Below are 57,671 nucleotides of genomic sequence, written 5' to 3'. Positions count from 1 at the left end.
GTTCGTGGAAACGTGGAACTCGCCTTAGAAGTTGTGGGCGTGAGCCGCAGCGAACGCACCAGCCGCACTAACGACATTCTTGAACTTGTGGGTCTCGAACAGAAAGCTCAGCAATATCCGGCTCAGCTCTCGGGCGGGCAGAAGCAGCGCGTGGGCATCGCGCGGGCGCTGGCATCTCGGCCTCGCGTTCTTCTCAGCGATGAAGCAACGAGCGCCCTCGACCCGGAGACCACAGACTCCATTCTTCAGTTGCTGCGCAGGCTCAACAAAGAGCTCGGACTCACCATTTTGCTGATTACGCACGAGATGGACGTCGTCAAAAGCATTTGCGATTCCGCAGCGCTAATGAGCGGTGGCCGCATTCTCGAGCAGGGTCGTCTTGTTGACTTGCTTGCCAAGCCAGGTTCGCAGCTTGCTCGTGGACTGTTCCCGCTCGGCGAACTGCCGCAGGGTAACTCCACAGTCATCGATGTCACCTTTGTCGGTTTGTCGTCAGCGCGACCTGTTGTCGCTCAGCTTGCCCGCACTCACCAACTAGATGTTGGTCTGCTCGGTGCTGCGATGGAAACCATCGGGGGAGCGCAATCAGGGCGCACGCGCCTTGAACTGCCGGGAACGATCGAGCAGCACACTGCCGCAATTGACGACTTGCGCGCTCAGGGCCTCGTCGTTGAGATTGTGAGGAGCGGACGATGATCGATTCCCAAGCTCCCGGCTTCTGGCCGCAGCTGTTTGAGACGCTCCTGAAGGCGACAGGGGAGACCCTGTACCAAGTGAGCGTCACGATGCTCATCACTCTCATTATTGGGCTTGCAGCGGGCACCCTGTTGGTTATCACCGACCGCGGCGGCATTCTCGAGCGCCCATTCGGCAGTGTGATCGCCGGTCGCATCATCAACGCGGTGCTGCAGGCCGTCGTGAACCTGGGCCGTTCGATCCCGTTCATCATTTTGATGATTGCGCTCATCCCGTTTACTCGACTGTTGTTGGGGACGGCGTTTGGCGTGACCGCGGCGATTGTACCGTTGACGATTGCTGCGATTCCGTTCTATGCCCGCATCGTGGAGATTTCGCTGCGCGAAGTCAACGAGGGGCTTGTTGAGGCGGGGCACTCTTTGGGCGCGACGCGCTGGCAGTTGGTGTCGAAAGTGATTATTCCTGAGGCTGTTCCTGGTCTCATCCGTGGCTTTACAACGACAGTGGTGTCGATTGTGAACTACTCGGCAATTGTGGGCGCGATTGGTGGTGGAGGTCTTGGTGATGTTGCTATTCGCTATGGACACCAGCGCTACAGCGTCATCCACATTGTCGCGGTGATTATCGTGCTAGTCGCGATTGTGCAGATCGTTCAGGTGGTCGGCGCTCGCTTGGCTAACCGAATGTCTCACCGCTGACTCTGTCGGCGGCTTACCCCTGAGTAGTTTTTCTTTTTTCTTTCACCACTGTTTGTTTTCTCGATTAAGGAATGTCATGTCACGCTCCAAATTCTTCTCACTCTCCACTGTGGCCGCCGCTGGCGTGCTCGCTTTGACCCTTTCTGGATGCTCGGCTCCCGCCGAAGAGTCCGCGCCCACTGATGGCACGCTCGGTTCGCTTACCGTTGGTGCTACGGCGACACCGGCCGGCGAAATTGTTCAGTTCGTGATCGACAGCGGTCAGGCTGAGGCTGCTGGCCTCGAGCTCGACATCGTTGAGTTCACCGATTACACGACACCGAACCCTGCTCTCAGTGAGGGCAGCCTCGACGTCAACCTGTTCCAGCACGAGCCGTTCCTGGATCTCTACAACGAGAACACGGGAGACAATCTGTTCGTCGTTGGCCAGGTTTACCTTCCGCCGCTCGCTCTGTACTCGAAGACCGTTGGCGAGCTTGCAGACCTGAAGGATGGCGCGAACATTGCGTTGCCGAACGATGCCAGCAATGAGGGCCGTGCGCTCTTGCTGCTTGCGGATGCCGGACTCATCGAGACCACGGATGCTCCGTCGACTGTTGCCGACATCACTGCCAACCCGAGCGATTTCAACTTCATCGAAATTGATGCGGCAAGCCTGCCGTCGGCTCTTGATGACCAAGATGCTGCGATCGTGAACTTCAACTACGCCGGTGCTGCTGGCCTCTCGGGCGACCTGCAGCTGGTCACCGAGGGCCCCTCGAGCGTCTACTACAACACGCTCGTAACGCGTGACGAGCTCAAGACTGACCCTCGGGTGCTCAAGCTATACGAACTGTTGACCTCAGACGAGACAAAGGCGTACATCAACGACTTCTACAACGGACTCGTTATTCCCGTTTCTTAGCCGACACGGCAACCGAGCAAACGCACGCTCCGGCTTGCGAAAAGGCGGCCAGTATCCATTCGGATGCTGGCCGTCTTTGGGTTTCCGCCCTCAATGTTGGCTGTGATTCTCACGAACTTGGGCCACAGAACGCTCAGATGGTTCTGGATGCGTCGCGCATGTACTATTCTTGAGAAGTTGCATTTCTGGTAACGGAGATAAAACAGATGGGTCCATGGCGCAGCCCGGTAGCGCACCTGCATGGCATGCAGGGGGTCAGGGGTTCGAATCCCCTTGGATCCACCATTTAGCCCCGCAATCGTAAAGATTGCGGGGCTTTTTTTGTTTAACGAGTCAGTCGTTAGCGACGTTTGCCTGGTGTGAACGGGAGCTGCGACAGCGGCACATCGTCCACTTGAAGTGCAAGAAGTGCGTCGCGTCGCACGTCATTGAGGTACCCAACGTGGGCAAGTAGAGCCTGTTGTGCCCTTTCAGGGTCAGCAGCTGCGATTGCTTCGCAAATCTCGTGGTGCTGCTGCAAAACCTCGTCGCGACCGAGGAGGTTCACGAAGACGGTGTTTGTGGCAGGTCGGCTTAGGTGGACCGACATCATTGCGAGTTCGAGAATCGGGTTCTTGGTTGCTCGAGAAATTGCGGTGTGGAATGCGAGATCCCATTCCAACCACTCGTCGATATCCATTTCGAGGTCGCGAGCTGCATCAACCGCGTGGCGAATCGCGATGAGGTCCTCATCGGTGCGGTGCTGGGCGGCAAGCGCGACGCACATCGTCTCGAGCTTTTCGCGCGCTTCATCAACATTGTGCACGGTGACATTTCCGACACGGAACCACAGTCGGATGGCATCGCTGAGCTGCGCGGCGACTTGATCGGCATCAGGGACGGTCACAAAAGTTCCGCCCTGTCCTCCGCGTGTTGATTGCACGAGTCCGGTTGCCGAGAGAAGTTTGAGGGCTTCGCGCGCTGTGGCGCGCGACACGTCAAAGGAGTCTGCCAGCTCTTTTTCGGTGGGCAGACGTTCTCCTGGCTCCCACACGTTGTCATTGATTGCCTTGCGGAGTTGCATCGCAATTTGGCCCGAGGCATCGCGACGCGACAGCTCTGCGGGTTGGAAAGCGGGTTGCGTCATCTGTGACTCCTCGATGTGCTGAGCGTGGGGTTACGCCGAAACCTCAGTTTCTGCGAAATCTAAATGTAACAACGAAAAGCTTGTCGATCTAGGTCTGAAGTACTACGTTGAGTGTCAAACATTGAATGTCTAGCTTTCAAACGAGGAGAAACTCATGCGTACCCGAGTGTTACTAAGCACAGCGATGTTGGGCATTCTGGCTCTTGCCGGCTGCACGGCGCCCACACCCACTGGATCCGACGACAACCCCAAGCAAGATGCAGTTGCCTCTCAAACGGCAATGGCAGCAACGCTCGACTACATCGAAGCGGGACTGCCCGACCTCGACGGAGCATCCATCGCCTATATCGCCGAGTGCGCGACCGAGAACACGTTCTGCCAGGTTCGATGGCAGGGTGCGCAGGATGCTGCAGAAGCGGTCAATGCAGAAATCACCCTATTCAACGCGGCATTCGATGCGAATGCTCAGCAGGGTCAGGTGCAAGACGCCGTGCTCCGCGAGTTCGATGGCTACATTTTCTCGCCCGTCGCAGATGCTTCGGGATGCGCAAGCTTCGATGTGTTGGTTGAGACTGGTGCCCCGGTAGCCACAATCAACAGCCCGATGTGCGGAAACGCAGACTTTACTGAAGGGTCCGTGGGCTTCGCTGCGATGCAGACCGAGTCATTCTTCCTTGAGCACGTCAACAACGCGTTCGATTCCTGTGAAGGGGAATGTGAAGCGATTGCGGTTGGTGGATTCCTCGGAAACGACCTCTACACTCGCTGGCAAAATGCAATTGAGCGCGCTGCCGCCGATCATCCCAACGTTACCGTCGTCACTGAACAACCCGGAAACTTCGACCCAGCAACAGCGCTCAGTGTGGTGCAAGATGCTTTGCAGGCCAACCCCGACGCACAGATCGTCGTCTCCTCGTGGGATGACATGACTCGAGGCGTTGAAGAAGGGATTCGGGCAGCAGGGCTCACCCCCGGCAGCGATGTCCGGATCTATAGCGTTGGCGGAACCGAGTACGGTACCGACCGTGTGATCGACGGAGCATGGACATCAACAACTGTGCTGCTTCCCTACGAGGAGTCGTACTACGGTGGCGTCCATCTCGCCAGAGCACTTGCTACTGGAGAGATCACCGAAGGCTTCACCTACTTGGCCGAGTCGCCTGTCGTCGTCGATGGACCGGGCACCATCTTCATCGACAGCAGTAACGCTGCTGACTTCGACCCCGAGTACTAATCATGAACCTCAACCGCGAATTGTCAACGGCTCTGACCGTTTCTGGCCTCAGCAAGGAATATCCGGGCGTGCGCGCGCTCAACAATGTGTCCTTCAGCGTTGAGCCTGGAATCGTGCTCGCTGTCGTTGGCGAAAACGGCGCAGGAAAGTCGACGCTTATGAAGTCGATTGCCGGCGCCGAGCGTGCCACCGCGGGTCACATTGAGGTCTTTGGCACACAATTGGTCGCTGGCAACCCTCGCGCCGCATCGGATGCGGGGGTTGCCATGATCTATCAAGAACTCACTATTGTTCCTGAGCTCAGCGCTCAAGAGAACGTCTATTTGGGGCACGTTCCGACGCTATTCGGGATTGTGCGATCGAGTCAGCTTCGACGGAACTATCGTTCTGTAGCAGAGCGGGTTGGCAGCGACATCCGACCGGATGCCCGCGCCGGCGACCTCTCGACAGCCAATCAGCAACTGCTTGAGATCATGCGCGCTATCGCGCACGGGCGACGACTCGTGATCATGGACGAACCAACCGCGTCGTTGGGACCGGAAGATATCGCGCGACTGCATGAGGTGATCCGTGACCTGCGCGACAAAGGATGTTCCGTGCTCTATGTATCTCACGACCTCGATGCGGTACTCGATGTCAGCGACGATGTGATGGTGCTGAGAGAAGGGTCTATAGTTTCGCGAGCGCCGGCGGCGGCGTGGAACAAAACTGCACTCGTCACCGCGATGCTCGGCCACTCACCGTCCACGGCCCCTACCGGCGGTCGCCACAGCGCTCTGGAGCCAACAATCGTTGCACTAAGCAACGTGCAGGCACCTGGTGTAGATCTCGAATCCTTGAGCATCCGATCAGGCGAGGTGGTCGGAATTGCTGGTCTAGTCGGTTCAGGGCGCACCCGGTTGTTGCGAGCTGTTGCCGGTGCTGAACCAGTGCAGACCGGAACAATCGAACTTGATGGAAAGTCGCTGCGCTGGCCAAGATCACCAGCGCAGGCCTGGAAAGTGGGGATCGCTCTTGCCCCTGAAGATCGGAAGCACCAGGGTCTGGTGCTTGATCAGCCAGCGTCATGGAATATTGCGCTCGGTGGATTCCACCTCGCTCGTCGGCGCGGACGGATCACCGCAGCCCTCTTGCGCCGATGGGCCGAACCCATCGCAAGCCGGGTCGCTTTCGCCCAATCCCGGCTGGGGGCGCCCGCAGGCACTCTCTCGGGAGGGAATCAGCAAAAGCTGCTGCTCGGCCGTCTCTTTTCACGTCCACTCCGACTCATGCTTCTCGACGAACCAACTCGAGGCATGGACATAGGGGCGAAGTCAGAAGTATTTGCCTCGATGCGCTCGTTCGCCGATGAGGGTCGTGCTGTCTTGTGGTCCTCTAGCGAAATTCAAGAAGTGCTCGATCACAGTGATCGCGTCGTAGTATGCCGTGCTGGCCGAGTCGTCGCTGAGCTGCCAGCCGGGGCGACTGTGCACGATGTACTTGCTCAAGCCTTCGGCACCGCCGCCCTCGCTGCGGTATCCACACCATCATCCGCATCTTCACTCACTCACGTGCAGGAGAAATAACAGTGAGCACACGAATGACAGCAACACTGCAGCCCGTTGCTGCACCGATCGGCCCCCGAATCCGTCGCGCACTGAGCGAGTACGGCGTAGTGCTCGCACTTGTTGTGCTCATCATGGTTGTAGCGCTTCTCCAACCCGCGTTCTTATCCCTGGGCAACGTCAGCAATGTCCTCGCACAGTGGGCACCCGTCGCCATAATGGGCATCGGGATGACATACGTCGTGTTGACGGGAGGCTTCGACCTCTCTATGGCCGCGACCTACGCTCTCGCCGCCGTCGTCGCGGCAACGCTGGGACAGACGCTCCCTCCGATTGCGGCGTTCATAGGAGCCATCATCGTGGCTGGAGTTGTTGGCTTACTCAACGGCGTGATCGTCACACTTCTCAGAGTCAACCCTTTCATCGCAACGTTGGGATCGTCCCTCATCATCACCGGTGTTGCACTGCTTCTGACGGGGAACCGTCCGATCCAAGTCATCTTCGAGCCGTTTACTGTTCTCGGTCGCGGAGCCATTCTGGGAATACCGTTAAGTGCACTACTCATGATCCTTCTGTTCGCGGTTGGCGGACTCGTCTTGTCCTTCACAAAATACGGCCACAACATCTATGCGGTCGGAGGCAATCGCGAAGCAGCACGGCTCTCAGGCATCCGAGCCGGCTGGGTTGTTGCTAGTGCCTACCTTGTCGCCGGAATCTGCGCTGGGATTGCCGGCACCATCACGGCATCCCGATTGAGTTCAGCCCAGGCCGGGTTGAGCGGTCAGCTCGTCTTCGATGTCCTCACCGTGGTCATTGTTGGGGGCACGACTCTCGCCGGCGGAAAGGGATCACTGTGGCGCACGGCCGTAGGAGTCGCAATTTTGGCAACCCTGCAGAATGGCTTCAACCTTCTTGATATCGACGCGTACTACCAAAACATCATCAAGGGGGTGATTATCATCGCGGCTCTCACCTCAGTTGATTGGAGCCGCTTTGCACGCCCTCGCCGGGTCTCGCCATCCGAGACCGCCCAGTCCAGTATTAGCAACGACACCGTTTAAAGGAGCAAGATCATGTCGGAGACTCTTGATGTCAAAGAAATCACCATTAGCGAAGTTCAGGATGCCTACCAAAAAGGAACCGTCACGGTTACCTCAGTAGTTCAGGCCTACCTAGACCGCATCGAATCGATCGACCGCAGTGGCGCGGAACTCAACTCGATCGTTGCGCTCTCGCCCCGCGCGCTCGAAGACGCTGCCGACCTCGATGCGTTCTACGCAAAGAACGGTCAGCTCTTTGGCCCTCTGCATGGCGTGCCAGTGCTAGTGAAAGATCAGGTCGAAGTTGGGGGAATGCCCACAAGCTATGGAAGCGAGATCGCCGCAGATTTCGTACCCGAAAAGGATTCCACGGTTGTCGCTCGACTGCGCGCCGCTGGCGCCGTGATCATGGGAACCACCACGATGCCTGACTTTGCCACGTCGTGGTTCAGTACGTCGTCACGCAGCGGAACGACCAAGAACCCTTACGATCTTGCTCGTGATCCTGGAGGATCATCGTCAGGTTCTGCGGCAGCGATTGCGGCGAACCTCTCTCTGGTCGGAATTGGTGGTGACACGGGTGGGTCGATACGTCTGCCAGCCTCATTCTGCAACCTCGTCGGACTGCGAGTAACGCCTGGATTGATTAGTCGTGCGGGTATGTCCGCACTCGTCAAGCCTCAAGACACCCCCGGCCCGATGACTCGCACGGTAGAGGACAGTGCGCGAGTGCTCGATGTGCTTGCGGGGTTCGACCCGGAAGACTCCTACACGAGCATCAATCGCATCGCTCGCCACGTGGGTTCCTACACGGATGGTCTTGCCGAGTCGACCATGGCAGGAAAGCGTGTTGGAGTGCTGCGTGAAGCGTTCGGTGACGAGAGCGATGTCGATGGTGCACGCATCAATGTTGTGCTGGAAGAAACGCTTAATAAGCTTCGCGCAGCCGGCGGCGAAACTGTCGACGTTCATGTAGATGACTTGATGCACCTCGTTGGATTCACCTCGTTGTACAACACTCGATCTCACGACGACATGGATAAGTTCTTTGCAACGCGCCCCGGTGCAGGAGTGACGGGTATGAGCGACGTTATCGCTAGTGGACGGTTCCACCCGAAACTTGATCTCCTAATCGGGATTGCCGCATCCCCGGAGAACCCCGCTGATGATGACGAATATGTCGATCGAATTTTGGTGCAGCAGAAGTTCCAGCGCCATGTTGTCAGTCTGATGGAGGAGTTGCAGCTCGACGCCATTGTTTTCCCGGATGCAAAACTGCCGGCACCCACGCGTGCGGATGTATTCGCTGACCGCTGGACCTGCCTGACGTACCCCACCAATACGGTCATTGCGTCACAACTGCATTTTCCGGCGATTACGGTTCCCGTGGGCTTCACTGATAACGGACTGCCGGTTGGGCTGGAAATCATGAGCGCGCCCTATGACGAACAGCGGCTCTTGAAGGTCGCTTCTGCGGTCGAAAAAGCTACCACGGCTCGCCGCAGCCCTGAGCACAATCTGGGGTCTGATCACTGAGATGACGCGCACAATCAATGCTGACATGGGGGAGTCAGTCGGGATCCATCACTTCGGTAATGACGAGCCACTTCTCGAATTCGTTGACACGATCAACGTTGCCGGCGGGCTGCACGCTGGCGATCCGTCAGCGATTTCTCGGATCGTCTCGCTCGCGTTAGACCGAGGCGTCAGCGTCGGAGCCCACCCGGGGCTGCCAGACATCGCCGGCTTCGGGCGGCGGGAGATGGTAATTACGGTTGAGGAAGCGCGAGACCTCATCCGCTATCAAACAGGCGCAGTCGCATCCTTCGTGCAGTCCCACGGCCATGAACTCCACCACATCAAGCCTCACGGTGCGCTGTTTGGAATGTTGGCTCGAAACGATGAACTGATGGATGCTGCCTGTGATGTAGCGGTGCAGTACGGAGTTCCCATTTATGGGCTAGCCGGCACAGCTCACGAACGAGTATCGGCAGCAAGGGGAGTGCCATTCGTTCCGGAGTACTACGTTGATCTCGACTACACGGATGACGGCATGGTTGTCGTCAATCGCACGGGTTCCGTGCGAGACCTCGGTGAAGTCGCAGAGCGAGCGTCACGTGCCTTGCGAGAAGGAACAACCATCAGCACAACAGGCAACACGATTCCTGTTCGCGCCGACTCCTTCTGCATCCACTCTGATCTGCCCAATGCTGTGGAGGTAGCGAGAACGGTGCGCGACGCGATTGCGCACGTAGCGGTTTAGCGTAGTTGTTCGGGTGGGCGGAAGCAGTATTAGCGTTTCTGCCCACCTGACCTCGAAAATGAATCTGGCGCTACGTAGTGGCGAGAGGCGTTGTCGGGGGTGTCGTTCCCGTGGTCTTACGCACCTTGGCTTTGAACCACTTGGTGTCGGGGATTCGTGCGAGGAGTGGACCGGCGACGATCGTGATGAGTACATACGCCGTCGCTAGTGGTGCGAGCATGGGCTCGATGCCGGCGCCGACCGCGAGACCCGCGATCACGATCGAGAACTCACCGCGAGGAGTCAGAATGAGCCCAGTGCGCCATCGACCAGCAACCGCGATCCCAGCCCGTTTCGCCGCAAGGTAGCCCGAGAGCGTCTTCGTAGCGATAGTGACAACCGCGAGAGCAGCCGCCGGCAGCAGAACAGGAACAATGTCTGCCGGCGAAGTTGAGATCCCAAAGAACACAAAGAATACCGCAGCGAATAGGTCACGCAGGGGAGTGATGAGCTGGGCTGACTGGTGCGCCACCGGGCCCGAGATCGCAATACCGACGAGGAAAGCACCCACCGCAGCAGACACGCTCACGCGTTCCGCTAAACCAGCAACAAGCATCGTCAATCCAACGACACCGAGCAACAGTGCTTCGGCGTTCTTGTCGGGAAGCAGTCGCGACAAGAATCGACCATGACGTAGGGCAACATAAAGAATCAGCAGCACGACAGCGACGGCAATGGCCACAGTGAACGCGCCCTGCAGCAGTCCCGCACCAATGACGAGCGCAGAAAGTACCGGCAGGTAGAACGCCATCGCCAAGTCTTCCATCACCAGGATGGAAAGCACGGTCGGGGTCTCGCGGTTACCGAGTCGCCCCAGATCGCGCACGACCTTAGCGATCACCCCAGATGATGACACCCAGGTGACACCGGCGAGGGCGACGACCGCGGCAGGTTCCCACCCCAAAATGATGGCGAAAAGAGCCCCGGGTAGGGCATTGAAGACACCATCGAGGATGCCCGAAATGCGAGAAGTCTTGAGATTCGAGACGAGCTCTTCTGCAGAATACTCCAGCCCCAGCATCGCCAAAAGAAGAATCACGCCGATTTGTGAACCGACTTCGAAGAACTCTTCGCTCGCCTGAAACGGCAGCAAACCGCCCTCGCCAACAGCGAGGCCGGCAAGAAGATAGAGCGGGATGGCAGAAAACCCGAAACGTGCAGCAAATCTTCCGAGCACGCTAAGAACAAGCAGGAGAGCGCCAACCTCGATGAGGAGCTGCGTCGTCTCATGCATACGCGAGCCTTAGCTGGGGCCGCGGTTGATGAGCTTGCCGAGTGCGTCGAGACCCTTGCGGGTCCCCACAGCGACGATTACATCGCCAGACTCGAATTTAACCTCAGGACCAGGGGAAGGAACAACATCGTTGCCGCGGGCAATCGCGACGATCGATGCGCTCGTGAGAGTGCGCGCTTTCATATCGCCCATGGGGCGACCGACGAATCCTGAGCCGCCGGGAAGAGAGATCTCTTCGGTGTAGAGCCCCTCAGCCTTCTCGCCAAGAACCGACAAACGGCTGAGCGTGAGCGACGAACCAAGAACCTCAGCGATAGCCGCAGCCTCATCGTCAGTGAGTGAGATGGAGGCAGCGTTCGAGTCAGGGTCGTCCGCATTGAAAAAGGCAAGATCTCGCTCGCCTGAACGCAGCGAAACCACGCTGACACGGCATCCCGAATCAGTGATCACATCATTGCGAACACCAAACCCAGGAAGGTCAATTCGTTCGATTCTTACGCCCACAGTTCCCACTTACCAATTCGCTAGTGGCCAATAGTCCAGCGAGAAGCCTACGCCTCTTACGCTGCAACCCCATACTTTTTCATTGACGTCTCCACAATGGTGAGGCCCTCGAGGCCCGGCATGCGTGAAATGTGCTCATCGAGTTTGCGAATCTCGCGCAATCCCTCCTCGCCTGAGAACAAGTGGCCCATAACGTGGGTCACTTCTTTAGCGGGCATGATGCTCGAGCCAACCGGACCCCAAGCGCCCCTCAAAGCCAGTCGCGCCAAGACTTGCGCCTTCTTGCTTTTGGCTAGACGCTCTCGAGCCTGAGTCGCATAGAAGGCAACGTGGCGTGCTTCTTGCTTGGCGATTCGGCGAAGCAACTCAGACAGCACCGGATGCTTTTCCATATCCGCGAGCCGGTTGTACGCAGCAACGGCAGACCACTCGTTCGCGGCGCCCCAGATCATGTGCACTGCGATGAAGTCCTTACCGATCACATTTCCGAGCACGGACTGCTTGATCGGGTCGAGTCGATCCTTCCAGCCCAACTTCAGCCGGGTGGCTTTGAGCTCGTCATAGTCGAGAGTCACATCGTGAGCACCGAGCACCTTCGAGAGCGCTTCGCCGTGCCAGAACTCTTCGCGGTTCCACATCGTCATAAACGCACTAACGTCGACCTCCTTGTGGGAGGGCGTGACGAGTAGATCTCGCAGGTAGCAGACCGTGTGGTATTCGACATCCGCCATGTAGCGAAGGCTGCGCAGAGTCGAATCCGGGAGGGGATTGCGCTCAAATTCGGTGAAGTCGAGGTCACCCCACTGCACCTTCTTCGAGGTCGAGGTGTACCGATCAATATCAAATGCCATGAGGTGTGGGAACTAGCTCGACGGCGTCGAGTTCTGTTCCTCTCCTTCCAGTTGCACCGGCGCGGTTGCTGCGGCGCGAGGTCGAGGGATGCGGGTATTGGGTGAGCGGCGCTTCCAATCGAGCACGTTCCACCGCTTCTCTTGAGCATGCTTATACAGGTTGACGTCAGGGTTGACGGCACTGGGATTTCCGAGAAGTTGCAGCCACATCAGATCGGCATGACTGTCGCCGTAGCCATACGACTGGGTGAGGTTGAAACCATTGAGTTCGGCATAGTGGCGCAACCACGCGGCCCGTGCCTCATCCACCAGCGGCGGATCGGCCAAGAAACCGGTGAGAACACCGTCACGTTCGTGCATCCGGCCAGCAACGACCTCGTCAAAGTACGGCAAGAAGGGGGTCACCATGAGATCGATTGTTCCCGTGACCAGAATGGTGCGGTGGCCAGCATCACGGTGCTCCTGAACACGGCGCAGAGCATCCGGCATCACCCGACGCATCATGGCCCGGCCGAAGCTGCCGCGCACCATCCGCTCAATCTCCACAATCTTGAAGCCCTCGTAGCGACGCATAAAGGTTCGGATGAACTCGCCGCGGTCACGACGTTCAGCACGCAAGTACTTGCGCAAAGAGAAAGTGAAATTGGCGAGGTCGTGCACAACCTTGGCACGGGGAACAGTTCCACCCCACAGCAGCAAGTACTGCTTCACGAGGTTGGAATCGACGACAGTGCCTTCAAGGTCGAAGACAGCGACAACATCGGTGCGCTGGGGAAGCTTCTTAGCGGTGCGGGTCTTGGCGGCTGGTCGGTTGGCAAATGCCCGCGTCAACGTCGTGATCGCCGGGAAGTGCACCTTCTGGAAGTAGTCCTCCCAGTTGATCTCGGCGACATCGAAGCGTGCACTCTGAGAGGTCTTCTTCGGTAGCGAAGCGAGAAGCTCACGAGTGTTGGCATCATCGAAAATTATCTCCGTCTGCACATACGCGCGATAGAGATTCGTGAAGGCGCGCAGCACGTCAAGCTGATGTTGGCCGCTCTTGACCTCATCCAGCCAACGGCGAGTGCGGGGAGTTGTCGGCATCTTGGTGATCATGCGCTCAGCACGCTCGGCCTGACGCTCGCGCTTCACTAGCGCCTTCTCCACGCGCTGACCTCCGGGGAAACGCCACAGCGGAACCGTGATCTCGCCATCCTCAGCGGGCAGCGGGTTCGCTGTGAAGTAGGCGTTGACGTTCTCATACATGCGGTGGAACGGAAGCGGATTGCTCGCTCCCGAACTCACGTGGTAGTACTGGGGCGCCTTCGGATCAGCCTTCGTGGAGGCGGCCGCCAACGCTGCATTCACGACAAAGTCGACAGGGATGACATCGAGAATCGAATCAGGAAGGCCCGGGAAATCGGGCAACTGACCGCGGCCATAAGCGAGGATCAACGGATCGGCGACCTTGAAACCGTCAATCCAGCCCGGGAACGGGTGGTGAAGTGCACTCTCAATAATCGAGGGACGAACCACCGAAAGGCGGTGCCCGGCCTGAGCCCACAGTTCCTCAGCAACGCGTTCGGCGAACGCCTTCGTCAGAGTGTAGACGTCAGTCCAGCCCAAGCTCTCAGCGCGCATACGGCCGTAATCGACGAGGCGGTCGTGCACCCATTCAGCACGGGCAGCCTCAGTGAATTGGGCAACAGCCTGCGGACCGGCTTTGCCATGACGAGCTTTAGCGGCAGTGAGTTGGGCACGCAGCGCCTCGGGCTGGCGAGACTCGAACTCAACACGAGTGCGCGCCGTGCGAGCAGCCTCATACTCGGCTCGCCAATCAACGTTGTGAACAAGCGATGCTTCGGGAACAATTCCCTTGCGGATGCCGCCAACATAAGCCGTAGAAATATGCACGACGTGAGGACGCGATTTACTGTTCAACAACGCCGTATAGATGCCCGTCGCTCCACCAACATTGGTATCAAACGCTTCATCGATCGGCGGATCAAACGAGACAGTAGACGCGCCGTGGATGACGACATCAATGTCATCGGGCAGCGTGCCGACATCCGTGAGACTGCCTTCAATCACGGTGACCCGGCGAGCAACCTCTTCGAGGGCTTTCTCTTTGCCGAGGGTTTCCATCCACTGCGCAAATACCGGCTTGCGCATGAGATTGGTGAGCCGGCCTTCGCCGCTTGTTGATCCTTTTCCGCGCACGAGAATAGAAATTCGTGTTCCGGGGTGGCTCGAGAGCAAACGTTCGAGAATTGCCTGCCCGACGAAGCCAGTGGCTCCCGTCAGAAAGACATGCTCCGTCGTGAGGGGGGTGATGGTCGTCATAGTTTGGCGGCCCTTTTCATCAGGTGGAGGTTGCTTTGGCCATCGAGGGAATCGACGAGGGCATCAATCTCAGCAATGGTCGCTGGCTGGCTGTTGAATAGATAAGAAAAGAAGAATGCGGTGTTTTCGCGCGGTTCAGCGCGGGCACCGATCGGCCACGGCGTCTTCGCGAGACGCCGCCGCGTGACCTTCTGAGCGCGAGTCGACTCGGCGAGGCGGTGGCGGGCCTGCGCCTCGAAAAACTCCAGCTGGCGCGCCTTAGTCGCTAAGAGCCGCCCGATGAGATCGGCGAGCTGCGGATGAGGCTCACGTTCGAGAAGCCGACGGTAGGCGGCCTGCATGAGCCACTCATCCACGGCACCAAGAGATGTGTGCACGGCCACCATGGGTAGCCCGACAATGTTGGCAACGATCGATTCGCGGATTGTTCGTTCGACAGGAGTGCGGAACGGGGTACGGTCGGCTTCGCCACCCTCGTTCGCGCGAATGACTTGGTCAAGTGCATCCGCAATCCAATACTTCTCGAACGCCCAGGTGATCAAGAAGGCGGTAACGCGGGAGTCTTTATGGGTAGCGGTGACCAGCACACTGCGCAGATGCGTCATCGTGCCGCGCTCAACAACCTGCAAGTAACGCAAGACGCGTAGCGTATCTGCGCTCAAGGGCTGAGAGGCGTATGCCTCAAGATTGAGCAGGTCGCGGTAGCTCGCGTGTGCCTCATTGGCATACGCGCGGACGTCAAAATCGGGTGCCGGAATAGACATGTCGTCCAGGGCAACTTCAAGACTTCTTGGCATCGTTCTCCTCCGCTCGAAGCAGTGTGGTGACAGCGACCTCTGACAATTCTAGTTGCGACTCCTCAGAGGAGACACAATCTATAGGGAGGGCTTGCCGTAGTCTTAGAGCCATGGCAATAGCGCTAATTACGGGTGGAACTTCAGGCATCGGTGCTGAGTTTGCCCGGCAACTTGCTCGCAGCGGGACCAACCTTGTCTTGATCGCCCGCAATGAAACTCGCTTGCAAGAAACAGCTTCGACGCTGCACCGCGAGTTTGGCGTGGCCGTCGAGATCATCAGCGCCGATCTTGCCGTGCGCGACGACGTAGTGCGAGTCGCTGCTCGTCTCAGCGATCCAGATCGACCCATTGACCTCTTCGTCAATAACGCGGGCTTCGGGGTGCACTCGAAATTGACCGACACCGATGAGGTGCGCGTGCATGAACATGCCTTCGACGTTATGTGTCGCGCGGTACTGATTCTCGCGGGCGCCGCTGGTCGGGCCATGCGTGAACGCGGCAGCGGTTCGATCATCAACGTGTCGAGCATCGCCGGACTCGTGACCATGGGATCGTACTCAGCGATCAAAGCCTGGGTGGCGTCATACAGCCAAGGACTCTCAGTAGAACTGCGCAATACGGGAGTGACAGTGACGGCGCTCATGCCGGGATGGGTTGTCACCGAATTCCACGAGCGGGCGGGCATCCGCACCGGGTCTATCCCGTCCTTTATGTGGATTGACGCACCGACCCTCGTCACGGGTGCACTGCGGGATTCAGCACGGGGCAAAGTCATTTCCATACCTACTGTTCGGTACCGAGTCATCGGATGGTTTGCTCGACACGTGCCTTTGCGTACAATTCGTTGGATTTCGGCGAAAATTTCTTCAAGCCGAAGTGATGAGGGCTCCGAACCTCAAGGTGTGAAAGATGCGACAACGACATGACCCGGACTTTTGACCGCTTTACCTCGCCGACGATGGCGGGGGCCAGATATGTTGCCCAGCGAGGCCTACTGAAGCCGCTAGTGTGGTCGCTCGTGCGCGTCGATGTAAAGGGAGTCGAGCACATCGAGCGTCACGATGGCCCATTCATCGCCGTTGCCAACCACTCCAGCCACCTTGATGCACCGCTCATCATCGGCGCCTTGCCCCGCAGCCGGGCACGCTACCTCGCCGCCGGAGCGGCAGCCGACTATTTCTTTGAGGTGTGGTGGCGAAAGTGGCTAACCACCTTGTTCTTTAACGCTTTCGCGATCGAACGCAATGCTGAAGGCAAACGTGCTGGCGCATCGCGAGCGCTTCTCGAGCGCGGTGTTCCGCTGCTCATTTTTCCCGAAGGCGGTCGCACCCGCGAGGGTGCACTCACGCGCTTCAAGCCAGGAGCTGCCGCACTGTCAATCAACACTTCAGTGCCGTGCCTTCCTATCGCGCTCGTTGGTGCATCGACAGCAATGCCTCGCGGGGTGAACTGGCCAAAGTCAGGTCGCCTGCCCGTCACGGTAGTCTTTGGCGAACTGCAGCAGCGCCGCGAAGCCGAAACATCGGAAGCTTTTTCTGCACGACTCGCTGAGGTCGTGCGTCAACTGCACGAAACAGTTCAACCCATGCCAAGCGCCACCCCGAAGGGAACGAAATGACCTCTGTCAAACACATGAAGTGGTGGGGTTGGGGCAATGAAGGGGTGGGCTTCCATCACGAAGATAAGCCTGGTTTTGCACCGTTCGTGGAGTACGCAGTAGGTCTTGATCTTGGCTCGGCCACTCGTGCTGGTGAACCATCGTTCGATGAACTCGACGTTCCGAAGAGCAAAGCGACCGCCGCATTCACAAAGCAACTTGCAGCGATTGTCGGCGCGGACTATGTCACTCGAGACGACATGGTGCGCGTCATCCACACCTATGGCAAAGGACTTCGCGACCTCGTACGAATTCGGAGCAATGCCATCAAGCGCAGCCCTGATGTCGTTATCTACCCCGCTGATGAAGCTGAAGTGCAGGCGATCGTGGATGCCGCGGTCGCCGCTAATGCCGTCATTATTCCGTTCGGAGGCGGCAGCAACATCGCTGGCAGCCTCGAGCCGATGCCCGCCGAGAAACGCGTTGTAATCTCGCTCGACCTCGGACGACTTCGCAAGGTTGTGGCAATTGATGCGGATGCCGGCCTCGTTCGCATTCAGGCTGGCGCTCAGGGCCCTGACCTCGAAGAGCAGCTTAATGCTCAAGGTTGGACGATCGGACACTTTCCAGACAGCTTCACGCACTCGACCGTTGGCGGTTGGGTAGCGACGCGTTCCTCCGGAATGCAATCAGACAAATACGGCGACATCGCCGACATCACTCGCGGTCTTCGAGTGGTGCGCCCCGGCGGAATGCTTGTACTTCGGCCCTTGCCAAGCACCTCAAGCGGCCCAAGCGTGCGCGAAATGATCTTAGGAAGCGAAGGGCGCCTCGGGGTCATTACCGAAGTCACTGTCCAGGTGCACCGCATTCCCGCTAAGCGAGATGTGTACGCCTACTTCTTCCCCAACTGGGAGTCAGGAATCGCCGCAATGCAGGCGATCGCGGAGTCGGATGCTGCGCCATCCATCACCCGCATTTCTGATGCAAAAGAGACCGGCTTCTCACTCGCGACGAGCAAGACCCGCACGGGCTTCAGTAAATTTTCGGCCGAAACAGCACTGCCGAAACTGATGACCGCCAAGGGCTGGAACCTTGACGAGATTTGCCTGTCGTTCATTGGCTTCGAGGGCAGCGTTTCTCATGCCAAGCGCCAGAAGAGTCTCGTTGACAAAATTGTCGGCAAGCACGGCGGAATGGGTGTCGGTAAGGGGCCAGGAATCCTCTACGACCAAAAAAAGTTCGACACCCCATACCTGCGCGACTTCTTGCTCGATATGGGTGCCGCCGGCGATGTCTCAGAAACAGCGACCCCGTGGTCGTCTGTCGTGAAGCTGCACTCTGCAGCCCATAAAGCAGCCCAAGATGCCTACGATTCACTCGGCACCAAAGGCTGGATCATGTCGCACATGTCGCACTCCTATCACTCGGGTGCCTGTCTCTACTTCACATTCGCATTCACCTTCGGAGACGATCCACTCGGCGAATATGACACCGTCAAGCGCGCCATCCAACAGTCATTTGTGGACAACGATGGCACCATCTCGCACCACCACGGTGTCGGCCGTGAGCACTCACCGTGGCTCGAACAAGACATCTCAACGGAAGGTGTCAAAGTCATGCAGGGACTGTTTGACTCTGCAGATCCCGGTGCGAACTTCAACCCGGGCAAGGTCACCCCAGCAGAGTTGGCTGGGGCTACTGCGACTGTGACTGCGACTTCGAGTGCGAGTGCGACCGTGACGCCAGCGAAGAAGGCGTCAGCGAAGAAGACGCCAGCGAAGAAGACGCCAGCGAAGAAGGCGTCAGCGAAGAAGGCGCCAGCGACGAAGGCGCCAGCGACGAAGAGTCCGGCAGCGAAAGCGCCAGCGACGAAGGCTGCGCCGACCAAGAAGGCTGCACCCGTTGCGAAGGCTGCACCCGTTACGAAAGCTGAACCGACCAAGAAGGCGCCGGCGCGCGCTACTCCGAAGAAGTAGCGCGCGGGCGGGGTGCCGGGGGCGGCGGCACCTCTTTGGCAGCGATCACTTTGGCGAGTTCAATAGTTTCGAGACCGCGCTTAGTCGCGACAACGCAGTGGCTGTCATCGGCGAGATGAAAGTAGCCGAGGGCATCAGTAGCGCGACCATCGTCGATGAGGTGACGCACGACGACCCGCGTTCCGCTGGTGGTCGCCTTGAGAAACTCTGCCGGGGTCACCATGAGCTCTTGTCGTAGTCCTTCAGGAAGATGCCGAACAGATCTTCGCCGTCCTCGCCGCGCACGATGGGGTCATAGACGCGGGCCGCACCATCGACAAGATCGAGCGGCGCATGAAAGCCCTCTTCCGCCAACCGCACTTTGGTGGGGTGGGGGCGCTCATCCGTAATCCAGCCGGTATCGACGCTCGTCATGAGAATTCCGTCGCTCTCAAACATTTCGCGTGAACTCGTGCGGGTGAGCATGTTGACGGCAGCTTTGGCCATATTGGTGTGCGGATGCCCTGGACCTTTGTAACCGCGACCGAACACGCCCTCCATCGCCGACACATTCACGATGTATTTGCGGCGGGCGGTGGACGCGGCCATCGATGGACGCAGCATCGAGATCAGCACAAAGGGTGCCGTGGTGTTTGCCAATTGAACTTCGAGCATTTCGAGAGGATCAACCTGATCAACGTGTTGAGTCCACGAGTTGATCGAATCGAGGTCGGGCACAAGCCCACCGGCATCAATCGCGGTGCCGGCGGCTAGTCGTTCGAGTGAGCTTGATCCTGCGGTCATCGCTTGCTCGGTGAGTTCTTCAGCGCGCGTGGCAGCGGCAGCCAGGATCGGATGTGCAGAGACCGACTGCGCGAGAGCCTGCGGATGCGGGTCATTGGTGTGGCCGAATGTCGTGAGCTCGGGCAACGGGCCATCGGGCAGCGGAGCAAGCTCACCATCGACGAGTGGTTGATAAGCGCCGGGGGAGCGACGCACGGTCTGGGTGGCGTTGTTGATGAGGATGTCGAGGGGCCCCTGAGCGGCGACAGACTCGGCGAGCCCGATTACCTGAGCGGGGTCGCGGAGGTCGATCCCGACAACGCGCAGCCGGTGCAGCCAATCGGCGGAGTCGGGCAGGCTCGAGAAGCGACGAACGGCATCCCGAGGAAAGCGGGTCGTGATGGTCGTGTGTGCACCATCCCGCAGCAGACGCAGAGCAATGTACATCCCGATTTTGGCGCGACCGCCGGTGAGCAGTGCGCGCTTTCCGGTGAGGTCGGTTCTGGCGTCACGCTTGGCGTGATTGAACGCGGCGCAATTCGGGCAGAGCTGGTGGTAGAACGAATCGACGGTCGTATACGGCTGCTTGCAGATGTAGCAGGGGCGTGCCTTGATCAGCTCCCCGGCCGACGGAGTTGTCGTGTTTGTGGAGATCGGGATGCCGCGGGTTTCGTCATCGATGCGGTCGGCAGCACCGGTCGCCGTTGCCGCGATCACTTGGCGGTCGGCGTCGGCGATGGTGGCACGCTTCTCAAGCCGACGTTCTTTCTTGACTGCTTTGAACATGGCTGCGGTGGCTCGGCGCACGGTGACAAAGTCGGGGTGCTCATCATCGATCTCGGCCATCTGTTTCAAGACTTTGAGGGTCGTTTCAAGCTCCGTCGGATCAAGACCGCTGGGGCCGGGTTCGGGGGAGTCACTTGAATTGAGCACACCAGATTCTACCCGCGAGCACGCGGTCTCGGAGATCGGGCAGCGTCGTCACGAAGTGGCAATGTCGCGAACAGCAAACTTCAGCAATAGCTCTAAGCTGGCGTGATGATCGTCAGTGTCGTACTCGCGCTTGCTGGCTCGCTGTTTTATGGTGTCTCCGACTTTTTCGGTGGGTTAAGCACTCGCCGTCTTCGCGTTGTTCCCGCGACCACGATCATCCACGTCTTCGCCACTCTCGCCCTCGTCGCGGCGATGCCCTTTGTTGTTGTGCGTTGGGAAGCCGGCGCCATCGTGTGGGGCGCGGTTGCGGGGGTTAGCGCCATCATCGGTCTTCTGACCTTCTACGCGGCACTCGCTGATGGCCCCATGAGTCTCGTCGCACCTCTCATTGCCGTTGTCGGTGCGGTGGTTCCGGTTGGTTTTGCGGTCATCACGGGGGAGCAGTTGCCGCTTCAAGCGTGGCTAGCGATCGTGCTCGCCCTCGTCAGCGCGCTGTTGGTCTCGGTGACGAGAGCGGATGCCGCGGTTCGAGTGCGACCCCGCACGGTTGTTGTCGGCTTGGTTTCGGGAGTGGCCTTAGGCACCGCGTTGATTGCTCTTGACCACGCACCGGAGTCGGCGGGGCTTGCCACTGCTGTTGTTGAGATTCTGGTGGGGCTCGGCGCGATGCTCATCTTGCTTGCTCTCACTCGGCTGCTCCCGTCGCTCAAACGATTCTTCGCTCAGTTCGATCATCAGCCAGAAGGGGGCCCGGTCGTCAGTGTGAGTCGGGCGCGACTGCTTGCTGCTGCTGGTGGGGTGCTCGTTGGTGCGTCAAACGCTTTCGTGTTGTTCGCACTTCAGCTCGGAAGCTTGGCCGTGGTGTCAGTGCTCGTCAGTCTCTACCCGCTGGCAACAATCGTGCTCGCAAGATTTACGCTCCACGAACGCGTGAGCAAAGTGCAACTCGTGGGGATGGGGCTTGCGCTTGTCGCTTCCGTTATGTTGGCGCTGAGCTAGCCGTCGTTGTCGCGGCCGTCCTCCGGCTACGGTTGAACAATGCCCTCACTCTTGGATGCGCTTCCGACGCCCTATGACGCAGACGCAACCTATGACGCTTTCGTGGGGTGGGCATCCGATCGCGGTTTGAGTTTGTATCCGGCGCAAGATGAAGCGGTCATCGAGCTGGTTTCGGGCGCGAATGTCATTTTGTCGACGCCGACGGGAACCGGCAAGTCACTTGTGGCAATCGCCGCTCACGCTATTGCCCTTGCGCAGGGCCAGCGCACCTTTTACACGGCACCGATCAAGGCGCTTGTGAGCGAAAAATTCTTCGCTCTTGTCGACATTTTCGGTGCAGAGAATGTCGGAATGGTGACGGGTGACTCCTCGGTCAATGCCGACGCCCCCATAATTTGCTGCACAGCAGAGATTTTGGCGAACCTCGCTTTGCGGGAAGGGGCGGACGCGCGAGTCGATCAGGTAGTGATGGATGAGTTCCATTTCTACGCTGACCCCGATCGTGGCTGGGCGTGGCAAGTGCCGTTGCTCATTCTGCCGAACGTTCAATTTGTGTTGATGTCGGCGACGCTCGGTGACATGCAGCCACTAGCCGATGACCTGAGTCGGCGCACAGGCCGTGAGACAAGTTTGATCACGGGTGTCGAGCGCCCGGTGCCATTGCACTATTCGTGGGCGATTACGCCAATTCACGAAACCGTTGAGGATCTCCTGTCGACCGGTCAGGCACCGATCTACATCGTGCACTTTTCGCAGGCAGCCGCCCTTGAGCGAGCCCAGGCGATGACCAGCATCAAGGTGGTCACCCGTGAACAGCGCGACAAGATCGCTGAGGCAATTGGTGACTTTAGATTCACGACGGTGTTTGGAAAGACCCTGTCTCGACTTATCCGGTCGGGAATCGGCGTTCACCACGCTGGCATGCTGCCCAAGTACCGCCGACTCGTCGAGCAGCTTGCCCAGCAAGGACTACTCCGCGTCATTTGTGGAACAGATACCCTCGGCGTCGGCATCAACGTGCCAATCCGCACGGTGCTATTGACTCAGCTGACTAAGTACGACGGCACCCGCATGCGCCAACTCACTGCGCGGGAGTTCCACCAGATCGCCGGGCGTGCGGGGCGTGCCGGCTTCGATACTGCTGGCACTGTTGTGGCCCAAGCACCAGAACACGAATCTGAGAACGCGAAGATGGTGGCGAAAGCCGGGGATGACCCTAAGAAGCTCCGCAAGCTCGTGCGCAAGAAGGCTCCTGATGGTTTTGTGACGTGGAGCGAGTCAAGCTTCGAGCGGATGATCGCCGCTGAGCCCGAACTGCTCACGAGTAACATGCGCATGAACCACGCCATGATCCTCAACGTGATTGCCCGCGGGGGAGACGTTTTCTCGAACGTGCGTCACCTTGTCGAAGACAACCATGAGCCACGCAGCAGCCAGCGTGCGCTTGCTCGTCAGGCGCTCGCGATTTACCGCACCCTGCGCACAGCCGAGATCGTTGAAGAACACCGAATTTCTGACACCGTCATCGTGGATGGCGAAGAAGTCGAGAGCTTTGACGAACGAATTGAGATCCGGCTGACGGTAGATCTGCAGGCCAACTTTGCGCTCAACCAGCCGCTGTCACCTTTTGCCGTAGCATCCTTCGATTTGCTTGAAACAGAGTCGCCAACGTACGCGCTCGACATGATCTCGGTGCTAGAAGCAACCCTCGATAATCCGCGGCCGATTTTGTCTCAACAGCAGTTCATGGCACGTGGCGAAGCGGTTGCGGCGATGAAGGCGGAGGGCATCGAATACGACCAGCGGATGGAGCTACTCGAAGAAGTCACGTGGCCGAAACCGCTCGAGGAACTGCTCACTGCTGCGTTTGAGATGTATAGCGCCAGCCAACCGTGGATTGGTGACTTCGAACTCAACCCCAAGACCGTAGTGCGCGATCTCTACGAACGGGCAATGACCTTCGCTGACTTTGTCGGCTTCTACGGACTAGCACGTAGCGAGGGTCTCGTGCTGCGTTACCTGTCGGACGCGTATCGGGCTACCCGCCAAACGATTCCGGATGACGCCAAGACTGACGAGCTTCTCGACCTCATTGAGTGGCTGGGCGAGTTAGTGCGCCAGGTCGACTCGAGTCTCATCGATGAGTGGGAAGCAATGACGAACGGGGCAGACAGCGCAACAAGCGGCGAGCCCGTGTTGCCACCAACGCCGGCATCCGTCGTCACTAATGCGCGAGCATTCAGGGTGCTTGTGCGCAATGAGATGTTCCGTCGGGTTCAGTTGGCCGCGCGCGATGACGCTGTGGCTCTTGGCGAGTTGGATGCGGCGGCCGGGTTTGATGAGCAGGCCTGGGGTGACGCACTCGACCGCTATTTCGAGGAGCACGACAGCATGTCGACGGCCGGGGATGCGCGTGGCCCCGCGATGATCGCCATTACAGAAATGCCGGGCGCGTGGCAGGTTCGCCAAATTATCGCTGATCCGGCCGGAAACCATGATTGGGCCATAGCGGCATCGGTGGATCTTGTGGAATCTGCTGCCGAGGGCGTTGCCGTGGTGCGCGTCTCAGGTTTCGACCGCTTGGACTAGCAGCCCCGCGGGAATGTTCGGCCCTTAGTGGGTGTTTAATGGCGATGTGACACGAGATCAACGCCTAATTCTGATCATCGCTATCTTGGCGTCGTTTGTGGCGTTTCTCGATGGTTCGGTGATCAACGTTGCGTTGCCTGCTATTCGTGATGAGCTCGGTGGTGGTCTCAGCACGCAGCAGTGGGTGGTCGACGCCTACCTGATTACCCTTGGTTCACTGATTTTGCTTGCGGGATCACTCTCTGACGTGTTCGGCCGCCTCGTGATACTACGGATCGGACTGATCGCATTCGGTGTCGTGTCTTTGGCGATTGCGGTCGCACCCAGCGCTGAACTTGTCATCGTGTTTCGCGGCTTTCAGGGAGTTGCTGGGGCTTTGTTGGTTCCCAGTTCGCTCGCACTCATCATGTCGACATTTAGAGGCGCTGCTCAAGCCAAAGCGATTGGTCAGTGGACGGCATGGACCAGCGCGGCCTTCATCGTTGGACCGGTGTTGGGAGGCATCTTCGTTGACCTCATCAGTTGGCGACTCGTCTTTGCGATCAATGTCTTGCCCATTGCGGTGACGTTGTGGCTGCTGGTTGTGCTCGGGCACCGAGACGAGCGCAAGAAAGATACCCGCGTTGACTTCCTTGGGGCTGTCTTGGGAATTGTGGGTCTTGGCGGCCCAGTGTTTGCTCTCATCGAGCAAGGAAACTATGGCTGGGGCAGCCCCGCAGTATTCATACCTTTCGCTGTCGGGCTGATTTCCCTGGTCGCCTTTGTGCTCTGGCAACGTCGCGCACCTCAACCGATGTTGCCCTTGGAACTATTTCGGCAGCGCAACTTCAGCATGGGCAACATCGCGACGCTCTTTATTTATGGAGCGTTGGCTCTTGGTGGATTTATCGTCGTTGTTTACCTCCAAGAAGTGGCGGACTTCGGGGCAACGCAAGCAGCACTCGCTTTTCTCCCGTCATCAATTGCCATCATTGTGCTCTCCTCGTATTTCGGAGGTCTGAGCGGAAGATTCGGCCCCCGAATCTTCATGACCGCTGGTCCGCTCCTCGCGGGCGTTGGCTATGTGACGTTCCTCTCGATGCAGGAGAGTGTCAACTACTTCACTCAGGTGCTCCCCGGAGTCCTATTGTTCTCGGTGGGACTCTCAATGACAGTTGCCCCACTGACGTCTGCCATTCTCGGCGCAATTTCAGCGTCCCAAGCGGGCATTGGTTCCGCGGTGAACAATGCTGTGTCCCGAATCGCTGGCCTCATTACGGTTGCGATGCTCGGAGTCATCGTGGTCGGTCCCTTGACCGTCGATAATTTTCATCGCGTGATCATCGTCACGGCGGCGCTGCTCTTTACCGGCGGTGTTGTGTCGTTTCTGGGGATCCGCAACCCTGCTCGTGTTGACCCGGAATCGGTGGATACTTCCCCGCCACTGCCCTAGGGCGACAACAAGCAACGATGCTGTCGCGGCTTTCGGCTAACTCAGTTGTGGAGCCGAAAGCAGCAGCAGCGCCACAGCGACGAGCGCCGCCGCAATGGTGAGGCGGAACAGCATCCGCTTCAGAGAATTTCGGATGACCAAGACGACACTGGCCACTGCCAAAACGAGGATCACGGCGAGGCCGAGAAACGAAATGATCGTGATCTGTTGTGCCGGGCCGAAGACGATTGCGACCGGGGCAGCGACAAGACTGATGGCAATCACGAATCCCGAAACACGCGCGCCTAAACGGTGGGGGAGACCACGCACCCCCGTGTCGTCATCGTCGTCGAGATCCGGGAGAACGTTACTGAAGTGCGCGGCGATCCCCAGAAGCGCGCCAGCTACCAGCGCCCAGTAGTGAGCGAACTCGGGCGGGTCAGCGGCCAACGTGACGATCGCCGGAAGCGAACCAAATCCCAGAATGTAAGGCACGACGGATGCCGCAGTCGACTTAAGCCCCAGGTTGTATAGCCAGCCGCTTGCGAGAAAGAGCGCATGTGCGATCGCCGCGAGTGGCCCGACAGTCAGAGAAACCAGCACAGAGGCGACCGCCAAGAACAGCGCGACTCTCGCTACCAGTGATGACGACAGCTCGCCGGTCGCAATCGGTTTGTCACGGCGACCGTTTCGACGATCGCGGGCAGCATCAAGCCAATCATTGGACAGACCGATAGAGAGCTGGTTGCACAAAATCATCAGCGTAACGGCGGCAACCCGCCACGGTTCTAGCCCGACCCCTACGGAGAGCGCCAGCGCGATGAAGGTCACCGCTACGGTCGGTCCCGGGTGCGAAGACCGCAGAAGTGCGTGAAGCATGCCGTAAGAATAACGCGCCACGGCATCCAAATTGCGGACTCCCAGCCGCGGTGACTTATGTTGATCAATGTGAGTGAAGTTTTTGATGCCTCGGTGCTTGCCGCCAAGCTGCCCGGCACGTGGAGTGTTGTGGCGACCAATTTTCCGATGTGGCTCGATGGGTCTCGTCACAATCCCGAATTCAGCTATGAAATTCTCGAGGGTGCCGAGTTAGTGCTCGCCGATACCGTGAGCTATCTCACCAGTAGCGGTGAAACGAAAACGATCGTGGGAACCGACCGACTCCGAGACGACGAGTTCATCTGGCGCGGTCAGGGTTGGCTCAAGATCCTCACTAGCCGCTGGCAAGTTGTTGGTGCAGACGACGCGTTCGATATTGCCGTTGTGCGCTTTGCCCGCTCGCGGCTGACACCAGCGGGAATCGACGTTCTCGTTCGTAAGACCACTTCGGTGCCGGCAGTACGATCTACGGTCGCGCACGCTACTGAGCGGTTCGGGATTAGTGCCGAAGAGTTCGCCTCGCTCACTTGGCTGTAGTCCTCCAACGCCACTGATCCGGGTACCATCTCAAGATGGCTATCGTGCGGCGTACCCTAGCGGCCGCAATACTCGTTGTCCTGAGTGCTTCTGCGTTCGGCTGCAGTTCGAATCAGTCGAGTCAGGTGGTTCCCGCACCGACTTTTGCGCCTCGAGCTGAGCGCCCGGCGATCGATCCGGTCGCCCAGTATGCCAGCGATCGCCTCGCAACTATGACGCTGAGTGAAAAAGTCTTGAGCATGCTTATGGTGCATGTGTCCGGAACTCGCCCCGGCAGCACTTCGCCCGGTTCGTATGCGGGGGTCGGCGGGTACATCTTGATGGGCGACAACATTCCAGGATCGCTGGCTGAACTGAGCGCTGAAACTGCTGCGCTCAGCAGCGAGACGGGACTCCCTGTTTTGATCGCGACTGATCAAGAGGGTGGAATCGTCAAACGCGTTCCCACTGATGACTCATTGGCTGCTTCTCAGTTACGGGGCCTTTCTCCGCGTGACAGTTTTGACGCGTTCGCGCAACGAGGTGCGCTGCTCGAGTCGGTCGGTATCTCAGTGAACTTTGGCATCGTCGCCGACGTTTCCGGGGACCGATCCAGCTTCATCTTCGAACGCTCCTTCGGCGCAACGGGCGCGGATGCGGCAGCCAGGGTATCCGAGGCGGTTGCCGGTGAGTCTCAAGTTCTTTCCACCCTCAAACACTTTCCGGGTCACGGGGCGGCGCCGGGCGATTCGCACTCGAGCATCCCGTCAACGTCGATGACATTCGATGAGTGGCGCACGAGTCATGCTCTGCCTTTCGAAGCGGGAATCGATGCGGGAGCACCATTCGTCATGTTCGGTCATCTCGCGTTCACTGCAATTGATCCTGAACCGGCAACTTTTTCGACGCGCTGGCACCAGATTCTGCGTGACGATCTCGGGTTCGACGGCGTATCTATTACGGACGACATGGGGATGTTGGAGCGCTCCGGAGTGCCCGAGTATTCGAATCAGGTGACGAATGCTGTTCGTGCGATTGAGGCCGGCAACACGATGCTGCTCTACGTTGGCGCGGTCGATGCGCCCGCTATCGTCACCGCAGTCGCCACCGCCATCGAGAGCGGTGCCCTCGAGGAGTCGGTCGTCGATGACGCGGCGCTCAAGCTGTTGGCTGTGCGCCGTGCTTTGTCGGGGGAGACTGGCCGTTTTGTGAGCTGTGCTGAGGACTGTGCCGCTATCGCTGGGTAGCAGTCGAGAGCACAACTGTGCGCACAACCCAACTCTGACTATCGCGTCAGCTATCCGTTGTCAGAGTCGCCGACGATTACTTCGTGAACTCGGCGGACATCCTCGAGAAGTGAACCGATTAGGATCCAGTGCTGCGGATGCGGTGAAAGCACGGTGAGCGGTGCGGTGAGGGTGAGCAGGTCGTTTGTCGCTGGCGCAGACTTCCGGTCCTCTGGTGCGCGACCGCGCAGTCTCAAGTCGTGTGCCGCGCGCTCGAGTTCGCGGGCTATGGAGATCACGACCGGGTCTGTCATGAGATTGGTGTCATAGCGGTCGTGAATGGCCCGAGCCATCCCGAGGGTGCGAGTGACGAGTACGGTCAGGATCGCGAAGAGTTCGGTCTCTCGGCGCAGCATCCGGTGATGTTTGCTCTTTCGAGGGTTGAGGGTGAGGCTATCTGCGCCTTTGCGGAGCGCCATTGCTGCCTCGTCGCGCAGATCGCGCAGCATGCGTGCATCATCGAGGAGCTTGCGAAGATCGTCTTCTGATTGCGGCGTACTGAGTGCTCGTGCGAGAGATTCGAGCACGGTCGCCGTTTTCTTAGTGAGAACGCCGACGGCTACTCGCACGGGGCTCACGAGCACCGGGGCCACAATCGCGAGGTTGACGATCAATCCAATAAGTGCGCCGATGATAGTTTCGACAATTCGTTCTACGGCATAGCCAGCATTTTGTCCGCCTAGAGCGAGGACGAGCATCGCACTAATCGGTATCTGGTTTGCGGAGCCCGGGCTCAATCGCAATGCCCAAGCGACGATGACGGAGATGATGATGACGCTCAGAATGACCCAGCTCTGGTCGCCGAAGAGTTGGCCTGCGCCGAGCGCAATGACAACACCGGCAACCACACCGATGCTGCGCTCAACCCCTTTTTCGATCGACTGTGTAACGCTCGGCTGAACCACCAAGAGCGCCGCAATCGCCGCAAAGATGGGTAATGGTTGTTGTAGCGCGAAGCCAGCAACAACCCACGCGATTACGGCCGCAACCGAGGTCTTAAGAACCTGAAGCAGCGGTGAACGACGCGCAAGGGTAAGCGTCGTTACTAGCTTCACTTTCGGCTCGTGACTTTCGAGATCGCGTCGGCAGCGCGCACAAGGGCGAGGTGGCTGAGCGCTTGAGGAGTGTTGCCTGCCTGACGTTCGTTGACAGTGTCATACTCCTCGCTGATGAGTCCAACATCGTTGGCGAAGCTCACGAGACGGTCCATCAATACGGTGGCGTCATCAACGCGACCGGAGCTTGCATACTGCTCAACGAGCCAGAACGAGCAAGCGAGGAAGGGGTTCTCGCCCTCGGGAAGTCCGTCTACTCCCGACTCAGTTCGGTAGCGGAGCACGAGGCCATCAACGAGGAGTTCTTCTTCGATGGCAGCGACGGTCCCGATCATGCGGGGGTCGTCTGCGGCAAGGTAGCCAACCTGGGGAAGCTGGAGTAGCGATGCATCGACGCCGGTGCCGCCGTAGTACTGGGTGTAGGTTCCGCGCTCAGCATCCCAGCCATCGCGTTCAATCTCTTCGTGAATCTCGGCGCGGATCTTGATCCAATTTTCGACGGGGCCTTCGAGGCCGAATTCTTCGACTGCGGTAATGGCGCAGTCCATGGCCGCCCAGAGCATCACGCGCGAGTGGGTGAAGTGGCGTTCAGGGCCGCGGATCTCCCAGATTCCATTGTCTGGTCGGTTCCAATTGTCTTCTACGAAAGTCATCAGCGCGCGCTGAAGGGGCCACGAGAAGTCGTTCTCGTGCACTCCGGATCGCCGAGCGGCTTGGAGGGCGACCATGACTTCTCCGAAGACGTCTCCTTGGAATTGGTTGAAAGCGCCATTGCCGATACGAACCGGGCTGGCTCCTTCGTAGCCGGGAAGGGAGTCAAGTTCGCGCTCCTCAAGCCAGCGTTCGCCTGACAGGCCGTACATGATTTGGACATCGGCGGGGTCACCAGCAATGGCACGCAGAAGCCAGCGGCGCCACGCTTCAGCCTCGGCGATATAGCCATGATCGAGCAGTACGTGAAGGGTGAGGGCGGCGTCGCGAAGCCAGACATACCGGTAATCCCAGTTGCGACTTCCGCCGAACCACTCTGGCAGGCTCGTTGTCGCTGCGGCAACGATTCCGCCGGTGTCTTCGTGTGTCAGGGCGCGCAGAACCAAAAGTGAGCGTTTGACGATCTCGGGATACTTCTCGGTCGGCTCGCAGTGAGATGCCCAGCCATTCCACCATTCGCTTGTTCGCGCGAGTACGTCGTCGACGTTTACCGCCGCTGGCGGGTTGCGGTGCGCGGGGTACCAGGTCATGGTCAGGTCGCGAGTTTCGCCTTCGCTGATCATGAAGTTGGCGGTGTGTTTGTGGTCTGCCGAGTGCAGCTCGATGCCGCGGGCGACGATGGCGTCTGGGCCGGCAACTCCGATGACTGCGTGACCACCGGCTTCGGGCGCTTGGTGCAGCCACGGAAGTGCGGTGGCATAACCGAAACGGATTAGTAGTTCGGTGTGCATTGCTACGGTTCCGCGGACTCCTCGGATGCGGCGCACGACGTCAGCGCGACGGTTTCCGTAGGGCATGAAGTCGATAACTTCGACTTCGCCGTCGTCTGTCACCCAGGTGGTGACAAGGATGAAGGTGTTCTCGCGATACTTGCGAGTGACGGTTACGGTTGCTGATTCGTAGAGACTGGCGATCGGCGCAACAAGCCAGCGGCCATGGTCTTCGTTGCCGAGCAACGCTCCGAACATGGATGCGGAGTCGAATCTGGGAAAACAGAGCCAGTCGATACTTCCATCGCGGCCGACAAGGGCCGCCGTCTGGCAGTCGCCAATAAGGGCATAGTCTTCGATTGGTAGCGCCATACGACAATCATTGCAGCGTCGGGAGCCCGCTCCCTGCACATCCGGTGATCGTGCACCAAATTTAACAATCGAGTCCGATTAGTTGAGCAGAAGTCCAGTCAAAGAGCCCAAATTCCAGTCAATCGTTGATGAGTCCGAGCTCTCTCAGCTCAACGGCCAAGCGAGCGCCATCGGGGGCGAAACGCCAAGGAATCGAGGATTCTTGTTCGTGTTCTGCTGATTTGCTGCGGCCACCGGCGAGCACGGCCTCACCGGTCGACAATTGCCGGATTGCGACAGCGGCAACATTGTCGGGATGACTCGCAGTGAACTCGCCATAAATCTCTTCGTCATGTTGACCGTCGTCGCCGACCAACAGCCATTTTATTTCAGGAAATTCTGAAGCAAGCCGTCGAAGGCTGTCGCGTTTGTGCTCGGCGCCACTACGGAACCACCGGTCGTGAGTGGGGCCCCAGTCGGTCAGCAACATTGCACCGCGCGGATAGAGGTTTCGTTTGAGGAAGCGCGTGAGGGTCGGGGCGACATTCCACGCTCCGGTGGAGAGGTAGATAACGGGGGCAAGGGGATTTGCGCGAGCGAGGCGGTCATAGAGCACCGCCATACCTGCCACCGGGCGTCTGGCGTGCTCGTCGAGTACGAACGTGTTCCATGCTGCTAGGAGTGGGCGAGGCAGTGCGGTAACCATTACCGTGTCATCGACGTCAGAAATGATTCCGAAGCGCGCGCTCGGGTCAACGACAAAAATGTGGGCGACAGTCGCGTCCGAACCCGTCGAATCAAGCGTTGCAGTTTGCCAGCCGGGAGTGAGGGAGACTTTCACGTCTTCATCAATTACGCCGCCGCGGCCGGGAGTGAGTTTGATCGACTTGCCGCCGAGGGTGACTGTGACGACTTCGGAGTTCACCGGGATGCTAAAGAAGCTGCGCCAACCGCGAACCTTTTCTGCGCGCTTTTTTGATGCTTCTGTTCCGCGGGTAAGAACTACACGGCACAGCACCCGAGCCCAGTCGGTCGAGCCGTAGCTGCTGTAGGGAATGATCGTCGTTGTGAGGCCACGTTTGCGCCCGCGCCGCTCTCGCCAGCGGTGAAAGGAGTCCTCGATTCGGGCCGCGCGGTGCAGGATTTCTCCTGCAGTCTGCGAGGTCATGTGGGCTTTGCCTTGTCGAGCCATAGTTCCAGCCTAGGGTCACACCGGGTCGGGAGCAGCACAGGACCAGACAGGTCTCGCGCTAGTGCTGCGGTTCCGCGTGCAATTGTTCACTCAGAATTACGGATGCTGCGACCGTCGCCTGCACCAAATTGTCGTCACCACGCGTCTCTGGGTCGATCCACTCGTCAATGGCGTCTTTCGCGACGATGACGGGCATCCGGTCGTGAATTTCGGCCAGCGATCCGGTGGCTGCCTGAGTAAGCATGGTCGTGGTGAGATGCCAACGTCTCGGATCGCCGGGGGGACGGGAGCGGTCTTGCCACCAGGAGTAGAGGCCGGCGAAGAAGAGCAGGCCATCGGGGGGAGTGATGTAGTAGGGCACTGGATTCGGGCCGCTCTTCTTTGTCTCGAAGTAGCCGATCGCGGGGATTACGGCTCTGTGGTGAACGACGGCGGCTCGAAATGTTGGTTTCTGAGTCACCGTTTCACTTCGCGCATTGAAAGTCGCGTGCTTGCCGCGCAAGACGGGAGAGAACGGCGGAGTCAGCCACCACTGTGCCAGCGCGGCACGGGGAATCAGCGCTGAGCCGGGGTCATCGCGATCTTCCCGAGTCTTCAGAAGAATGGGAATCTGATCGGTCGGTCTCACGATCGGAGTCGCGAGCCAGTCCGCTTGCCACTCCTCTGGAGGCCTACCGGTGGCCGTGACGAACTCCGTAATCATCTGATTGACCGTGTTATCCATGGCAAAACGACCGCACATAGGGCAACTGTAGAGCGTTTTGAGAGAAAAAAGTGTGCTTCTACCTCCCGTAGAACCAGCGTTCTAAAGGTTAGGATTGATCAGACACCTAGAAGGGGGCCATTGTGTCCGCACAAACAACTATTGATATCGCGGCTGAACCAGCAGTCTCGCTTCGCAACGAACCAGTGCAAGCACGAAGCACGGCTCGACTTACCGCATTGCTCGATGCAGCAGCATCGATCGTCGACGAAGTCGGCATTGAGCGGCTAACCACCGCTATGGTCGCCGAGCGCGCGGGAGCGTCCATCGGCACCGTTTACCGTTATTTTCCTGACCGCATCGTTCTGTTGCAGGCACTTGGCTCGCGTAATTTCGAGCGAGTAATGGCACGGATTACTGAAGCGATCAACGACCAAGCTCACTCTGACTGGCGCGCAGCGCTCAGCACTGCTTTTGCTTCCGTCATTGATACTTACCGTACCGAGCCCGGATTCCGTGGCCTTCGCGTCGGGGATCAGCTTGATCTTCGCCCGTTGCCCAACGGACGTACGCACAAGTCGCTAGTGGCTGAGCGTATTGTCGAGGCTCTCGCGGCTCGCTTTGGAGTGGAAAACTCTGCGGCGTCCCGTTTCACGCTCGAAGCTGGGCTTGAAATGAGTGATGCTCTTGTCGCTCGCGCGTTCCTTATGAACCCGCAGGGTGATGAGGAATTCATTTCGGTGAGCACGTCAGCTGTTCGTGGATTTATCGCGGAGAACATCGGCTGGTAGCAGTTTCGGCTTCCTGCAAATCTGACTAGTTATGCCCAATCGGGAATGACAGCGGCTTCGAATACTGTTTAGCTAATAGTGCTGGCAAGTGTCGATCCGCGCAGAGGCGCGAGGAATGAGCCGAAATTATGATTGAATTTCGTGCAGTAACGAAGCGTTTTGGCGACGGTACCGTCGCTGTTGACAATTTCGATCTCGTGATTCCATCACGCAAGATCACCGTGTTCGTTGGTTCTTCTGGCAGTGGCAAGACCACGCTGCTCAGAATGATCAACCGCATGGTGGATCTCACCGACGGTGATATCGAAATCGATGGTGACAGCATCATGCGCAAGGAGCCGGTCGCTCTGAGGCGCAGTATTGGCTATGTGATGCAGAATTCAGGATTACTGCCGCACTTCAAAGTCATCGACAATGTCATGACGGTTCCGACCCTCAATGGTGTGCCGAAGAAGCAGGCTCGCGCCCAAGCTCTTGAACTTCTCGACACAGTAGGTCTCAGCCGTTCACTGGCAGACCGGTATCCGAGCCAGCTCTCCGGTGGTCAACAGCAGCGCGTTGGGGTGGCTCGTGGGCTCGCGGCGAATCCCAACATTTTGCTCATGGATGAGCCGTTTGGTGCAGTCGACCCCATTGTGCGCGCCGAATTGCAGCAAGAGACGATTCGGCTCCAGCATGAACTCGACAAGACGATCGTGTTTGTCACTCACGACATCGACGAGGCGTTTCTGCTCGGCGATCAGGTAGTGATCCTCGAAAAGGGTGCGTTGATCGCTCAGGTCGGCAGCCCGAACGAGATCATGGCAAACCCTGCCAGTGACTTTGTGGCGAGCTTCATCGGAACCGACCGCGGCAAGCGTGCTCTCTCGCTGAAGAAGACTGAGTCGGGAACGATTGTGGTCGACAGCGAGGGGCGCGGTGCTGGAGTGCTAGTCGGTGGGTCGGTTGTCGAGTGAACTGGATCATCAATAACCTTGATTTGATCTGGAGCCTCACGCTCGAACATGTCCGGCTGAGTATTCCGCCGATCGTTCTCGGGTTCCTGATCTCGATTCCGCTGGGGTGGGTCGCCTATCGTTTCAAACTCACGCGCGGAATCTTATTGACCGTTGCCGGGCTGCTGTACACGATTCCTTCTCTAGCGATGTTTGTGATCCTGCCACCTATCTTGGGTATCAGCTTCCTGAGCGAACTCAACATCACCATTGCGCTCACGCTCTATGCCGTTGCGATCATGGCGCGTTCGGTGGCGGATGCTCTGGCCTCCGTCGATCCTGCGATCCGTCAATCGGCTACCGCTGTCGGGTTCGGCGGCTGGCGTCGGTTCTGGACTGTCGACTTTCCGCTCGCGGGTCCGGTCGTTCTTGCCGGCCTCCGCGTCGCGGCAGTCTCTACCGTCAGTCTCGTGACTGTCGGCATCCTGATCGGCGTCGAAAGCTTGGGCTACCTCTTTACCAATGGTTTTCAGCGTCGAATTGTCGAAGAGATTTTCGCTGGAGTAGTGATGACCGTCATCGTGGCGCTGCTCATTGACCGTGGCCTAGTACTTCTTGGGCGTTTCCTTATGCCGTGGACAAAGGTCAAGAAGATGAAAGCAGGTCAGTCAGAGGCTGCAGCTCAGGAGGTCACCGCATGAATCTACTCATCGAAGCACTGCAGTGGTTGTTCTCGCCTGAGCGACTAGAGGGGAGCAATCCGATTCCTCTTCGACTTGAAGAGCATCTGTTTTACACCTTCGTTTCCGTGCTGATTGCGGCCCTCATCGCCGTTCCCCTGGGTTTCTTCATCGGGCACACCGGCAAAGGCCGCGACTTTGCCGTGGGGCTCTCGGGCGCAGCCCGCGCGCTGCCGTCCTTCGGTCTCATACTGCTGCTTGTTCTCCTGATCGGTGTTGTCGAACGGCAGTTGCAGCTGGCCGCCATCATTGCCTTCGTGCTGCTGGCGATTCCCTCGATCTTGGCTGGCGCCTATGCGGGCCTTGAGGCTGTTGATCGCCGCGTTATTGACGCCGCGCGCGCAGTCGGAATGACCGAGTGGCAAATCTTGTGGAAAGTCGAAGTCCCTCTAGGGCTGCCGCTGTTAATCGGTGGACTTCGCGCCGCAACACTTCAAGTGGTTGCTACGGCAACTCTTGCCGCCTATGTGGGCCTCGGTGGGCTCGGGATTTACATTTTCCGCGGCCTTCCGCTTCAGCTCTATTACGAAATGCTCGGCAGCGCCCTGCTGATTGCTGCATTAGCACTTGCGCTCGACGTAATATTTGCGCTCATCCAACAATTCGCGATTCCCCGCGGAGTTTCGGCTGGGCGTGCTAAAGATGTCCGCACGTCGTCACCTCGACGACGGACGGTGGCAGCAAAAGTTGCCCAAGAAAGAAGAGGATAGAAATGTTCACAGCAAGAAACAAAGGCCGACTCGCGCTTGGCGCAGTCGCGGTCGGGGTGGCAATGGCCCTGTCAGGGTGTGCATCCGGTGACCCTCTAGACACCGGTTCGGGTGATGGGAACGCCAACAGCGAGACCATCGTTGTTGGTTCGCAGGCTTATTACTCCAACGAAATCATTGCCGAGATCTACGCCCAAGCTCTCGAAAATGCCGGATTCGACGTGGAGCGCAAGTTCCAGATCGGCCAGCGCGACGCGTACCTTCCCGCCCTTGAAAGCGGCGAAGTAGACGTCTTCCCTGAGTACACCGGAAACCTTCTCCAGTTCTACAGCCAAGACACCACCGCGACGGCGTCTGAAGATGTCTACGCAGAACTGGCTGATGCGCTGCCAGAGGGCCTCACCGTTCTCGATCAGGCCGCTGCCACCGACCAAGACTCCTACAACGTGACAGCAGACTTCGCCTCCGCGAATTCGCTCGTGAGCCTTGCGGATCTCGCTGGCGTTAGCGACCTCAAGCTCGGTGGAAACGCTGAACTTGAAGAGCGCCCCTACGGTCCCGCTGGGCTCCAAGACGTCTACGGTGCAACTGTGAGCTTCGCCGCCACCGGTGACACCACCGTCGACGCCCTTGTTGCCAGCACGATCAACATCGCCAATGTCTACAGCGCCGACCCGCGCATCCAGACGGAGAACCTGGTTTCTTTGACCGACCCTGAGGGTCTGTTCTTGGCATCCAACGTGGTTCCCCTGGTAAATGCAGACATCGCTGACTCGATCGCTGACGTCATCAATGCCGTCAGCGCCAAGCTCACACCTGAGGGCCTCGTTGCGCTCAACGTGCAGAGCACGGTCGACAAGATGTCATCAGACGACATCGCCAGCGCCTGGTTGAGCGAAAACGGCCTCAGCTAAAACGCACCACTGGTTAGTCCAGGAAAGAGGGGCGGATGCACGTGCATCCGCCCCTCTTTCTGGTTAATCAGATTCACCTTCACCGTGGACGTCGATGTGTTCCATATGCCGCTTTTGCGAACGATGCAGCAGCTTCTTCGCCACAACAGTGATGACTGCGATAGCGGCCACGACCGCAACGAAGATGTAGCCCGCGTAGTGCAGCTGGTCGAGAAGTTCGCGAAAACTGCCAGCGGTGAGAGCTCCAACCGACACATAGGCGATCGACCAAATGCTCGTGGCTGGCACGGTCCACGCCATAAATGTGCGATACCGCATTGTGCTCATACCGACCGTTACCGGGATCAGAGAGTGCAACACCGGCAAGAAGCGCGAAATGAAGACGGCGATACCGCCGCGCCGGCCCAAGTAGCGTTCCGCCTGCGCCCAATGCTGCTCGCCGATGCGCCTGCCAAGCCTGGAGTGCCGAATCTTGGGCCCGAAGTACCGACCGAGGGCGAAGCCGATGCTTTCACCAATAAGGGCACCAACGACAACGACCGCAATCAGAATTGCTGCCTCGAGGGGACTACCCACCGCGGTACTCGCGACCAAGACAACGGTATCCCCGGGCACCAAGAGGCCGATCAGGATCGACGTTTCCAACATGATCGCGACCCCGGCAAGGATCGTTCTCAACACTGGGTCAACCGACTGCACAGTGTCGAGAACAAAGGTCAACGCGTTATTAACCCATTGGCCAAAGTCGACACTGGCAGCAAGCGGCACAGTGCTGAGAGCGAGGTCGACGAAGGGCACAGAATGAGCCTAGCGAGCGTAACCGAATATCGACTGGCTAAATAGTGCGAGCAAGCGCACTCAAACGAGTGCGCCACTGCTCTAGCCGGCCAGGCTTTTCTGCAAGCTCTGGCCCATCGATCCACCGCGGAACGATGCGGATTCCCTGAAGCGCATTGACGACCCACACTTCAGTGCCATCGAGTTCCGCCGCAGTCACGGCCTCCTCATGCGTATCAAGCCCGAGTGCCCTCGCCAAAGTGAGTACGCTCCTCGACGTCACGCTGTCAACGCGTTCGAAATCGTGCGGCGGTCCGCACAAAATATCGCCGCGCCACCACAACACGGCGCTATACGCACCCTCAACGACATACCCCTCACTCGTCAGAAGCACCACTTCATCGGCTCCGTGCGCTCTCGCACCAGCACGCAATGCAGCCATTGCATCAAGATCCGGTCCTTTGACGGAGGGAACCGTGCGCGGGTCATCCCCGTCGAAACTGATGACCGTCGCCGAGCGGTGGCGTTCGGGTGCGGGACGAAGGTGGAGAAAAAACTCGCCTCCGCGCAACTCAACGCGCGGAAACCACGCACCAGCGCGGGGGAGTTGTGCGACAGCAGCCGTGAAAAATTCGTCGGCGGTTTCGTGCAGAGAATCGGGTACGGCATCCAAAAATCGTTGCCGGTGAAGATTCAGAGCAAGCACTTTTCCGGAATCGATGAGCCACGAATCAGCAACCGTAATCGGTGCTTCAGCAAGCGAGCCGGATGGTTCCTCGATCAGTTGTTCGTTCCGCCACCGGTAAATCGCGTTCGCACTCATAGGCTTAGGTTATGCGCTCTCGCGTTCTCTTTTCTGACCTCGCGGTCTCTGCCGACCCCGCCGCCGTGTTTCTCGAACTTCGGGCACCGCACGATGGCGACGTCACTGCCGCTGCCGGCGGCACGGAGACTCAGGGCGCCGTGTGGCTCGATAGCGGAGTCTCAGCTGACTCTGGGCGTAGCTACTTGGCGGTCTCGCGACGGGCAGTTCTCAGCACGCACCTGAGTGAACCTGTCTTTGACTGGATGCGTCGCGATTTCCTCTCCGCCGAAATTGACTTTTCTGGGGCTCCGGAAGGATTCCGACTTGGCTGGGTCGGGTGGCTTGGCTACGAGCTGCGAGGTGAGTCGCTGGATGTCGCGATCCGTACGCCTGCGCCGACTCCCGATGCAGCCTGGCTGTGGATCGATCGGGCGATTGTCGTTGATCATCAGACCAACACCCTCAGCTTGATGGCACTGGGCGACGAGTGGACGGGGGAGCTCCAGCATTGGCGAGAACAGATGGAAGCTCTTATTTCTCGCGCCGCGCAACGAGGCGATCATTCAGCCTCCGGCGCACACCTCGCAGCTCCGGTCGCGGTGTGGCGTGACAGCGATGACGAGTATCTGCAGATGATTGCGAAGTGCCAGCACGCCATTGTCGAGGGCGATGCCTACCAGCTGTGTTTGACGACGAATGTGCGGGTGGAGCCGGCGGCGAATCCGATCCACACCTATTTGGCGTTGCGGGAGGCGAACCCTAGTCACCATGGTGGCTTCGTTAGCGTTGGCGATATCGCGTTGCTCAGTTCCTCGCCCGAGCAGTTTCTCTCAATCGCGCCGAGTGGGGCGATCGAGACGAAACCGATTAAGGGCACTCGTCGACGCGACAGTGATCCGAATGAAGATGAACGGCTGAAAGCAGAGCTCCTTGCCAGCGATAAGGAGCGGGCCGAGAATCTCATGATTGTCGATCTCATGCGCAATGATCTTGGTCGCGTCTGCGAGGTCGGATCAGTTGTCGTCTCCAAGCTCTTCGATGTTGAAAGCTATGCCACTGTTCATCAGTTGGTGAGCACGGTGAGCGGACAGCTGCGAGCCGACGTCAGCGCAGTCGATGCGATTGCGGCATCATTTCCCGCTGGGTCGATGACGGGGGCGCCCAAGCACTCGGCAACCCTCATCCTTGATTCTCTCGAGAGCTCACCGCGCGGTATTTACTCTGGGGTGTTCGGCTACGTCGGGCTCGACGGTGCCGTTGACCTGGCTATGGTCATCCGCTCAATTGTGATGGATGATCGGGGCTCGACAATCGGCGCTGGCGGTGGCATCACGGCGCTCTCGGTGCCGTCAGAGGAGCTTGCCGAGGTGAAGCTGAAGGCGGCGGCACTGCTTGCCGTGTTGGGTGTTCAGGCGAGCTGAGATCGGTCTGCTGCACTGCAGTGCGCAAGGCTGTGTACTGTGAGAGAGGTCCACTCCTAGAGAATGGGTTTACCCGACGATTTTTGGCCCCCTCGAGTGCGGCCCTGGATTCGGTAATCTTAGATCTTCCCCGTAACGAATTGAGAGTATTTACGTGACTGAGCAGCCCAACTTTGCTGATGCACACGATGATCGCGATGCTGCCCCCGGCTACGACGTCGCGGCTATCCACGCAAAGTGGCAGGCCAAATGGGACGAGCTGAAGCCGTTCGCCACGAGCGACCCCAACGACAAGCGGCCACGCAAGTACATTCTCGACATGTTCCCGTATCCCTCTGGTGACCTGCACATGGGTCATGCTGAGGCGTACGCTTTTGGCGATATCGCTGCGCGCTACTGGCGCCAGCGCGGCTTCAACGTGCTGCACCCCATTGGATGGGACTCCTTCGGCCTTCCCGCGGAGAACGCGGCAATCGAGCGCGGCATTGACCCTCGCGGCTGGACCTACGACAACATCGAGCAACAGAAGAAGAGCATGAAGCTCTACGGTGTTTCGTTCGACTGGGATCGTGTTCTTCACACGAGCGATCCTGAGTACTACAAGTGGAACCAGTGGCTGTTCCTCAAAATGTACGAAAAGGGTCTCGCGTACCGCAAAGATTCCTGGGTCAACTGGGACCCGGTAGATCAGACCGTTCTCGCGAACGAGCAGGTTCTGGCCGATGGCACATCCGAGCGTTCGGGTGCAATCGTCGTCAAGAAGAAGCTCACGCAGTGGTACTTGAAGATCACGGACTACGCCGACCGCCTCCTCGATGACCTCAATCAGCTCGAGGGCGCGTGGCCTTCCAAGGTGTTGTCGATGCAACGCAACTGGATCGGTCGCTCGATCGGTGCGGATGTCGACTTCGAGATCGAAGGCCGTGACGAAAAGGTCACAGTCTTCACAACGCGACCCGACACTCTCTACGGCGTGACGTTCATGGTCGTTGCCCCTGACGGAGACTTGGCTGCTGAACTGGTGGAGAATGCCAGCGATGACGTCAAGGCGTCGTTCACTAGCTATCTCGAACAGACTCAGAAGCAGACGGAGATTGAGCGAAAAGATGCAGGTCGCCCCAAGACCGGTATCCCTCTCGATCGTTTCGCTGTCAACCCGGTAACAGGCGAGCGCATCCCGATCTGGGCTGCCGATTACGTTCTTGCCGACTACGGCCACGGTGCCGTGATGGCTGTGCCCGCGCACGACCAGCGCGACCTCGAGTTCGCCATCAAGTTCGATCTGCCTGTGCGCGTGGTCCTCGACACCAATGCGCCTATTACGGGTGCGATTCCTGTGCTCGAGCTCGATGAAAACGGAATGGCAATCCTTCCGGATGATCTGCCACCGTTGAACCCCCGCGACACTGGTAAGTCGTTGCAGGGCGATGGCCGCATGATCAACTCGGGGCCACTCGATGGCCTCAGCAAGAGCAACGCGATCAAGAAGATCGTTGAACAGCTCGAAGCAGCAGGAACGGGTCGCGCCGCGAAGACGTACCGTTTGCGTGACTGGCTGATCAGTCGTCAGCGTTTCTGGGGAACCCCGATCCCGATCATCCACGGCTCTGATGGTGAACTGATTCCTGTTCCCTTCGATCAACTGCCGGTCGAGTTGCCATCAACGGAGGGCTTGGATCTGAAGCCGAAGGGCAAGTCGCCTCTGGCCGCAGCCGAGGACTGGATCAACGTTACTGACCCGCGCGATGGCAGTCCTGCCCTGCGCGATGCAGACACAATGGACACCTTCGTTGACAGCTCGTGGTACTTCTTGCGCTTCCTCTCGCCGAACGACCCAGACAAGGCCTTCGATCCCGCAGAAGCTGAAAAGTGGGCACCCGTCGACCAGTACGTTGGGGGAGTCGAACACGCTATTTTGCACCTGCTGTACTCGCGTTTCATCACCAAGGTGCTCTTCGACCTCGGCTACGTCAGCTTCACCGAGCCTTTCAGCGCTCTGCTCAATCAAGGCATGGTGCTCTCTGAGGGCAAGAAGATGTCGAAGCGCAGCCGTAAGGCCGTCACCTTCTCCGGTGAAATTGCTGAACACGGTGCGGATGCTCTCCGCCTGACGCTCGCCTTCGCTGGCCCGCCCGAGGAAAACATCAACTGGGAAGACGTTTCCCCTCCCGCTTCCCACAAGTTCTTGGCTCGTGCTTTCCGTCTCGTTGGAGACGTCACAAGCGCACCCGAGATTGAGTGGAAGACAGGCGATGTCGCACTTCGGCGTGCAACGCACCGCTTCCTCGCTGATGGCCCTGGCCTTGCCGAGTCGCTGAAGTTCAACGTGCTCGTGGCTCGCATCATGGACCTCGTCAACACGACCCGCAAGGTGATCGACACGGGCGCCGGCGGTGGGGATGCTGCGGTGCGTGAAGCTGCAGAGGTCATCACTATCGCCTTGAGCCTGTTTGCCCCGCACACGGCAGAAGAGATGTGGGAGAAGCTTGGCTACGAGCCAACGGTTGCTCTTGCCGGCTGGCGTAAGGCCGACCCCTCGCTGCTCGTTGAGGAATCCGTAACGGCCGTCGTTCAGGTGGATGGCAAAGTCCGCGACCGCCTCGAAGTTTCGCCCAAGATCGATGGTTCCGACCTTGAAGCTCTCGCGATGGCATCCGAAGCGGTCAAGCGCACTGTTGGTGACCGCGAGATCGTAAAGGTCATTGTGCGTGCACCGAAGCTTGTCAACATCGCGACTCGTCAACAGCCGACCGAGGGCTAAGCAACTGCACTACGAGGAGCCGCGCGGGTTAGCGGCGACCGGGCACGCCTAGCGTGTGCCCGGGAGCGTGGCCTGTTCTGTCTGCCGCCTGACTGTGGGTGGCAGCTAAGCAGAGCGGGAGATCCCGAACCAACTAGGATATTCCTCATGACAACCGGCACGCTTTTTCACGATGCAGGCGTGGACTTTCTTGTGTGGCGTTTATCAGGGGTCAGCGAGCTGGGGTCGCATGCTGGCGAGCAAAAAACTCGTTCTGGCTTCGTCTCGGCAGAGATGAATTGTTCGTGACGCCTCAAACGCAAGAAGGCGTTCGTGGTTTCTCATCAACGATGACTTCCGCTGACGGAACACGCGAGGGATGGCTATCGGTCGTCCGAATACTTTTTGCTTGGTACCTCTTAACCTTTGGCTCCGTAAAGAGCGCGATTGCCGTTTCGGCACTGCCTGAGACTTACTTCAATCCGCCACTTGGCCCTTTCATGCTCCTCAGTGCGGCCCCAAGCGGGATCGTTATTTTTGGGCTGCAAGCCGTGGTTACCTTGGGTCTGCTGCTTCTTCTCATTGGATACCGCACTTCAGTAGTGAGCTACGTCGTGCCGATCCTTCTCATCGTCTTGGCGGGTATCCGGTTTTCTACCGGCAAAATTGACCACGATATTCTGCTGTACCTCTTGCCACTATTTCTTGCCCGGTCGTGGGGAACGAGACTCTCGCTCCGCCCGGAAAAGTACCTTCGTCCGCGGCTCGATGTTCTGGCGTTGTTCGTCGGATTCTTTTTCTTGACCTCAGGGATACTGAAGGCGTCATCCGGGTGGCTTGATCCTGACTACTCGGCGACCGCAGGATGGCTAGCCTTTTATCAAACCAACTATGGTGTAGAAACCGTTCTCGCTGGGTGGCTGGGCGACGTCTCAGGTGCACCACTCGAATTGCTTGACTGGCTCACAGTGCTACTAGAGTGCTCGATCTTGCCGCTCCTTTTCTTCCGGCGGACAGTAGCCGTTGCACTGTTGTTTTGTCTGTCATTCAACATCGTGGTTGTTTTGCTCTTCGGTATCAATTTTTCGGAGCTCTTTCCGGTGTACTTGGCGTTGCTTCCTCTCGCAATCAAAACGGTTGAGAAGCTCACATATTTGGCGGCCGGCGGCATTCTCCTTCTCACCGTCATTATCGGCGATGTGGGATCGCTTATTGGCGGCGCGATGACCTTGGGGCCGTTTGGCCTGAAAGTGCCAATGTTTTGGGTTTTTGCCGCGCTTATGGGGATTGTCATCACCTACGTGGCCATCAAGTCCTTGAGGACGGCGAGCGGCTACACCGTTTCGCGCAGGACCAGCATCGTGGTTATCTCGCTGCTGAGCGTGCCATTGTTGATCACCATCTTCTGGACCGAGCCGTACCCGGCGATTATTGGCCCAGGCTTTCGTGGCGGTATTACTGGCGAACTTCGACAAGTGTGGATGAAAGATGGGCAGGAAGTTCGTCCCAGGGAGGTATTCGATGGCTCCCCATACTCGACGAATATCAGCTTGTATGGCTGGCCATCACCGCAAGGTCAGGGACATGAATATCGGCCGTGGAACACCAACGAAACTCCTGAATTGCCTGAAGGGGTGACTGTTGAGTGGGTGCGCGTCCGCTAACTTCCTCGGCAATTGACGTCAGGGTTGGCGGCCTGCGTAGCGGTGCGATATTCGTGCTCTTGTGCGACTCGTCAACAGCCGACCGAGGGCTAAGCAACTGCACACGTATTAACTAAACGCGCTCCGATTGCTCGGGGCGCGTTTAGTTTTTGTGGGTGGAAGAGTTTGAGCAGGCTAGGCGTGCCCGATTGCGGTTGCGCGTCGGTGCGGTGGTCGTGCTTGTTTTGGTCGCGCTCGGCTGCGCTGTGCTGGCCACAGCTCTCACGGTGCGACCGGATGCTGCTGAGATTTCTCGGGGAGAGCCCGGAGAATCTGGGGGCGAGTTTTCGCTTGCTGCGGCATCGGTCTATGTGCATGTCACGGGGGCGGTTGCCCGTCCCGGCCTTTTTGAGCTCGCGGATGGCGCCCGTGTCATCGATGCGATCGCGGCGGCTGGCGGGTTCACGGAGACCGCCAATCGCGAAGAACTTAATCTGGCGCGGCTGTTGACCGACGGCGAACAATTCGCTGTACCCGAAGTTGGTGAAGCTGAAACGGATGCTGCGGCATCCGATTCGCGAGTGAACCTGAACACAGCAGATGCGGCAGCGCTCGACACGCTACCTCGGGTCGGCCCGGCGATGGCAGATCGTATTTTGGCGTGGCGCGAAGCTAATGGCCGCTTCACGAGCATCGATGACCTGCGTAACGTGTCTGGCATCGGAGACAAAACTTTCGAGGGACTGCGCGAGCTGATTACCGTATGAGTCTCGATCTGCGGCTGAGTTTGCCGGTAGCGTTCGCGTGGCTTGTGGCAGTGCTGGCGATTGGCATGCCGCAGTGGGCTACTGCGGGCGCCGTCGGGTTGTGGCTAGTGGCGGGAGTGATGGTCGCGTTGGCCCTCAATTCCGGCCGATCATGGCTGGCCAGTGTTGCTCTCGCGTGTGCTCTTGCGGCCCTCTGTGCGACCTCCGTTGCAGTGCACGCGGATGCTCGTCAGCCACCGGCGTTGAGCGATCTTGCCGACAGCCATGCGCAAGTAGAGGTGCGGGGAACAACAACCTCTGCGGTTCGCACTGAGATCGATTACTTCCACGCCCAGTTGTCGTCGCTGGTTGTTGATGGAGAGACAGTGCCGCTGAGCTCGCCGGCACTGGTCTTCCGGGACAGTGATCGGTTCGGCGCGAGCAACTTGTCTGTTGCAACCGATACCGGCGAAGCGAACGGTGTAGGTGCTGGGCTGCCGGGCGACAAGTGGGGGATCGGCGTCGAATTCTCGGTGACGGCGACTCTCGCGTCGACGGAGCCAGGCGATGGGCGAGCAGTCTTGGTCTTTTCGTCAGGGGAGGCGCTGTGGCACGCTGATCCGCCGGCGTCGCTCGAGTGGGCAAACCAGTTGCGGCGCACCTTTGCTTCGGCAGCACAGGTGCTTCCGGGAGGAGGTGGGCAACTGATCGGAGGACTCGCGATTGGAGATACCGCAGCCGTTAGTGAGCAATTGGATGCGGCAATGAAGACGAGCTCGCTCAGCCACCTCACTGCGGTATCGGGAGCTAATTGCGCAATCGTTGTGGGGTTAATCATGGCTCTTGGTGGCAGGATCGGTGCCCATCGTGTGTTGAGAATTGCGCTCTCTGTTCTCGTTCTTCTCGCATTCGTCGTTGTCGTGACACCGGATCCGAGCGTTTTACGCGCGGCGCTCATGGCAACACTGGTGCTCATCGCTTTGGGCAGCGGTCGGCCGATTCGAGGTATGGCGGTGCTGTCATTGGCCGCGATTGGTCTCCTCATCTTTGACCCGTGGTTGTCTCGCAACTTCGCGTTTGCGTTGTCCGTCTTCGCGACCGCCGGGCTGTTGCTCTTTGCTGAACCGTTGGCTCAATTTCTTGGGCGGTGGCTACCGCGCTGGTTGGCTCTTGTCATTGCTGTGCCCTTAGCAGCGCAGCTCGCGTGTCAGCCTGTGCTGCTCCTACTGCAGCCCACTCTTCCCACCTATGGGGTGATTGCCAACGTCTTGGCGGCCCCGGCGGCACCGATTGCAACAGTGGTCGGATTGGCGGCATGCGTTGCGCTCTCACTGTTCCCACCCATCGGGATCGCTCTGCTGTGGATCGCCTGGGTGCCCTCTGCGTGGGTTGCCGCCGTGGCTACCTTCTTTGCGGATGCCCCGGCGACTCGCATCCCGTGGTGGGAAGGATGGGTGGGTGTTGCCGCGCTCAGCACCCTCACCGTGCTTCTGTTGGCCGCGTTGGTGATGGGGCCACCGTGGCGCTGCCGAGCGCTCACTGCACTCGTCCTCGTGTCGACCCTTGCGGGTGCCACTGCAGCGGGAATGGGAGTCAGTGCAGCAATGTCGTGGCCGCGAGAGTGGCAATTCGCCCAATGCGATGTCGGTCAAGGAGACGCTGTTGTTGTACGAAGCGGCGCACAAATCGCTCTGATCGACGTAGGGTCCGATCCTGAACGCCTCAACTCCTGTCTTGCCCGTTTAGGTGTAAGCAGAATCGATTTGCTCGTTCTGACTCATTTTGACCACGACCATGTTGGTGGCGCCGACGCGGTACTGGGAAAGGCGGAGACGGTGCTTGCCGGCCCGACGGGATCAGCGCAAGATCAGCAGTTGCTTGATGCCCTCACGGCATCAGGGTCGCGGGTGCTGTCGTCCAGCACAGGAGACCGCGGGCAGCTTGGTGAACTGTGGTGGAAAGTACTGTGGCCGGGCGAACGTCTTGCCGGGATCGATCCGGGCAATGATGCCAGTGTGGTGATCGAGTTTCGTCCACGACCCGACTGCGAACGGCAGTGCCTCAGTTCGGTGTTCCTCGGTGACCTTGGCGAGAGCGCTCAGGCGCGACTATTAGGCGAACACCAGCTGTCGACAGTGGATGTTGTCAAAGTTAGCCATCACGGTTCCGCTGACCAGTTTCCGCCGCTCTATGTCGCGCTCAATGCCACTCTCGGATTGGTCGGGGTCGGAGCAGAGAACGGTTACGGGCATCCGACCGCCGATGCCCTTGACATGCTTGAGGAGGCCGGAATCACGGCAGTGCGAAGCGACACCGCCGGACTGGCACTGGTGTCTCAGGGGAGCCGCGCTGGGGCGGTGCGCTTGTGGTCGGAACGGCGCGTCGGTGGGCGAGGATAAGCTGGGGTCGCAGTTCTAAGTGAGGAGTCTCGTGGCCGCCAAGCCCCCAGCACGTACGCCGGCTAAGTCCAAGGTCGCTATCCCACAATTGACGTGGAACAACGTGCGACCGGCACCGATCGTACTGGTCAGTGGCACTGAAGGTTTTCTTGCGGACCGTGCGATCCGATTGCTGCGCGACACCCTCAAGATTGAGGATCCCAGCCTCGAAGTCAGCGACCTTGAGGCAGACCAGTACGCGCCTGGCGAACTCATCAGCATGGCTAGTCCTTCGCTCTTCAGTGAACCTCGAATGATCCGCATCACGAACGTCGAAAAGTGTTCCGACGCGTTCATCACGGAGACGCTGAAGTACTTGGAGGCTCCCGCTGACGACACCTATGTTGTGCTTCGTCATGCGGGCGGAGTGCGTGGCAAGAAGTTGCTGGACGCGATTCGCTCAGGCACAGGGGGTGGCATCGAGGTCTTGTGTGTTGATCTCAAAAAGGATGCCGAAAAGTATGACTTCGCTGCCGCCGAGTTCTCCACCAAACGTCGCCGCGTAACCCCGGGTGCGCTTCGCACTCTAGTCTCGGCATTTTCGGCAGATCTCGCCGAGCTTGCTGCAGCCTGTCAGCAATTGATCGCCGACGACGCCGATGAAATAAACGAATCTACTGTTGCCCGCTACTACTCAGGGCGGGTTGAAACGAGCGCTTTCAAAGTTGCAGACTCTGCCATTGCCGGCCGCTCTGGGGAAGCATTGGTTTTGTTGAGACATGCGCTTGCTTCTGGAGCTGACCCGGTTCCGATTGTTGCCGCTTTCGCCTCAAAAATTCGCACCATGGCAAAACTTTCTGGCGGCTCAATGTCGTCGGGCCAAGCTGCGAAGACTTTCGGCATGGCACCGTGGCAAGCAGATCGGGCCATGAAAGATTTGCGGGGCTGGAGTGATGCGGGGCTTGGCTCCGCCATTGAGGCAATTGCCGATACGGATGCTCAGGTTAAAGGTTTGGGGCGAGACCCTGTCTTTGCGCTCGAACGCATGATTTCGATTGTGGCGGCTCGCGGCATCCACTAGCTAGTCGTATCCTCTGGCCGGTCGCGCTTCCTGCGTGCACGACTTAACGACAAACGCCCCCAGCCGCGAACGGTGGGGGCGTTTTGTTTTCGGCTTTGCGCCGATCAGAGGTCTTTAGAGTGCTGCTACCTGCTTGGCGATGGCCGACTTGCGGTTCGCTGCCTGGTTCTTGTGCAGGATGCCCTTGCCGGCTGCCTTGTCAAGGGTCTTGGTTGCTGCGACGAGACGTGCTGTTGCGGTCTCTTTGTCGCCAGCCTTGATCGCTTCGCGAGTTGCGCGGATAGCCGTCTTGACCTGGCTCTTGACCTGGCGGTTGCGGTCTTGTGCCTTCTTGTTGGTACCAATGCGCTTGATCTGCGACTTAATATTTGCCACGTTGAGGTGCTTTCTTGTTTGTGGATCAGAGATGGTGGGCGGCCGTGGAAGAGAATCGGTGTTCTGATTCCCGGCCGCGATGCGCATACTGTTCGACGAAGAACGTTATGCATAAGCCAACAGGCAACATTACCAGCGCGGTGGAGCTATGGCAATTGCGGAGCAATTGCGCGACCCCAGCGCCGGACAAACTATGTTTGTTCGGTTCCGGTGGAGCTATGGCAATTGCGGAGCAATTGCGCGACCCCAGCGCCGGACAAACTATGTTTGTTCGGTTCCGGTGGAGCTATGGCAATTGCGGAGCAATTGCGCGACCCCAGCGCCGGACAAACTATGTTTGTTCGGTTCCGGTGGAGCTATGGCAATTGCGGGGCAATGGACATAGGCGTTGGTCCGTGTGTTGTCCTGCTTTCACAGGCTAGTGCAGCGGGGTTTTCTTTGCTGGTCTGCCACGCCATTCGTGCTGGTTTTGCTGGGTGTGAAGGTATTTCCCGCTAGTTATTTCGGGGGTTATCCCGATTCCTTGAGTGTTGGTGGTTTTCTATCGTCGAGGTATGACTTCTTCAACTATTTCCGATACTTCCGATTCGACTGTGGATTCTTCTGCGGTGGTGCTTTCTTCGTCTGGTGAGCAGGGCTCGAGCGCTGATTCACCTGCTGCTGGTTTCGCTGCGTCTGCCGATGCCGCACCTCAAGCATCCGGCCCGTCTGTAGCTGCTTCGTCCCGCCCGGCGCTGAGCTCGACTCGCACGATGAGTATTTTGGCGTTGAGTTTGGGTATTGCGTCGTTCTTCTTTGCCCAGAGTGTTGTTGTGCCGTTGGCGGCGGTGATCTTGGGTGTTTTTGGTCTTCGGGATGAGCCTTCGGGTCGCAGTTTCTCGGTCTGGGGCATTGTTTTGGCGTGTGTGGCTACCTTTGGATGGGTTGTTCTGCTGGCGGCGGGTGCTGTTCTTTCGTTGCCGTTCCTCTTCTTGGCAGCGTTCTAGAGCTTCAGAGGGGCTGCGTTTGGCCGCTAGTTGGCGGGTTGCCTAGGGCGAGTGTCCGGCGATGACCTGCCGTTTTGGTTGCGTGCGCGCAGGATGCCCGGTCTCATGGGAGAATTGGGCGGATGTCTCCTCGCGCCTCTTACACACTTGAGCCTGCTTCGACCGATCCCGCGTTTATCCGCAACTTTTGCATCATCGCGCATATCGATCACGGCAAGTCCACCCTCGCTGACCGCATGCTGTCGGTCACGGGGGTTGTTAGCGACCGCGATATGCGGGCTCAGTACCTCGACCGTATGGATATTGAGCGTGAGCGCGGCATCACGATCAAGAGCCAGGCTGTTCGTATGCCGTGGGCCCTTACTGATGAAAACGGTAAGGAGCAGGCATACGCACTCAACATGATTGATACCCCTGGCCACGTTGACTTCACTTATGAGGTGTCCCGTTCGCTTGCGGCGTGTGAGGGCGCAATTCTTTTGGTTGATGCGGCGCAGGGCATTGAAGCTCAGACGCTGGCGAACCTGTATTTGGCTATGGAGAACGATCTGACGATCATTCCCGTACTCAACAAGATTGATCTTCCTGCGGCCGATCCCGATAAGTATGCCGATGAGATTGCTGGCCTGATTGGCTGCGATCCGTCAACAGTTCTTCGGGTGTCCGGCAAAACGGGTGTGGGTGTTTCTGAGTTGCTCGATGAGGCGACGCGGTTGATTCCGGCCCCGATCGGCGATCCGGATGCTCCGGCCCGCGCCATGATTTTCGACTCGGTGTACGACGCTTACCGTGGCGTTATTACCTACGTTCGCATGATTGACGGCAGGATGACGCCGCGCGAAAAGGTCATGATGATGTCGACGAAGTCGGCTCACGAATTGCTCGAGATTGGCGTGAGCGCACCTGAACCGACACCGACAAAGGGTCTTGGCGTTGGTGAGGTTGGGTATCTCATCACCGGTGTGAAGGATGTGCGCCTGAGCAAGGTTGGCGATACTGTCACCAACTTCGCGAAGCCGTCTACGGTTCCGCTGAAGGGCTATTCCGAACCGAAGCCGATGGTCTTCTCGGGTTTGTACCCGATTGATGGCTCTGACTATCCGGTGCTGCGCGAGGCTCTTGACAAGTTGAAACTCTCGGATGCTGCGCTCGTCTACGAGCCTGAGACGTCTGTTGCTCTTGGCTTCGGTTTCCGTTGCGGATTTTTGGGGCTGCTGCACTTGGAGATTGTGCGTGAGCGGCTCGAACGTGAGTTCAACCTCGACATGATCGCCACGGCGCCGTCGGTGATTTACGAAGTAATGGGTGACGACAAGAAGTTCACCACTGTGACGAACCCGAGCGAATTCCCTGGCGGCAAGATCGCTAGTGTGAGCGAGCCGATGGTGAAGGCATCCGTTCTTACACCGAAGGATTTCGTCGGTACGGTTATGGAACTCTGCCAGTCTCGCCGCGGCACCATGCAGGGCATGGAATATGTCGGTACCGACCGCGTGGAGCTTCACTACACGATGCCGCTCGGCGAAATCGTTTTCGACTTCTTTGATCACTTGAAGAGTCGAACGCAGGGCTATGCGAGCCTCGACTATGAGCCAAGTGGACATCAGGAAGCCGACCTCGTGAAGGTGGACATTCTTCTTCAGGGTGAAGCTGTTGATGCGTTCAGCGCGATCGTGCACCGCGACAATTCGTATGCCTACGGCGTGCTGATGACCGAGCGCTTGAAGAAACTGATTCCGCGTCAGCAGTTTGAGGTTCCCATCCAGGCAGCGATCGGCTCCAAAATCATCGCGCGTGAGTCAATTCGCGCGATGCGCAAAGACGTTTTGGCTAAGTGTTACGGTGGCGATATCAGCCGCAAGCGCAAGCTCCTCGAGAAGCAAAAAGAGGGCAAGAAGCGTATGAAAATGGTGGGGCGCGTCGAGGTTCCGCAGGCTGCTTTCATTGCAGCGCTGTCTGGTGAAGTCGAAGCCGGCAAAGAGAAGAAGTAGACGAAGTGGATGCCCGCACCTACCCCAATGCGCCTGTTACGTACGGCGCGGTGGGTGCCACGCGTGGCAGCACTTTTACCGCTCTTCCTCCGAAGGGCTTCCGTCGCGTTGAGCGCACGGCCAGAATTGGTCACGGCGATGAGCGGTGGGCTTTCGCGCACCAACAAATTTTGACGTGGGGTGTTAAGCGCCGCAGTGGTTTCGGTGTGACCGTGTTGCCTCGCGATCCCGCCGGTGAACCGCTCGATCTTTCGCACGACAATGATGCCCACCCCAAAGTTCGCCCCGGTGACACCATCGTGCTCACGGTAGGGCGAGGTCTGTTCGCGGCCCACGAGCCAGTACGCGTCGTTTACGTTGTTGATCAGCCAACGGTCGCTGGTTTTGCTTATGGAACCCTAGAGGGTCATCCCTTGCGTGGTGAAGAGTCATTCATGATTGAGCGCCGCGACGACAATTCGATTTGGATCACTGTTCGTTCGTTCTCACGACCGTCGTCAACCAAATGGATGTTGCTGTCGCCGGCCTTGCGAGTTTTGCAGTACGTAGTGGTTGGCCGCTATTTGCGAGCGCTTGCCGGCCCCGTTACTTCGACTTAGTCCCGCGTGGCAAGCTCGGCGATGATTCCGATCACGTCGTCGATGCCCGACTCTAGGTCGGAAATGACCAGTCGAGCGTTGGTGTTCCGGAGATCGGCAACGGAGAATGCTCCGGTGGCGACGGCGATAAAGGGCAATTGCGCGCTGTCAGCGGCTAGCCCATCATTCGGGGTGTCACCGATGATGACGTGCGGTCCGGCACCGAGCAGGGGTGCGACGAGCGAGGTGAGGTGTGAGCGATTGGGCGATCGATCACCAAAGAATGAGTTCTGCCAGTTGAAGTCGTTGAGGGAGTAGCCGGCGGCCAACAGTTTGAAGCGCGAGTGCTGAGGGCCATTGCCGGTGAGCAGCGCGTTTGTCCAGCCGTGTCGTGAGACTTCGCGCAGCGCCCGTTGACCTCCGGCGACGGCTTCGCGAGTGAAGCCGAGGTCGTGCTGGGCTTGCGTCCGACTGTCGAGTTCGGTGAGCAGATCATCCAACATCGCGGGGGAGTGTCCATTGAGCTGCAGCAGTTCGGCGAGCAGCTGTCCCTCGGTCATGCCGTGCGGGCTAGCGATCCGTCGCTGTGGTGGGGCGCCGGTGACGCGAGTGAAAGCGTCGACGTAGACCGTTGCACCGTCTCGAGAGTTGTGGATGAGGGTGCCGTCGATGTCCCAAAGAATGTGCGTTGTCACGGTGACATTCTCCCATGACCGAGGTGCGACAATTGAGGTTGTGCCTGCATGCAACTGCTGGGGCACGCTCGTGTGATCAGCTGTTTAGGGGACTCGTTCGTGCCAGGTGCTTTGCCCATTGCCGACCCAGCACCCCTTGACGGCGCGCTACCAGAAAGCGCTGCCGCCGGTTCTGAGAACCGTCAGTGGAGTGTCTACATTCACGTTCCGTTCTGTCGGGTTCGCTGCGGTTACTGCGATTTCAATACGTACACGAGCGAAGAATTGCGCGGAGCGAAACGGTCTGACTACGCAACGGAAGCGATCGCTGAAATGGCATTGGCATCCACCGTGTTGTCCCAGGCTGGCGTTGCTCCCAGAAAAGCGTCGACAGTGTTCTTTGGCGGCGGCACTCCAACGCTGTTGCCCGTGACCGACCTCACTCGCATGCTCGCTGCCGCGCGCGATACCTGGGGTTTCGCTTCGGATGTCGAAGTGACCACTGAGGCGAACCCTGATTCTGTTGACCGCGATTACCTGCTGGCGCTCAAAGATGCCGGATTCACGAGGGTGTCGTTTGGAATGCAGTCGGCAGTGCCCCATGTGCTGGCAACGCTGGAGCGCACTCACGACCCCGAGCGTGTGCCTCACGTTGTGGCGTGGGCTCGCGAGGTGGGGCTCGATGTGAGCCTCGATCTGATCTACGGAACTCCGGGCGAGACTTTGCAGGATTGGGAGCGTTCGCTTGATCACGCGATCGCGCAGAATCCTGACCATATTTCGGCCTACGCGCTGATTATCGAAACGGGCACGAAGTTGGCGGCACAGATTCGCCGCGGAGTTGTTGCTGCCGTCGATGATGATCTTCAGGCTGACATGTACGAATTAGCGGAGTACAAGCTCAAGGCTGCCGGGTACGAGTGGTACGAGGTCAGCAACTGGGGCAAGGCAAGCGATGATCCTGAGGTCAGCAACACTAGTCGCCACAATGTGGGCTACTGGTTGGGCAATGACTGGTGGGGTGTTGGCCCTGGCGCGCACAGCCACGTCGGAGGAGTGCGCTGGTGGAATGTGAAACACCCGGCCGCGTATGCGGATCGTATCGCCGCTGGTCACTCTCCGGGGGCAGGTCGAGAGACGCTCGCTGACTCCAGCAAGTATCTGGAACACGTCTTGTTGCGCACCCGGGTGCGCAATGGGCTTCAGATTGACACGCTCGATGCCGAAGGTCGTACCGCGGTCGCTGGGCTGATTGCCGAAGAGCTCGTCGAAGCACGAGCCGCACTGAGCGGAACGATTGAGCTCACACTAAAGGGGCGCCTGCTCGCGGATGCCGTAGTACGACGACTGCTCGCTGACGCCCCTATTTAGAGCGATGGGTCTGAGTTATTTAATGAACTCGAACGTGAGTGGGTAGCTGTAGGCCTGCCCTTTGTTCGCGGCGATTGCAGCGATGATGCTGAAGATGACGATCAGAACGGCGGCCGCGACAATAATAAGGAAGCCGATTCCGACGATGGTGAGAATCCCGCCAAGGAACATCGCGATATACATCGTGATTTGAAAGTTGAGTGCAGTGCGAGCGTGGGCGCGCACGAACGGTCCGCGGTCTTTGAAGACGAGGTAGCCAACGAGCGCTGAAATGAATCCCAAGAAGATTCCACCGATGTGAATCAGTGTTGACCAGAGCTTCTCATCGCTTGGACTCATCGGTTGGATCGGTGCGTACGGAGAGCTGGTGGGAGGTGTGGAATCTGACATGACTCCATTAAACCCTGCATTGGGCAAAAGAATAGCCCCGAGAGCCGAAGCTCCCGGGGCCGAGTCTTTTTCAGCGGGTAACTACCGCGTTACTTGATGAGACGAAGAGCGAAGGGGTAACGGTAGTGATTGCCGTCCTTCGCCTTGGTGAAGCCGACGATCGAGAAGATGATCGCTACAACGACCAGAGCAAACCAGAGCAAGCCCTGGATTGGCGCGAAGAGACCGAAAGTGACTGCGGAGAGGATCGAACCGAGGATCGCGACGGCGATCTGCGCAATGGTCAACGTGATCTGGAAGTTCAGCGCTTCCTTGGCTTCCACATTGGTGAAAGCTCCGCGGTCTTTGAAGACCAGCCAGATGATGAGCGATGGCAGGAAGCTGAGGATTCCGCCCAAGTGAGCGAATGACGCCCACTGATTGTCCTCTGCCGTGGTCAGTTGAGCGGCAGGCTGCGGTGCGGCGGGCTGCGGATTTGCGTCAGTCATGAGTTCGTGCCTTTCAGGTGAACAAGGGAACTTCCCGGGTTTCATCAAAGTGCTCGGTGTGCCACCTGAGCATTTCCCCGAAGGGGTAGCGCTCAAGTACAGAGACACGCTAGCGCTAATGAGTTGCGCGGTGCAACGGTTGTGTCACGGAGTGTCGAGTAAGATTGGCAGTCGAACGGATTGAGTGCCAATCAAGAGAGGTGGGTGGTGGCATGGTTTCCGCCCGCGGACTTGACGTGCTTCGAGTCATCGTGCAGGACTACGTTGCTACGCGCGAGCCTGTCGGATCCAAATCGATAGTCGAGCGTCATTCCTTTGGGGTGTCTGCTGCAACGATTCGCAACGACATGGTTTTGCTCGAAGACGAAGAGCTGATTACCGCTCCTCACACCTCATCTGGCCGGGTGCCAACAGACAAGGGCTATCGCGTATTCGTCGACCAGCTCGCAGATCTCAGGCCGCTCACTAGCGCCCAACGTCAAGCAATTGAGTCGTTCCTGGGGCAAGCAGACGATTTGGACGACGTTCTTGCGCGCACTGTTCGCATGCTGTCTCAGCTAACGAACAGTGTCGCGCTTGTGCAGTATCCGTCTCTTGCTACGGCTCGGGTGCGCCACGTTGAGCTGGTCCCCATTAGTTCTTCGCGAATTATGACGGTGTTCATCACCGACTCCGGGCTCGTCGAGCAGCGGCTCATCGATGTTTCCGAACCTCTCGACGAGGTGTTTCTGGGCGAGATGCGCGCAAAGCTGAATTCGGCGCTCCACGGCCAGTCGCTTCCTCAGGCGGCGGAGCGGCTCGCGAATTTCGCGGATATTTTTCCTGTGGAACGTCAGGCACTCGTCAGCCAGGTGGCATCCAGCTTGATCGAACAGGTATTGGCTAATCGCCATGACAAACTTGTTCTCGCGGGCACAGCAAATCTTGCGCGAACCGAGCAAGACTTCTCGGGAAGTATTTTTCCTGTTCTTGAGGCAATAGAAGAGCAAGTGACGTTGTTACGGCTCTTTGGAGAAATGCAAGTAACAAGTGGGTCCGTTTCCACGCGGATCGGACGCGAGAACGCAGAATTTGGGTTGGAAGAGACTTCGGTCGTCACGGGTGGGTACTCCTCGTCTGGCGGCGGCATTGCACGCCTCGGTGTGCTTGGTCCAACCCGCATGGATTATTCGAACAACATGGCAGCGGTTCGCGCGGTAGCGCGCTACCTGTCGCGACTTTTGGAAGAAAACTGAGCTCGTAAGGAGCAATCGGAACTTTGGCAGATCACTACGAAGCACTGGGCGTTGCCCGCGAGGCCACGCCAGAAGAAATCAAGAAGGCGTACCGCAAACTCGCTCGCGAGTTGCACCCCGACGTCAACCCGAGCGCAGATGCATCAGAGCGGTTCAAGTCCGTCACGCATGCCTATGACGTGCTCAGCGATCCGCAGCAACGTCAGCAGTACGACATGGGTGGAAGCGGCGGATTCGGCGGCGGTGCGAACTTCGGATTCGGCGACATCTTCGAGACCTTCTTTGGTGGCGGTGGTGGCGGACAATCCGTTGGACCACGCTCGCGACGGGAGCGGGGACAAGATGCGCTCTTGCGGGTTGAAGTCAGCCTGAAAGACACCATCTTCGGTGTCTCACGGGACATCGAGGTCAACACAGCTGTGCTCTGTGAAACGTGTGAGGGAAACTGCTCAGCTCCCGGCTCATCTCCAGTGCGCTGCGATATTTGTCAGGGTAGCGGCCAGATCCAGCGCCAAGTGCGCAGCCTTTTGGGCAACGTCATGACGTCGAGTCCCTGCGGCACATGCCGCGGATACGGCAACATCATCGTGAACCCGTGCGCCACGTGTGCCGGCCAAGGTCGCGTGCGCGCACAGCGCACCATTTCGGTTGACATTCCGGCCGGAGTCGAAACCGGTTTGCGGTTGCAAATGCCCGGTCAGGGTGAAGTCGGCCCGGCAGGCGGCCCGAATGGAGACCTCTTCTTGGAGATGAAAGTCCGTCATCACGACGTCTTCAGTCGCTCAGATGACGATCTTCTCGCAACCGTCGAGGTGCAGATGCTCGACGCGATCTTGGGAACCACCGTCACGCTCGATGGTCTCGATGACAAAGTCGAAGTTCACATCAAGCCTGGCACTCAGAGCGGTGAAGTTCTCACGGTCAAGGAACGAGGAATCACGAGCCTTCGCGGAGGCGGTCGAGGTGACTTGCGCTTG

52 protein-coding genes and 1 tRNA gene (2 of these 53 running past the window's edge) are annotated in these 57,671 nt (G+C 58.6%); 34 read left to right on the top strand and 19 right to left on the bottom strand.

What is annotated here, in order from left to right; all coding sequences use genetic code 11:
- The 4 genes from AC061P_RS08335 to AC061P_RS08320 form a co-directional block, all read left to right on the top strand.
- A protein-coding gene (locus AC061P_RS08335) for a methionine ABC transporter ATP-binding protein (RefSeq protein ID WP_449646921.1) crosses the window boundary here: on the top strand, nucleotides 1-696 show its 3' portion. Its footprint begins 294 nt before the window's first position; the window shows 696 of its 990 coding nt (coding positions 295-990); its start codon lies beyond the left edge, outside the window; it ends in the stop codon at nucleotides 694-696.
- Entirely contained in the window at nucleotides 693-1,394 is a 702-nt protein-coding gene (locus AC061P_RS08330) for a methionine ABC transporter permease (protein WP_480390905.1), read from the top strand. Before AC061P_RS08335 ends, AC061P_RS08330 begins: the two co-directional genes overlap by 4 nt.
- Before the next feature lie 76 nt (nucleotides 1,395-1,470).
- Nucleotides 1,471-2,298 (top strand): MetQ/NlpA family ABC transporter substrate-binding protein, encoded by an 828-nt coding sequence (locus AC061P_RS08325; protein ID WP_480390904.1) that lies wholly within the window; start codon nucleotides 1,471-1,473, stop codon nucleotides 2,296-2,298.
- A gap of 208 nt (nucleotides 2,299-2,506) precedes the next feature.
- A tRNA-Ala gene (locus AC061P_RS08320) sits at nucleotides 2,507-2,583 on the top strand.
- A 55-nt stretch (nucleotides 2,584-2,638) separates the two neighbouring features.
- Here the strand turns inward: AC061P_RS08320 and AC061P_RS08315 are convergent.
- Nucleotides 2,639-3,424 (bottom strand): FadR/GntR family transcriptional regulator, encoded by a 786-nt coding sequence (locus tag AC061P_RS08315; protein ID WP_480390903.1) that lies wholly within the window; start codon nucleotides 3,422-3,424, stop codon nucleotides 2,639-2,641.
- A gap of 154 nt (nucleotides 3,425-3,578) precedes the next feature.
- Between AC061P_RS08315 and AC061P_RS08310 the strand changes: the two genes are divergently transcribed.
- Genes AC061P_RS08310 through pxpA form a run of 5 tightly spaced genes read left to right on the top strand, consistent with a single transcriptional unit; the run spans nucleotide 3,579 to nucleotide 9,505 of the window.
- Nucleotides 3,579-4,658: a sugar ABC transporter substrate-binding protein gene (locus AC061P_RS08310; protein ID WP_480390902.1), complete on the top strand. Its 1,080-nt coding sequence runs from the start codon at nucleotides 3,579-3,581 to the stop codon at nucleotides 4,656-4,658.
- Between the two features lie 2 nt (nucleotides 4,659-4,660).
- Nucleotides 4,661-6,223, top strand: a complete 1,563-nt coding sequence (locus AC061P_RS08305; protein WP_480390901.1) for a sugar ABC transporter ATP-binding protein — start codon at nucleotides 4,661-4,663, stop codon at nucleotides 6,221-6,223.
- A 2-nt stretch (nucleotides 6,224-6,225) separates the two neighbouring features.
- Entirely contained in the window at nucleotides 6,226-7,263 is a 1,038-nt protein-coding gene (locus AC061P_RS08300) for an ABC transporter permease (protein ID WP_480390900.1), read from the top strand.
- Between the two features lie 12 nt (nucleotides 7,264-7,275).
- On the top strand, nucleotides 7,276-8,778 hold the full coding sequence (locus tag AC061P_RS08295) for an amidase (RefSeq protein ID WP_480390899.1): 1,503 nt from the start codon (nucleotides 7,276-7,278) through the stop codon (nucleotides 8,776-8,778).
- A gap of 1 nt (nucleotide 8,779) precedes the next feature.
- Complete coding sequence (gene pxpA, locus AC061P_RS08290) at nucleotides 8,780-9,505, top strand: 5-oxoprolinase subunit PxpA (protein WP_480390898.1); 726 nt, start codon at nucleotides 8,780-8,782, stop codon at nucleotides 9,503-9,505.
- Between the two features lie 70 nt (nucleotides 9,506-9,575).
- Here pxpA and AC061P_RS08285 read toward each other — a convergent pair whose 3' ends face one another.
- Genes AC061P_RS08285 through AC061P_RS08265 form a run of 5 tightly spaced genes read right to left on the bottom strand, consistent with a single transcriptional unit; the run spans nucleotide 9,576 to nucleotide 15,252 of the window.
- Nucleotides 9,576-10,778, bottom strand: a complete 1,203-nt coding sequence (locus tag AC061P_RS08285; protein WP_480390897.1) for a cation:proton antiporter — start codon at nucleotides 10,776-10,778, stop codon at nucleotides 9,576-9,578.
- Between the two features lie 9 nt (nucleotides 10,779-10,787).
- Nucleotides 10,788-11,282 carry a cation:proton antiporter regulatory subunit gene (locus AC061P_RS08280; RefSeq protein ID WP_449646917.1) on the bottom strand — a complete coding sequence of 165 codons (495 nt, stop codon included), beginning with the start codon at nucleotides 11,280-11,282 and terminating at the stop codon, nucleotides 10,788-10,790.
- A 56-nt stretch (nucleotides 11,283-11,338) separates the two neighbouring features.
- Entirely contained in the window at nucleotides 11,339-12,133 is a 795-nt protein-coding gene (locus AC061P_RS08275) for a ferritin family protein (protein ID WP_449646916.1), read from the bottom strand.
- A 12-nt stretch (nucleotides 12,134-12,145) separates the two neighbouring features.
- Nucleotides 12,146-14,455: an SDR family oxidoreductase gene (locus AC061P_RS08270; protein WP_449646915.1), complete on the bottom strand. Its 2,310-nt coding sequence runs from the start codon at nucleotides 14,453-14,455 to the stop codon at nucleotides 12,146-12,148.
- Nucleotides 14,452-15,252 (bottom strand): hypothetical protein, encoded by an 801-nt coding sequence (locus tag AC061P_RS08265; protein ID WP_449646914.1) that lies wholly within the window; start codon nucleotides 15,250-15,252, stop codon nucleotides 14,452-14,454. Before AC061P_RS08265 ends, AC061P_RS08270 begins: the two co-directional genes overlap by 4 nt.
- Before the next feature lie 110 nt (nucleotides 15,253-15,362).
- Here AC061P_RS08265 and AC061P_RS08260 point away from each other — a divergent pair, with 110 nt between their 5' ends.
- From AC061P_RS08260 to AC061P_RS08250, 3 genes are read left to right on the top strand one after another with little or no spacing between them, the layout of a single operon-like run.
- Nucleotides 15,363-16,178: an SDR family NAD(P)-dependent oxidoreductase gene (locus AC061P_RS08260; protein ID WP_449646913.1), complete on the top strand. Its 816-nt coding sequence runs from the start codon at nucleotides 15,363-15,365 to the stop codon at nucleotides 16,176-16,178.
- Entirely contained in the window at nucleotides 16,175-16,870 is a 696-nt protein-coding gene (locus AC061P_RS08255; RefSeq protein WP_449646912.1) for a lysophospholipid acyltransferase family protein, read from the top strand. Before AC061P_RS08260 ends, AC061P_RS08255 begins: the two co-directional genes overlap by 4 nt.
- On the top strand, nucleotides 16,867-18,828 hold the full coding sequence (locus tag AC061P_RS08250) for an FAD-binding oxidoreductase (protein WP_480390896.1): 1,962 nt from the start codon (nucleotides 16,867-16,869) through the stop codon (nucleotides 18,826-18,828). Before AC061P_RS08255 ends, AC061P_RS08250 begins: the two co-directional genes overlap by 4 nt.
- Here AC061P_RS08250 and AC061P_RS08245 read toward each other — a convergent pair.
- Both AC061P_RS08245 and AC061P_RS08240 read right to left on the bottom strand, forming a co-directional pair.
- Nucleotides 18,812-19,051: a hypothetical protein gene (locus AC061P_RS08245; RefSeq protein WP_480390895.1), complete on the bottom strand. Its 240-nt coding sequence runs from the start codon at nucleotides 19,049-19,051 to the stop codon at nucleotides 18,812-18,814. The two genes, AC061P_RS08250 and AC061P_RS08245, sit on opposite strands and share 17 nt — an antisense overlap.
- Nucleotides 19,045-20,523, bottom strand: coding sequence for an SDR family NAD(P)-dependent oxidoreductase (locus AC061P_RS08240; protein ID WP_480390894.1), 1,479 nt, complete (start codon nucleotides 20,521-20,523; stop codon nucleotides 19,045-19,047). Before AC061P_RS08240 ends, AC061P_RS08245 begins: the two co-directional genes overlap by 7 nt.
- Before the next feature lie 105 nt (nucleotides 20,524-20,628).
- Between AC061P_RS08240 and AC061P_RS08235 the strand changes: the two genes are divergently transcribed.
- Genes AC061P_RS08235 through AC061P_RS08225 form a run of 3 tightly spaced genes read left to right on the top strand, consistent with a single transcriptional unit; the run spans nucleotide 20,629 to nucleotide 25,543 of the window.
- Nucleotides 20,629-21,522, top strand: a complete 894-nt coding sequence (locus AC061P_RS08235; RefSeq protein WP_480390893.1) for an EamA family transporter — start codon at nucleotides 20,629-20,631, stop codon at nucleotides 21,520-21,522.
- A 39-nt stretch (nucleotides 21,523-21,561) separates the two neighbouring features.
- Nucleotides 21,562-24,111 carry a DEAD/DEAH box helicase gene (locus tag AC061P_RS08230; RefSeq protein ID WP_480390892.1) on the top strand — a complete coding sequence of 850 codons (2,550 nt, stop codon included), beginning with the start codon at nucleotides 21,562-21,564 and terminating at the stop codon, nucleotides 24,109-24,111.
- A gap of 46 nt (nucleotides 24,112-24,157) precedes the next feature.
- Entirely contained in the window at nucleotides 24,158-25,543 is a 1,386-nt protein-coding gene (locus AC061P_RS08225) for an MFS transporter (RefSeq protein ID WP_480390891.1), read from the top strand.
- 36 nt (nucleotides 25,544-25,579) lie between these two features.
- Here the strand turns inward: AC061P_RS08225 and AC061P_RS08220 are convergent, their stop codons facing one another.
- Complete coding sequence (locus AC061P_RS08220) at nucleotides 25,580-26,401, bottom strand: UbiA family prenyltransferase (RefSeq protein ID WP_480390890.1); 822 nt, start codon at nucleotides 26,399-26,401, stop codon at nucleotides 25,580-25,582.
- Between the two features lie 69 nt (nucleotides 26,402-26,470).
- On the opposite strand from AC061P_RS08220, the gene AC061P_RS08215 reads away from it, so the two are divergent.
- Both AC061P_RS08215 and AC061P_RS08210 read left to right on the top strand, forming a co-directional pair.
- Entirely contained in the window at nucleotides 26,471-26,938 is a 468-nt protein-coding gene (locus tag AC061P_RS08215; protein ID WP_480390889.1) for a hypothetical protein, read from the top strand.
- A 35-nt stretch (nucleotides 26,939-26,973) separates the two neighbouring features.
- Nucleotides 26,974-28,164 carry a glycoside hydrolase family 3 N-terminal domain-containing protein gene (locus AC061P_RS08210; RefSeq protein WP_480390888.1) on the top strand — a complete coding sequence of 397 codons (1,191 nt, stop codon included), beginning with the start codon at nucleotides 26,974-26,976 and terminating at the stop codon, nucleotides 28,162-28,164.
- Between the two features lie 50 nt (nucleotides 28,165-28,214).
- On the opposite strand, the gene AC061P_RS08205 is transcribed toward AC061P_RS08210, so the two are convergent.
- The 4 genes from AC061P_RS08205 to AC061P_RS08190 all read right to left on the bottom strand — a co-directional run bounded on the left by AC061P_RS08205 (nucleotide 28,215) and on the right by AC061P_RS08190 (nucleotide 32,964).
- Entirely contained in the window at nucleotides 28,215-29,258 is a 1,044-nt protein-coding gene (locus tag AC061P_RS08205) for an FUSC family protein (RefSeq protein ID WP_480390887.1), read from the bottom strand.
- A complete protein-coding gene (locus AC061P_RS08200) occupies nucleotides 29,255-31,051 on the bottom strand; it encodes a glycoside hydrolase family 15 protein (protein WP_480390886.1) in 1,797 nt (598 codons plus the stop codon). The genes AC061P_RS08205 and AC061P_RS08200 overlap by 4 nt, the downstream gene beginning before the upstream one ends.
- 118 nt (nucleotides 31,052-31,169) lie before the next feature.
- Nucleotides 31,170-32,222: an App1 family protein gene (locus AC061P_RS08195; RefSeq protein ID WP_480390885.1), complete on the bottom strand. Its 1,053-nt coding sequence runs from the start codon at nucleotides 32,220-32,222 to the stop codon at nucleotides 31,170-31,172.
- Between the two features lie 58 nt (nucleotides 32,223-32,280).
- Entirely contained in the window at nucleotides 32,281-32,964 is a 684-nt protein-coding gene (locus tag AC061P_RS08190; protein ID WP_480390884.1) for an SOS response-associated peptidase, read from the bottom strand.
- Nucleotides 32,965-33,068: 104 nt separating this feature from the next.
- Here AC061P_RS08190 and AC061P_RS08185 point away from each other — a divergent pair, with 104 nt between their 5' ends.
- The 5 genes from AC061P_RS08185 (at nucleotide 33,069) to AC061P_RS08165 (ending at nucleotide 37,015) form a co-directional block, all read left to right on the top strand.
- The gene (locus tag AC061P_RS08185; protein ID WP_480390883.1) at nucleotides 33,069-33,716 is read left to right on the top strand and encodes a TetR/AcrR family transcriptional regulator; all 648 of its coding nucleotides are present in this window, start codon (nucleotides 33,069-33,071) and stop codon (nucleotides 33,714-33,716) included.
- Between the two features lie 128 nt (nucleotides 33,717-33,844).
- The gene (locus AC061P_RS08180) at nucleotides 33,845-34,672 is read left to right on the top strand and encodes an ABC transporter ATP-binding protein (RefSeq protein WP_449646897.1); all 828 of its coding nucleotides are present in this window, start codon (nucleotides 33,845-33,847) and stop codon (nucleotides 34,670-34,672) included.
- Nucleotides 34,669-35,352, top strand: coding sequence for an ABC transporter permease (locus AC061P_RS08175; protein WP_480390882.1), 684 nt, complete (start codon nucleotides 34,669-34,671; stop codon nucleotides 35,350-35,352). Before AC061P_RS08180 ends, AC061P_RS08175 begins: the two co-directional genes overlap by 4 nt.
- Nucleotides 35,349-36,101, top strand: coding sequence for an ABC transporter permease (locus AC061P_RS08170; RefSeq protein WP_449646895.1), 753 nt, complete (start codon nucleotides 35,349-35,351; stop codon nucleotides 36,099-36,101). Before AC061P_RS08175 ends, AC061P_RS08170 begins: the two co-directional genes overlap by 4 nt.
- Before the next feature lie 2 nt (nucleotides 36,102-36,103).
- Entirely contained in the window at nucleotides 36,104-37,015 is a 912-nt protein-coding gene (locus AC061P_RS08165) for an ABC transporter substrate-binding protein (RefSeq protein ID WP_480390881.1), read from the top strand.
- A gap of 63 nt (nucleotides 37,016-37,078) precedes the next feature.
- On the opposite strand, the gene AC061P_RS08160 is transcribed toward AC061P_RS08165, so the two are convergent.
- Both AC061P_RS08160 and AC061P_RS08155 read right to left on the bottom strand, forming a co-directional pair.
- Complete coding sequence (locus AC061P_RS08160; RefSeq protein ID WP_449648181.1) at nucleotides 37,079-37,783, bottom strand: DedA family protein; 705 nt, start codon at nucleotides 37,781-37,783, stop codon at nucleotides 37,079-37,081.
- 67 nt (nucleotides 37,784-37,850) lie between these two features.
- Nucleotides 37,851-38,615 carry an aminotransferase class IV gene (locus AC061P_RS08155; protein WP_449646893.1) on the bottom strand — a complete coding sequence of 255 codons (765 nt, stop codon included), beginning with the start codon at nucleotides 38,613-38,615 and terminating at the stop codon, nucleotides 37,851-37,853.
- An 11-nt stretch (nucleotides 38,616-38,626) separates the two neighbouring features.
- On the opposite strand from AC061P_RS08155, the gene pabB reads away from it, so the two are divergent.
- The 6 genes from pabB (at nucleotide 38,627) to holA (ending at nucleotide 48,606) form a co-directional block, all read left to right on the top strand.
- A complete protein-coding gene (gene pabB / locus AC061P_RS08150; protein WP_449646892.1) occupies nucleotides 38,627-40,018 on the top strand; it encodes an aminodeoxychorismate synthase component I in 1,392 nt (463 codons plus the stop codon).
- Nucleotides 40,019-40,172: 154 nt separating this feature from the next.
- Nucleotides 40,173-42,779, top strand: a complete 2,607-nt coding sequence (gene leuS, locus AC061P_RS08145) for a leucine--tRNA ligase (RefSeq protein WP_480390880.1) — start codon at nucleotides 40,173-40,175, stop codon at nucleotides 42,777-42,779.
- Between the two features lie 284 nt (nucleotides 42,780-43,063).
- Nucleotides 43,064-44,422, top strand: coding sequence for a hypothetical protein (locus AC061P_RS08140; RefSeq protein WP_480390879.1), 1,359 nt, complete (start codon nucleotides 43,064-43,066; stop codon nucleotides 44,420-44,422).
- A 155-nt stretch (nucleotides 44,423-44,577) separates the two neighbouring features.
- Complete coding sequence (locus AC061P_RS08135) at nucleotides 44,578-45,168, top strand: helix-hairpin-helix domain-containing protein (RefSeq protein WP_449646889.1); 591 nt, start codon at nucleotides 44,578-44,580, stop codon at nucleotides 45,166-45,168.
- A complete protein-coding gene (locus AC061P_RS08130; protein WP_480390878.1) occupies nucleotides 45,165-47,546 on the top strand; it encodes a ComEC/Rec2 family competence protein in 2,382 nt (793 codons plus the stop codon). Before AC061P_RS08135 ends, AC061P_RS08130 begins: the two co-directional genes overlap by 4 nt.
- Nucleotides 47,547-47,577: 31 nt before the next feature.
- Nucleotides 47,578-48,606 carry a DNA polymerase III subunit delta gene (gene holA, locus AC061P_RS08125; RefSeq protein WP_480390877.1) on the top strand — a complete coding sequence of 343 codons (1,029 nt, stop codon included), beginning with the start codon at nucleotides 47,578-47,580 and terminating at the stop codon, nucleotides 48,604-48,606.
- 114 nt (nucleotides 48,607-48,720) lie between these two features.
- On the opposite strand, the gene rpsT is transcribed toward holA, so the two are convergent.
- On the bottom strand, nucleotides 48,721-48,981 hold the full coding sequence (rpsT, locus tag AC061P_RS08120; RefSeq protein ID WP_449646886.1) for a 30S ribosomal protein S20: 261 nt from the start codon (nucleotides 48,979-48,981) through the stop codon (nucleotides 48,721-48,723).
- A 554-nt stretch (nucleotides 48,982-49,535) separates the two neighbouring features.
- Here rpsT and AC061P_RS08115 point away from each other — a divergent pair.
- The 3 genes from AC061P_RS08115 to AC061P_RS08105 all read left to right on the top strand — a co-directional run bounded on the left by AC061P_RS08115 (nucleotide 49,536) and on the right by AC061P_RS08105 (nucleotide 52,557).
- Nucleotides 49,536-49,967, top strand: coding sequence for a DUF4190 domain-containing protein (locus AC061P_RS08115; RefSeq protein WP_480390876.1), 432 nt, complete (start codon nucleotides 49,536-49,538; stop codon nucleotides 49,965-49,967).
- Nucleotides 49,968-50,089: 122 nt separating this feature from the next.
- Nucleotides 50,090-51,958 (top strand): translation elongation factor 4, encoded by a 1,869-nt coding sequence (gene lepA, locus AC061P_RS08110; protein ID WP_449646884.1) that lies wholly within the window; start codon nucleotides 50,090-50,092, stop codon nucleotides 51,956-51,958.
- A gap of 5 nt (nucleotides 51,959-51,963) precedes the next feature.
- Nucleotides 51,964-52,557, top strand: a complete 594-nt coding sequence (locus AC061P_RS08105) for a DUF1990 family protein (protein WP_480390875.1) — start codon at nucleotides 51,964-51,966, stop codon at nucleotides 52,555-52,557.
- Here AC061P_RS08105 and AC061P_RS08100 read toward each other — a convergent pair.
- Complete coding sequence (locus tag AC061P_RS08100) at nucleotides 52,554-53,231, bottom strand: HAD family hydrolase (RefSeq protein ID WP_480390874.1); 678 nt, start codon at nucleotides 53,229-53,231, stop codon at nucleotides 52,554-52,556. The genes AC061P_RS08105 and AC061P_RS08100 overlap by 4 nt on opposite strands.
- Nucleotides 53,232-53,330: 99 nt before the next feature.
- On the opposite strand from AC061P_RS08100, the gene hemW reads away from it, so the two are divergent.
- Nucleotides 53,331-54,581, top strand: a complete 1,251-nt coding sequence (gene hemW / locus AC061P_RS08095; protein ID WP_480390873.1) for a radical SAM family heme chaperone HemW — start codon at nucleotides 53,331-53,333, stop codon at nucleotides 54,579-54,581.
- Between the two features lie 15 nt (nucleotides 54,582-54,596).
- On the opposite strand, the gene AC061P_RS08090 is transcribed toward hemW, so the two are convergent.
- Together AC061P_RS08090 and AC061P_RS08085 are read right to left on the bottom strand one after the other, a co-directional pair.
- The gene (locus tag AC061P_RS08090; RefSeq protein WP_480390872.1) at nucleotides 54,597-54,971 is read right to left on the bottom strand and encodes a DUF4870 domain-containing protein; all 375 of its coding nucleotides are present in this window, start codon (nucleotides 54,969-54,971) and stop codon (nucleotides 54,597-54,599) included.
- A gap of 89 nt (nucleotides 54,972-55,060) precedes the next feature.
- Nucleotides 55,061-55,459 (bottom strand): DUF4870 domain-containing protein, encoded by a 399-nt coding sequence (locus AC061P_RS08085; RefSeq protein ID WP_480390871.1) that lies wholly within the window; start codon nucleotides 55,457-55,459, stop codon nucleotides 55,061-55,063.
- Nucleotides 55,460-55,671: 212 nt separating this feature from the next.
- On the opposite strand from AC061P_RS08085, the gene hrcA reads away from it, so the two are divergent.
- Together hrcA and dnaJ are read left to right on the top strand one after the other, a co-directional pair.
- On the top strand, nucleotides 55,672-56,694 hold the full coding sequence (gene hrcA, locus AC061P_RS08080; RefSeq protein ID WP_480390870.1) for a heat-inducible transcriptional repressor HrcA: 1,023 nt from the start codon (nucleotides 55,672-55,674) through the stop codon (nucleotides 56,692-56,694).
- A gap of 23 nt (nucleotides 56,695-56,717) precedes the next feature.
- Nucleotides 56,718-57,671 carry the 5' portion of a molecular chaperone DnaJ gene (gene dnaJ, locus AC061P_RS08075; protein ID WP_449646877.1) on the top strand. 147 nt of this gene lie beyond the right edge of the window, so 954 of the gene's 1,101 nt are visible here — the first part of the coding sequence; it begins with the start codon at nucleotides 56,718-56,720; its stop codon lies off the right edge, out of view.

The sequence above is a fragment of the Rhodoglobus sp. G.S.4 genome (assembly GCF_056619605.1).
The sequence above is the reverse complement of the archived record's forward strand: the minus strand, read 5'-3'. Positions and strand labels throughout refer to the sequence as shown.

Coding starts and splice junctions, on each gene's coding strand:
- AC061P_RS08330 (WP_480390905.1), top strand. CDS start 693: ATGATCGATTCCCAAGCTCCCGGCTTCTGGCCGCAGCTGTTTGAGACG.
- AC061P_RS08325 (WP_480390904.1), top strand. CDS start 1,471: ATGTCACGCTCCAAATTCTTCTCACTCTCCACTGTGGCCGCCGCTGGC.
- AC061P_RS08315 (WP_480390903.1), bottom strand. CDS start 3,424: ATGACGCAACCCGCTTTCCAACCCGCAGAGCTGTCGCGTCGCGATGCC.
- AC061P_RS08310 (WP_480390902.1), top strand. CDS start 3,579: ATGCGTACCCGAGTGTTACTAAGCACAGCGATGTTGGGCATTCTGGCT.
- AC061P_RS08305 (WP_480390901.1), top strand. CDS start 4,661: ATGAACCTCAACCGCGAATTGTCAACGGCTCTGACCGTTTCTGGCCTC.
- AC061P_RS08295 (WP_480390899.1), top strand. CDS start 7,276: ATGTCGGAGACTCTTGATGTCAAAGAAATCACCATTAGCGAAGTTCAG.
- pxpA (WP_480390898.1), top strand. CDS start 8,780: ATGACGCGCACAATCAATGCTGACATGGGGGAGTCAGTCGGGATCCAT.
- AC061P_RS08285 (WP_480390897.1), bottom strand. CDS start 10,778: ATGCATGAGACGACGCAGCTCCTCATCGAGGTTGGCGCTCTCCTGCTT.
- AC061P_RS08275 (WP_449646916.1), bottom strand. CDS start 12,133: ATGGCATTTGATATTGATCGGTACACCTCGACCTCGAAGAAGGTGCAG.
- AC061P_RS08270 (WP_449646915.1), bottom strand. CDS start 14,455: ATGACGACCATCACCCCCCTCACGACGGAGCATGTCTTTCTGACGGGA.
- AC061P_RS08265 (WP_449646914.1), bottom strand. CDS start 15,252: ATGCCAAGAAGTCTTGAAGTTGCCCTGGACGACATGTCTATTCCGGCA.
- AC061P_RS08260 (WP_449646913.1), top strand. CDS start 15,363: ATGGCAATAGCGCTAATTACGGGTGGAACTTCAGGCATCGGTGCTGAG.
- AC061P_RS08255 (WP_449646912.1), top strand. CDS start 16,175: ATGACCCGGACTTTTGACCGCTTTACCTCGCCGACGATGGCGGGGGCC.
- AC061P_RS08250 (WP_480390896.1), top strand. CDS start 16,867: ATGACCTCTGTCAAACACATGAAGTGGTGGGGTTGGGGCAATGAAGGG.
- AC061P_RS08245 (WP_480390895.1), bottom strand. CDS start 19,051: ATGGTGACCCCGGCAGAGTTTCTCAAGGCGACCACCAGCGGAACGCGG.
- AC061P_RS08235 (WP_480390893.1), top strand. CDS start 20,629: ATGATCGTCAGTGTCGTACTCGCGCTTGCTGGCTCGCTGTTTTATGGT.
- AC061P_RS08230 (WP_480390892.1), top strand. CDS start 21,562: ATGCCCTCACTCTTGGATGCGCTTCCGACGCCCTATGACGCAGACGCA.
- AC061P_RS08220 (WP_480390890.1), bottom strand. CDS start 26,401: ATGCTTCACGCACTTCTGCGGTCTTCGCACCCGGGACCGACCGTAGCG.
- AC061P_RS08210 (WP_480390888.1), top strand. CDS start 26,974: ATGGCTATCGTGCGGCGTACCCTAGCGGCCGCAATACTCGTTGTCCTG.
- AC061P_RS08200 (WP_480390886.1), bottom strand. CDS start 31,051: ATGGCGCTACCAATCGAAGACTATGCCCTTATTGGCGACTGCCAGACG.
- AC061P_RS08195 (WP_480390885.1), bottom strand. CDS start 32,222: ATGGCTCGACAAGGCAAAGCCCACATGACCTCGCAGACTGCAGGAGAA.
- AC061P_RS08190 (WP_480390884.1), bottom strand. CDS start 32,964: ATGTGCGGTCGTTTTGCCATGGATAACACGGTCAATCAGATGATTACG.
- AC061P_RS08180 (WP_449646897.1), top strand. CDS start 33,845: ATGATTGAATTTCGTGCAGTAACGAAGCGTTTTGGCGACGGTACCGTC.
- AC061P_RS08170 (WP_449646895.1), top strand. CDS start 35,349: ATGAATCTACTCATCGAAGCACTGCAGTGGTTGTTCTCGCCTGAGCGA.
- AC061P_RS08165 (WP_480390881.1), top strand. CDS start 36,104: ATGTTCACAGCAAGAAACAAAGGCCGACTCGCGCTTGGCGCAGTCGCG.
- AC061P_RS08155 (WP_449646893.1), bottom strand. CDS start 38,615: ATGAGTGCGAACGCGATTTACCGGTGGCGGAACGAACAACTGATCGAG.
- pabB (WP_449646892.1), top strand. CDS start 38,627: ATGCGCTCTCGCGTTCTCTTTTCTGACCTCGCGGTCTCTGCCGACCCC.
- AC061P_RS08130 (WP_480390878.1), top strand. CDS start 45,165: ATGAGTCTCGATCTGCGGCTGAGTTTGCCGGTAGCGTTCGCGTGGCTT.
- AC061P_RS08115 (WP_480390876.1), top strand. CDS start 49,536: ATGACTTCTTCAACTATTTCCGATACTTCCGATTCGACTGTGGATTCT.
- lepA (WP_449646884.1), top strand. CDS start 50,090: ATGTCTCCTCGCGCCTCTTACACACTTGAGCCTGCTTCGACCGATCCC.
- AC061P_RS08090 (WP_480390872.1), bottom strand. CDS start 54,971: ATGTCAGATTCCACACCTCCCACCAGCTCTCCGTACGCACCGATCCAA.
- AC061P_RS08085 (WP_480390871.1), bottom strand. CDS start 55,459: ATGACTGACGCAAATCCGCAGCCCGCCGCACCGCAGCCTGCCGCTCAA.
- hrcA (WP_480390870.1), top strand. CDS start 55,672: ATGGTTTCCGCCCGCGGACTTGACGTGCTTCGAGTCATCGTGCAGGAC.